This is a genomic window from Paenibacillus phytohabitans, from assembly GCF_013141775.1.
Taxonomy (GTDB): Bacteria; Bacillota; Bacilli; order Paenibacillales; family Paenibacillaceae; genus Paenibacillus_AQ; species Paenibacillus_AQ phytohabitans.
This window is the reverse complement of the sequence record NZ_WHOB01000039.1, coordinates 57672-115342: the sequence shown is the minus strand read 5'-3', so window position 1 is coordinate 115342 and position 57671 is coordinate 57672. Positions and strand designations below refer to the sequence as shown.

Genomic DNA, 57671 nt, shown 5'->3' with positions numbered 1-57671 from the left:
ACGCAACGATCTTCAGGTCGGGGAGCAGAAAATCTCCGGCAACGCCCAGTTCTCCACACGCGGACGCATGTTCAGCCACGGCACCCTGATGTTCGACCTTAATCTGGACGATGTGCAGGCTTCACTGAACGTAAATCCCGAGAAGTTCAAGTCGAAGAGCACCAAGTCCGTACGCAGCCGTGTCGCCAATATCAAAGAGCTGCTGGGCAACCCGGATATGACAATTGAACAGTTCCGCGAAGGCCTGCTGCGTTCCATCTTCGGCATGGAGGCGTCCGAGGTTCCCCAGTACAAGCTGACCATGGACGACTGGGTGCGGATTAATGAAATCTCCAAGGAGCATTACCAGAACTGGGACTGGAACTACGGCCTGTCGCCGAAGAGCAATGTGAAGCACACCCGCAAATTCCCGGCCGGTCTAGTGGATATCCGCATGGACATTGAGGATTCCATCATCCGCGAGATCAAAATCTACGGGGACTTCTTCGGCGTCGGCGATGTGGCGGACGTAGAGAACGCGCTGCGCGGTAAGCGTTATACGGAAGCCGAGGTGAGAGAGGCGCTGGCTGATCTGGACCTCAAGCATTACTTTGGCCGCATTGAGCCCGAGGACTTCATCGGTCTGGTATTTCTTGAGGAGTAGGGCTCTGCACCGCAGACACCACTCCGGCAAGCAGGTACTTATACAGTAAAAAGAACCCCGCTATCCTGCCGCATCCTGCGCAGCTGATCGTGGGGTTCTTGTCTTGCCGTCCATCTCTTATCTCGTTGTTCATCTCTTTAGCTGCTGCCCAGCTCTTGCTTGCCCTTTACACCAAAGAAGGCGTAAGCACAAAAACATAGACAACCAGCGCCAGCGTAAGCATTACGCATACCTTCTCTACCGCATTGCCTTTCTTCGTGCCGGTGCTCATCAGCTTCAGCCGCAGCTTGACCGGCAGCGGGGGCAGCGGCGTAATTCCGCGCTGGGTCAGGGAATCGGCCAGCAGATGCAGGCCGTAGGACATACTCCCGGCAATCCAGAGACTGCCGCCGTCATCCATGCCCTTTGATACAAAATACAGCAGCGCCCCCCAGCCGGCCACAGCATACAGCGTATGCGTGATTCCCCGGTGCGGGACAACGGAAGCTACGACCAGCACACAGGCGGCAATATAGTTCCATGGATCATAGGCATCGGCAAAAGCAAACAGCGCCAGCGCAATCAGCAGCATCACCAGATGCCTCAGCCTGCGGCCCGGCAGGAAAGACACACTGCCGACCAGCAGAGCCAGGGCAATATTCCACGGCGGAGCAGCGATTCCGGCAAAATAAAGATAAATAGCTGCCCCGATCAGGGATACCTGCAGGATACGCAGCAGAAACTCGGGAACTGCCTTGCGTACCAGCAGTGAATTCGGCTCGTCGATATCGGGCAGCAGCGAGCTGACCACCGCAACGGCGACGGCCGGAAGAGTGATTTCAAGCCCAAGCAAACTCATGGCGGACAAGGTAACCCCGGTGCTGATAACTAAATGGGATTTGCCCATCATGGTGAATCCGCTCCTTCATATGAGAGTATAATGATTCTGGATGCCCGAAATAAGAACAAGTGTGCGGTTATCGAAGTATACCAAGGCTTTCCTTTTTTGTCCAGCGGATAACGGGCTACAGGCCTCCTGCATCCCGTGCGGACACGGCCGCTACGCAGTTTCGGCTTGTCCTGCCCCCTGATTTAGGATACAATTTGGACAACTCATACGGCCCTGAAAGGATGACACTCTGTGAACCGCTCCCGAATCGCCGATCTAAGTCTGCTGCTGGTGGCGATGATGTGGGGATGTACGTTTCTTATTGTGCAATCTGCCGTCCGGGTACTGCCGCCGCTTGCCTTCAACAGCATCCGGTTTACAGGCGCCGCCCTGCTGCTTGCACTAATTACCGCCGTCTTCTACCGTCAGGAATGGAAGAAGCTAAGCTTACGTATGGTTCTGCATGCTCTGCTGCTGGGCCTGCTGCTCTTCCTGGGCTATGGCTTCCAGACCATGGGACTGCTGTACACCACCACCTCCAATACAGGGTTCATTACCGGACTGTCGGTGGTACTTGTACCTTTCCTGTCTCTGGCGCTGCTGAAGCATGCCATATCCCGTTACACCTGGTTCAGTGCCGGCCTCGCAGCAGTTGGCCTGTATCTGCTGACCTTCACCGGCTCTACGTTCTCCCTTAATAAGGGCGATGGCCTGATCCTGCTCTGCGCTGCCTTCTTTGCGCTGCAGATCGTGTATACCGGCATATATGCGCCGCGTTATCCGGCCTTGCCGCTGGCCGCGCTACAGCTTGCCTTTGTGGGCCTGTTCAGCGTCCTGGCCTCCCTTCTGGTGGATGGCCCCGCCCCGCTTATGCACAGCGGGGAGCTGCTCGCGAAGCCGGAAGTGCTCTGGGCCATGCTAATCTCCATCGGCCCGACCAGCGCCTTCGCCTTCTGGATTCAGACCGCCTGCCAGAAATATACCACCCCGTCCCGGGTGGCGATTATTTATGCCACAGAGCCGGTATTCGCTGCAGTAACAGGCCTGCTCTTCGGCGGAGAGACACTCGGCCTGTCCGCTGCGCTAGGCTGTGGATGCATTCTTGCCGCCATGCTGATGGCGGAGCTGAGTCCTGATCCGGCGCGGACGCAGGCGGAGGGCTAGCAGCATTTTATAGTTACATGCTTCAGACAAAAAGTCGTGCTTCCGTTCCCTTCTTATAGAAGATTCCGCGGAAAGCCGGACTAAACCAACCTTTTAGGAGAGAACCCAAATGTACAAATTGATTGCTATCGATATTGACGACACCCTGATTAATGACGACAAGGAAGTTACCCCTGCCACCCAAACCGCGCTGGAACAGGCTGTTGCCGCAGGCGTTGTGGTTACCCTCGCTACCGGACGCGCTTATGCTTCCGCCCAGGCGATTGCCCGCCAGACCGGACTGAATGTGCCGATCATCACTTATCAGGGGGCACTCGTTAAGAATCTGCTGGACGAAGAAGTGCTCTATGAGCGTTATGTCCCGCAGGATGCGGTGCGCAAGCTGTTCCAGTACTGTGTGGAGCATGACCTGCATCTGCAGACTTACATTGACGACAAGCTGTATGCCCGTGAGGAGAACCAGAAGCTGATCGATTATGCTGCCTTGAACAAGACCCAGTACTACATTGAGCCTAATTGGGAAGAGAAGCTGGTCCCGCAAAAAACACCTAAAATGCTCATCATCGACGATCCGGCCTTCCTGGATGAGCTGTCCCCGATCCTGCGCAACCTGCTCGGTGATTCGGTTCACATCACGAAGTCCAAGCCGCATTTCCTGGAAATCATGCACCACGAAGGCACCAAAGGTCTGGCGCTTGAATTCCTCGCTAAGCATTTCGGCTGCGAGCTGTCCGAGACCATCGCTGTCGGCGATTCCTGGAACGATCACGAGATGCTCGAAGCCGCCGGCCTCGGTGTCGCTATGGCGAATGCCATTCCTGCCCTGAAGGAAATTGCCGATTTCGTTACCCTCAGCAACAATGAGGACGGTGTGAAATTCGCCATCGATAAGTTCATTCTCGGTGCAGAATAACAGACATACCTCCCTGAGCGGATATCTTATATGACAAAGGTGGCTTACCGCTGGTTCAGTTTATTGAACCGCTGTAAGCCACCTTTTATATAATTCAATAAGAAAGGAAGGTCATCCATGGAAGAAGTATCTGCTGCGGACCAGCTCGAATCCATTAAATCCTGGCAATCGACCATCAAAAAACTTGAAAATGCCTTTGCGCAAATGACTCAAAAGGGCACAAACATTACGCTGGTAAAGAAACGGCTCAATGCTTCACGCATCGGCTTAGCGGTTCTGGAGAACGTCTGGAATCAAAAACCTCATCAGTACTTCAATGAAGATATAGCAGAAGCCCGCAAAGTTCTAATTGAAATAACCCCATCTGTTGAACATAGTTACGCTAAATCCAAGGCCGGCAGTCCACAACAAACTCTTTTAGAAAGAAGACTCCAAGCCTTGAAGCTGGCTGTTCAAGCGATTGACGCTCTCTCTGCCAAGTAGCGCGTAGCGCATGCTGAAAGCCAAGAACATAGCTGAAGAAGACTATTATAACGTACCTGCTACAGCTGTCTCCTGCTTGAGGGGGGCCATTCCGCCGCTGCTCAAGCTCTCACCGCCCAAAGAAGAATATTGCCCTTCCTCCACAGCTTCCTGCTCCAGCTGGGAATTATACAGCTCGAAGTACCGTCCCTCTGCCGCCAGCAGCTCCTCATGTCCGCCCCGCTCCACAATCTCCCCGTTCTCCATCACCAGAATAATATCGGCATTCTGGATGGTTGAGAGGCGGTGGGCGATGACCAGCGTTGTTTTATCCTTCATCAGCTTGCGGATCGCCTGCTGGACCATTTTCTCCGACTCATTGTCGAGTGCCGCCGTAGCTTCATCCAGCAGCAGAATCGGCGCGTTCTTCAGCATCGCTCTGGCAATGGAGAGACGCTGTCTCTGCCCTCCGGACAATCTCGAACCATGCTCACCAATATCGGTGTGGATGCCTTCCGGCAGCTCCATCACGAAATCATAAGCGTTCGCCTGCCGCAGCGCTTCTATAATCTCTTCTTCCGTAGCGCCCGGTCTGCCGTTACCGATATTGTCACGGATGCTTCCGGTATACAGACCCGACTCCTGAGGCACATAGGCGAAATAACTTCTCAGCTGCTCAAGCTGCATCCCGGCAATCGCCTGATTATTAATTGAAATCTCACCTGCATCCGGTTTGTAGAAACCGAGCAGCAGCTTGAACAGTGTGGATTTACCGCCGCCGCTCGGACCCACCACGGCCATCTGCTTTCCGCGCGTTAACTCCAGATTAACCTTGCTTAGACTCTGCTTCTCACTCTCCGGATATCCGAACGACAGGTCTGCGAGCTGTAGCACATTGAAATCAGGCTGCTGCATCTGCTGTTCAGGCAATACCTCAACCTCGGGAGCAGCATCCATCACTTCAAAAATCCGCTCCGCCGCACCCAGCGACTGCTGCATGGAAGCGACCAGGCCCGGCAGTACCGAGAACGGCCCCACCAGATAATTCATCAATTGGATGAATGCAATCATCGCCCCGACCTCAAGTGATCCTTTGGCCACAAACCACCCGGCAATGACCAGCGCGAGCAGGAAGGTAAGGTTGCCCAGCACAGAGGAGATCGCCCCCGTTGCTCCTTCGATTCTCGCCTTCTTCTTCTCCCCGGAGGCAATGCTCTCACTATATTCTACATACTGCTTCTGCAGCCTGCGCTCAATCGAGAACGCTTTGAACACCATGCTGCTGCCCAGGATATCATTCAGAAAAGCTGTCGTTCTGCTCATATTCTCCTGTACCCGCACACTGTTGGCACGCATCGCATTGCCGAATATTTTGCCGGTCAGGAACAGCAGCGGCCCTACCGACAGACAGATCAACGCAAGCAGCCAGTTGATATAGATCAGATAAGCGAAGGAGGCCACCGCCAGCAGCGGATTGCGCAGCAGATCCATCATGACGTGCCCGCAGGCTTCGCCTACGGATTGATTATCGTTCGTGAACCGGGATAACAGATCACCCGAATGATTACGGTCAAAATAAGACTGCGGCAAAGCCAGCGTATGTCCCATCATGTCCTGGCGCAGCTCATTTCTGATTTTGGCCGATATATTAGTTTTGAGATACACACTTAGAAAAGTGTTGATTCCGGCGACCGTCAAGAATATAACTCCGAACCAGGCAAGGCCTGTAAAAGCCTCTACGTCCAGACGGACCGCCGCATCCGTAATCCGCGACAGGAACCAGGCCATCGTCAGATCAAGGACAATACTAAATAGGGTAACTAGCAGTAATATGCTATAAATCAGCTTATGTCTGAGCATGTATGTACTTAATCTGGCAAAAGCACCTTTCTTCTTCACATCATCATCTCCCTTTAGAATTCAACACCCCGCACCTTAGCGTACACTTTGCTGTCATGGAGTTCCCCGTCCGCCTCGCGTGTGCTCTTGCGCAGAATGCCGTCCAGCGTGAACCCGGCACGCTCGGCAACAGCAGCGCTTTTGACATTCCGCGCACTGCAGCGGATCTCAATCCGCTCCGCCCCAAGCTCTCTAATGGCAAAATCCGTAATTCCATGCACCGCTTCCGTAATATATCCGTTGCCTGCGCATGAGCTTCTGATCCAATATCCCGTCTCGAAACGGCGGCAATCCCAGTCGATATGATGCAGGCCGATGTTGCCTATGTATGTGCCGTCCGCCTTGCTGAAGATCAGCATATTCAGTGTCGAACGTTTCAGATATGCTACCCGCGACTCCCGGACATAGACCTCAGTCTCTTCTACCGCCGGCATGCTCTGGGCAAAAGGCATCCAAGGCTTCAGCTCGTTCAGACTCTCTCCGATCGCCTTATTCATTTCCGCACCGTCTCCCGGCCGCGCAGCCCGGACGAGCAGGCGCTCCGTTTCAAAGCTCTCCGGAATATCCAGCAGAATTGGAAGCAAATTCTCACTCATATCCATTTCATCCTCCACTATAATCGAATATCGTTATATTATAGTGCGTCCTCCTTTTCTTGGAAATAATGAAAAATACACATTAGTTGCGTGAACTACACACCACCTATGAGGTGGGTGCTTCTTGGTCAATAGAGCTAACGCTCCAAGTTTATCCAAGCTTGCTGGCTCGTCCCTAGCCCATTGTGCCATTTACATGGCTAGTTTCAGAAGATTGGCAGCCGCATTCCGATCTCGATCGTGCTCCTTATGGCACTCTGGACAAGACCATTCCCGTACAGCCAAATTCTTGACTTCTGCGTTTTTGTAGCCACAATAGGAACAGAGCTGACTGCTTGCATAGTTTGGAGGGGCAATGATCAACTGCCTATCATACCATTCCGCTTTGTAGGTCAGCAGTTCTCGGAAGAACCTCCAGGAGACTTCGGATATGGCCTTCGCTAACTTATGATTCTGCAGCATGTTCTTTACACGCAAGTCCTCCATCACGATTACTTGGTTTTCGTGGATCATTCGGGTGGACGTTTTGTGCAAGAAGTCTTTCCGCTGGTTTGCTATTTTTTCATGCAGCTTCGCCAATCGGAGTTTAGCCTTGGTTCGGTTGTAGCTTCCTTTTTTCTTTCGGGATACGCTTTTTTGCAGCATTATTAATCGTTGTTCCGATTTCCGCAGATGTTTCGGATTCGCAATCACTTCACCCTCTGAGGTCACCGCAAAGCTTTTCAGTCCTAAATCGACGCCAATTTTCTGGGCTGCTATAGGCAATGGCGTGTTTTCTGTTTCAACTCGGATGGACGCAAAGTATTTGCCGGATGGTGTTTTAGAGATAGTACAGGATTTGACCCGTCCTGAGAAAGGGCGGTGCATCCGGATTCGGATTCTGCTCTTTAGCTTGGGGATTTTAAGCATACCGCCTTCAATTGCTATCGTTCCTTTTTGATTGTTTGTTGTAAAGCGGTCTGTATGTGTTTTCTTGCTTTTGAATCGGGGGAAGCCCATAGTCTTCTTCTGAAAAAATTGTTTGTACGCTTGGTCCAGATGGAGCTGGGCATTGGCCAGGGCCAGGCTGTCGATTTCTCGGAGCCACGGGAATTCTTTCTTGTAACCCGCAGGTGTTGTATGGAGCATCGTCGCTGTGATGTGGTAATGTTTGATCTTATCCGATAACATTTTATTGTAGATAAAACGGACGGCCCCGAATAAGTTAGCAAAATAGTGCTGCTGCTCACGGTTAGGATAGATACGGTATGTATACGCTTTATAGATAAGCAAACGATGCACCCCATTTCCAAACATTCACAAAACAATTATAGCACATACGTTCTTATGATAGGCAAATTTTTTCCATATGCAAAGAAAGGCCGTAGTCATTCATCCCACCACTTTAGAAGTCAGGGAATTCTGACTACCTATTCTTAAATTTGGAAGGCGGGCTCATCGTTTATTTACTTTCCGCGCTTCGATGCCTTTAGTTTACAGAGCTTGCGGGAAAGCGCCCAGCGGCGGCAGGCGGATTCGCGGCTCGGTCTTGGGGCTGAAAAATGTAACTATTACACAGCAAAAAACCGCTCTTAAAGCCACGAACAAAGCTCTTCAGCAGCTCCGTTCAGTACTCACAGGCGGTTCCAGGTGGATTGAACTTGAAATGATTCCAATGGATGTTGTTCATAACTGCGGTGAATATTTGGACTTTCGGCTGCTGTTGTCAGTAGATTTCTTGATTGTTACCGCTTTTAGCGGTAGAAATCCGGTGACAAAGGCGGTCGCTGGCGCTCCTACAGTTCCAAAATCCCCTCCGTTATTCTCATCTGTTATTGTCTTCTTCAGTTCAATTTATAGAAGTTTAATATATTCAACTATAAAGGCTGATCTTGAAATACTTACGCATACTTAGCTTTCCTCAGAGATTGTTGCACGAAATACAACAATTCCTTCCTAATAGGGAGCGAAACCTAAAATTGTTGTATAAAAGGCAACATTTCCGCTCATCCAAGCGGTTTAAAGGGACAATTATTGTATTTCATACAACAATCTGTCCAATCATGTTGGTTTCTGGGGAGCCAAGTTGTAATACGTACAACAATTGCTAGTGTTGACCGGTTACTTGTTTTGGTTTTGATCAATAGTGCGGTTTATAGTAGTTGTTCTTTTTAGTAAATTGGCCGATAGTAGTTGCTCAGGCCGGTTTGCTTACTGTTAATGGTCCGGCCACTTAGTATTTAATCATTTAGTATTCAGTCACCTATCAGGCACTCCCTTAGCGCCACGGGTCTCTACCGCTGTATACAGCGCCAGAATTTCCGTAACGATCTCCGCCGAGTTAGTGGCGGCGAGCTCCAGATGAGACTTGAATAATCCGGCTGCTTCTGATCCGGCAATGTCGGAGATCGCACGGACAGCAAGGAACGGCACACTGAATTGGTAGGCGGTTTGCGCAATCGCCGCACCTTCCATATCTGTAGCCTTAGCCGCAGGGAAGCGGCTGAGGATCTCATCGGCCCGCTCCGGCCGGCTGATGAACGAATCCGCCGTAGTAATCAGTCCGGTGACGACTGCCTCCGCCCTGGAAGTGCGGGCAATCACCTGCTTCGCCGCAGCCAGCAGATCGCCCGCGACCGGATAACGGTCCGGCATCTGCGGCACCTGCCCATAGGCATAGCTGAATGCTGTTGCGTCCACATCGCTGTAGATCAGTTCCTCAGCGATGACCACATCGCCAACCTTAAGCTCCGGAGCCAAGCCACCGGCAGCGCCGGTATTAATAATGAGCTCACAGTGGAACCGCTCCAGCAGCAGCGTTGTAGTTACTGCCGCATTCACTTTGCCGATGCCGGACTGCAGCAGAACCACATCCAGCCCGTTCAGCCTGCCGGAATGAAGTCTCCCCACGCCTGCCTTCAGGCTACGCACATCTGTCATCCGTGACAGCAAGAGCGCTACTTCCTCTTCCATTGCGCCGATAATCGCAATACTCATGATGTTACAGCCCCCTGATCAATGATGTTCTGTTGACGCACACCGGACTCTGCCTGCTCTTTTTGTCCGCTATCGTCCATGTTCACTTTCCAGCCTGCTTCGTCCACATGCCTACTCCTGCAGCATCGTTTGTCTGTGCTACTTCCCCGGTATCTAACGCCCGCCCCGGCCCTCCGGAGGAATCCCGGCGCCAGCTGCCGACGAACCGCTCCAGCTCAACGGCCGCATCCGCAATCCGCGCGGCAGTAATCCTGCCGTGCATCCTGTGAATGGAGGCCTCCGGCACCGCCGCCCGTTCTCCCAGCTCCAGCAGATCGCCCGGAGTCAGGAAGTCCAGCCCCATATCCGCCAGACTGGCTGGCAGGCCGATCTGCCGGTAGAACGGAAGCAGTTCTTCTATCTCCGCGAAGTTCTCTTCCAGCGCAAGCTGAACCAGCACACCGTAAGCCACCTTGCTGCCATGCAGCAGGCTGTGGGCCTCCGGTATGGCCGTAAGCGCATCGTGGACGGAGTGCGCACCGGCGGTGCGGCCGTAATCTTCACCGAAGCCGCCGACCAGTCCGCCCACCATGATTATCGTTTCTACCGTCCGGGTCAACGCATCATCCAGCACTCCCGCCGAGACGGCCGCGAGTGCTGCTGCGCTGTACTCCAGCAGGTGATCACGGCATTTGCGCGCCGTGGACCAGGCCAGCTCCACTTCAACCGGAGGCGCAGGCAGATGACGGATGATGGCGTCAGCCTCATACCATTTGGCCAGCGTATCGCCAATGCCGGCTGCCAGCAGCTCCGGCGGTGAAGCGGCGATGACGGCCGGATCAAGCAGCACCAGCGCGTTGCTGCGCGGGAACACATCGAAGCGGATGTAAGCGCCATGAGCATCGTACATCACACTCAGTGAGGACCAGGCGGCGCAGGTAGCGGCCAGCGTCGGCAGAATAACCGCCGGCAGATTCAGCTTGGCTGCAGCAGATTTCACCACATCCGTGATCTTTCCGCCGCCTACGGCAATAATCGCCTGCAGCTGATGCTCGGCCGCATAACCGGCTATGGCATCACGCTCCCCGTAGGTGCATTCTCCGCCGTAGACATGATAATGGATCTCCGTTCCGTCAAGCTGCGGCCAATACCGCCCGGCCGCCGCCCAGGACTTCACACCGCGCACCACCAGTACCCGCTCAATTCCCCGTCTGCGCAAATGCTCCTCCAGGTCATTCCAGCTGCCCTCCCGGCAGACGAATTCCTGCGGTGCCGCGCGCACAATAAGACGTTCCGCCATAATGGTCCCTCCTTAAAAGTTGTGTAAGCCTACGCTCAGCCTAAAAACCGCCTCAGCCTCAGCCTCATTCCTAGTCCCGCCGCGCCTTACGAGCCAAACGGTTCCCCGCAGACTGAATACCCTGAACGAAGATAATCAGAATGGCTACGGTAACGATCATGACGAAGGTGTCGAACCGCTGGTAGCCATACGAGATCGCCAAATCACCGATTCCGCCGCCCCCGACCGTTCCCGCCATTGCTGTGGCCCCGACGAGTCCGATCATCGCCGTGGTCATCGTCAGGATTAGCGACCCGAACGCCTCCGGCAGCAGGAAATGCCAGATCACCTGAAACGTAGTCGCTCCCATCGCTTCCGCAGCCTCCAGAATCCCCGGGCTAACCTCAAGCAGAGAGTTCTCGACCAGGCGTCCAATATAAGGCGCTATGTATACAACAAGCGGTACAATCGCGGCGCTGGTACCAATCGAGGTGTGCACAAGCAGCCGCGTGAAGGGAATAATGGCTACGAGCAGAATGATGAATGGCAGCGAACGGACAATATTAATGATCGGATTAAGCACCGAATAGATAATTCTGTTAGGCAGAACACCGCCCGGACGTGTAATAACAAGGATGATGCCGATAGGAATCCCCAGCAGCGCTCCAAAAAACAACGAAACCCCAACCATAACCACCGTTTCCCTCAGTGCCTGAAACAGCTGCTCCGAGGTAATCACTGTATCCAGCATTAAACCTCCACCTCCTGAATCTCCACACCCTGGCTGACGATAAAAGCCGCCGCCTGATCGATCACTGTATGCTCGCCGTTCAGCTGCAGAATCATTGTCCCCAGCGTTGTCTGCTGGATTTCCGTCATGTTGGCGAACAGAATATTCGCATTGATTTCGAATCTGCGGATCAGGCTGTTGATAATCGGCTCCGAGGCTGTGCCTCCAACGAACTTCAGCCGGAACAGCCGCCGCCCCGGTTCGGCCTTCAGCGTGTTCAGCACACTTTGCGGCACACTGTTATGAATAACCGTCTGCACGAAGCTCTGCGTAGTGGGGTGATGCGGACTGCCGAACACATCCAGTACTTTGCCCTGCTCGATGATCTCCCCCTGCTCCATCACGGCAACCTTGTTGCAGATCTGCTGGATGACAGCCATTTCATGCGTAATGATCATGATGGTGATGTTGTACTCTTTATTTATTTTTTTGAGCAGCTCCAGAATGGATTTGGTCGTCTGCGGATCAAGTGCCGAGGTCGCTTCATCACATAGCAGGATCGACGGGTTAGTAGCCAGTGCCCGGGCAATGCCCACCCGCTGCTTCTGGCCGCCGGACAGCTCCTTGGGATAACTCTTCGCCTTATCCTCCAGCCCGGTGAATTTCAGCAGCTCGGTGACCCGGTCCTGAATCTCCTTTTTGCTGCGTTTCAGCAGCACCAGCGGAATCGCGATATTGTCGAATACAGTCTTAGATTCCAGCAGGTTGAAATGCTGAAAAATCATGCCGATCTTCTTCTTGGCCGCGCGCAGCTGCGCCGGATTGTACTCCGCCAGCGGCTCACCTTCCACGAGCACCTCTCCGCCTGTCGGCCGCTCCAGATAGTTGACCAGCCGGATCAGGGTGCTTTTGCCTGCTCCGCTGTAGCCGATGACGCCGTAAATATCACCCTTGTCCACATGCAGGCTTACCCCGCGCAAAGCTTCAATGGATTGGCCCTTCCGTTCAAACGTCTTATAAATATCTCTTAGCTCAATCATACTGAGCTGCCCCCCTCAGGTCCGTGACCACCGTCTGCTTGAAAATACCTGCCGCGTCTATCCGGTCTACCGCTTCGTTCAGCCTGTCCTCGCTGTTCACCAGGCTAAGCCGCACATACTGCCGTCCTTGTTCTCCGAAGCCTTCCCCCTGCGCCACAGCCACCTGCGCTTCATCCAGCAGCCGCTGGGCGAAGGTTTCCGCTGTATAGCCTGAAGGCACTTTGAACCACGCGAAGAAGGTGCCCTGCGGAGCCGGAACCTCCCAGCCGATGCCCCGCAGTCTCTCTACCAGCACATCGCGCCGCCGCTGATACAGGCTTCCCAGCTGCCTCACCGCATCCTGCGGTCCGAGCAGAGCCGCCGCTGCCGCATCCTGCACTGCACCGAACACGGTGCTGTACGCCTGCGTATGATAATGCTTCAAGGCAGCAATGATCGAAGCGTTGCCGGCGGCGAAGCCGAACCTCCAGCCTGCCATGTTGTAGGTTTTGGACACAGTATAGGTTTCAATTCCATAGGCTTTGCCGTCCGCATGCTGAAGCAGGCTAAGCGGCTTGTGGCCGTCGAAGCCGAACGCGCCATAGGCAAAATCATTCAGCACCGGGAACTTATAGCGGGCGGCCAGCTCCAGCGTCCGTTCCCAGAATTCCCCCGTAGCCACCGCCCCGGTCGGATTATTGGGATAGTTCAGCATCAGCAGCTTCACCTGCCGGAGGATCTCTTCAGGAACACGCCCGTAATCCGGCAGGTAGCCGTCCTCTTCATAGACAGGAAGGGTATGAACCCGGGCTCCCGCCAGCTGGGCAGCGGCATGATAGGCCGGATAAGCCGGATCGGCGGTAAGCATCAGATCCCCCGGATTCAGCAGACTCTGAGGAATGCCGACCACCCCAATGCCCGAGCCAGTGAACACAGCGATCTCATGCTCCGGGTCAAGCTCAACGCCATACTCCCTTTTATAGAAGACGGCGATGGCTTCAAGTGTGCTTTTTTTACCGTAAAACGGCGGGTAGCCCTGATTCTCCGCTTTATCGATTGCCGCTTTCAGGGCATCAATTATGGGCTGCGGCGTGGGCTGATCCGGGTTGCCGCTGGCCAGATCGATCACGTCTATCCCTTTGCTGCGGTAATCGGCGATTCTTGCTTTCAGCGCGTTGAAGTAATTCCCGGACAACTCTTTTACAACATTAGCGGGTTCAAAATCCATATCACTTACACCTCTTCACAAGATCTCTGAGACTTCAAGCTTCAGGCTGGAATATACAAAGGCGATCTGCCACTTCTCCCATACAGGGAAATGACAGATCACCAGGCAGCGCTATAATGGTTTGTTATTTCGTAAAGTAGTCCGGCAGCTTGTAGCCTTCATAATCCGGATTCGACGTGATGTACTCCTGGAACTCAGCAGAATGGTAGCCTTCGATGATATCTTTTACAAATTGGGCATCCTTGTTCTTGCTGTCGACCGCCACGATATTCGTGAACGGGTCCGTCATGTTCTCCAGCTGCAATGCCGTGGTCAGCTTAATATTGTTAGAAACGGCGAAGTTCCCCTGAATAGCAGCGTAATCCACATCCTCCAGTGCGCGCGGGCCCTGGGCCGGCTCAGTAGCGATGAACTTCAGATTGTGGGGATTGGATGTAATATCAGCCAGCGAAGTCTGCAGCGGATCAATATCATCCTTCAGTGTAATCCAGCCCACATCCTTCAGGACGTTAAGCGCGCGGAGCATATTCACCGGTTCGTTCGGCAGGTTGACCTGATCGCCGTCGCTGACTTCATCCAGGCTGGTGTGTTTTTTGGAATAGAGGCCCATCGGCGGAGTAGGAACCTTCACCACACCTACCAGGTCGATTTTCTCACGCTCATTGATAGATTCGAGGTACAGGGAATGCTGGAAGACATTAGCGTCAATCTCGTCATTCGCTACAGCCACATTGGGCTGGATGCCATCGGTGAATTCTTTATAACTAATGGTGTAGCCCTTGCTCTCCAGGTAGGGTGCAACACCTTTCTTGAACTGGTCACTGTAGGGTCCGGGATTGAAGCTGATGCGCAGTGTCTTCTTCTCTTGTCCGGAGGAATTACTGCCTGATCCGGCAGCATCACTGTTATTACCGCAGCCTGCGATAACCAAAGTGGTGGCAATGACTAACAGCGCGGAATGAATCCATTTTTTCTTCAACATGTAATTTCTCCCCCAATGTATATATTTCTGTAGAAACCCAAGCCAGACGATCCGGCAACAACAACCGACAATTAAACCTAGTAAAATCATCAGAATTAAGTTGATTCATATGTTACAATGCATTAATATTCATGTCAACACATTTTAATTAAGATGATTGGATTAATCGGCTTTGTCTATTTACATCTTTTATACGTTGTGATAGTTTGATATGAAAAGCTTGAAAGGAAGAGGAATAACATGGCGAAGGTTGAAAGTTTCCAATTGGATCATACGAAGGTAAAGGCCCCTTATGTGCGGGTTGCAGGTACGGAGAAGAATGAGAAAGGCAGCACCATCCAGAAATATGATTTGCGCTTCCTGCAGCCGAATGCGGATGCATTGCCTACTGCCGCTGTCCACACCCTGGAGCATTTGCTGGCCACTTATTTGCGTGATGAGCTGGAGGGCATTATTGATATCTCCCCGATGGGCTGCCGGACCGGCTTCTATCTGATTATCTGGGATGAGCACAACCCTGCCGATGTTGCTGCCGCGCTGACCAAGGTTCTGCATAAAGTACTGGATACAGAGGTTGTTCCTGCGGTCTCTGCACTGGAATGCGGCAACTATAGAGACCATTCCTTATTCAGCGCACAAGAGTACGCCAGACAGGTCCTGGATGCCGGCATCAGCGATGATCCCTTCAGAAGCTAGAGTGAGAGGAAGCCTGCTGCCATGCTAAACATCGATTTTACGGGAAAAACGCTGGTAGTCACCGGGGGGCTGACCGGAATCGGCAAAGGCATTGCCGATTTATTCCTGCAGGCTGGCGCGAATGTCGTGATTGGCGATATCGCCTGTAAGCCTGGCGTGGAACAGATCCATGAGCGGCTGGTACAGATCCGCATCGATGTCACGTCAAGTGAGGATGCCGCGCGGCTGGTTGAATGTGCGGTGGATTCTTTTGGCCGGATCGACTTTCTGGTGAACAACAGCGGGACATCGACGATGGACTTTGCCGTTGACATCAAGGAGGAAGACTGGGATAAGGTAATGGATATCAACGCTAAGGGCGTATATCTGGTCTCCCAGGCCGGGGCGCGCCAGATGCTCCGCCAGGGCGGAGGCGGCCGGATCATCAATATTGCCTCACAGGCGGGCAAGAACGGCTACCGCTGCATGGGCAATTATGTAGCCTCCAAGCATGCGGTCCTTGGTTTCACCAAGGTCATGGCGCTGGAGCTGGCCCGGGAGCAGATTCTCGTGAACGCGGTCTGCCCGGGGATCGTCGAGACGGACATGAAGAAGCGCGAGCGTGTGGAAGGTGCTGCCCTGCGCGGAATGACACCGGAGGACATTCTCGCCGAGGACCGCTCGCAGGTCCCGCTCGGCCGGACGGCTGAGCCGGAGGATGTAGCTAACGTAGTGCTGTTCCTCGCCAGCCCGCTCGCCTCCTACATGACCGGCCAGGCGATCAATGTCACCGGCGGCATGACGATGAACTAACGCAAGCCCCCCATAAAGCGGGGCCTCTCATGGACCCTGATAACTTTTCAAATTTATTATTCCAATAAAGGGACTTCACCTGCGGCAGGCGCCGCCGGGTGAAGTCCCTTTTTAACAGATTCGCCGTATGAAATTGAATTTCTACCTTCTATTTCTCCCAAAGCTCAATCAGCCGCCCGTCAGGATCTTTAATCCACACAAACTTGCCGTATTCGCTGCTCTCTTGTTCCTTGGCAAGCGGTACAGCCATTTGTTCCAAGTGCTTAAGAGTCTCGTTCAGATCATGTACCTGGAAATTCAACATCACCTGTTGTTCGGCCGGAAAGTAGCTGTCATCCTCCGCAAAGAAAGAAAAGATCGTCTCATTCCCGGATTGGGGCTTAATCACAGTCCCATTCCAGTTGTCGATTTCAAGCTTCAGCACATCACTGTACCATTTTTTTACAGCCTCAAGATTATTAGTTCTCCAGAATATTCCTCCGAAACCTTGTATCATCGCATCCGACTCCTCTCTATCCTCACAAGGCCAGCTGGCCGGTTACGTTAGATATTCGAGTTCTGAAGCGGAGTTCCTTCTGACTAAGCATTAAATAAAGTCTATCTGAATTTGCGGAGGCTGCGTAAGAATGAACGTTGAGGTGCGCCGCGAATGCTTCCGTCCGCCGACCACCACCTCATTTTCATCATACCCGTTCACACGCCCTCCGCCTGTCATCTTCCCCTCTGTTATCACCAGAACATAGCTGCCGAAAAAAATAGCATTATCCAGGTCAACATCATGCTGCAGCGTTCTTATGTTCATCCGCGTTCACTCCAGATCCGCTGTTAACCGCACGATCGTTTCATTCTCCAGACAGAACTGATAGGTTCCGATAATTTCTTTGCCTGGAAAATCGCCTTTAAATAACACACGCATATCTATCACATTATGTTTGGAAGTGTAGCTGATCATCTCTGTGCGGGTGTTCATTTTAACGAAATAAGTCACGAAGTAGTCCTCAATTTCCGCTCTGCTGGTGAGATCACTCCCGATGGACTCTTCCTTAATGACCGCACGATCCGAGAAGGTATTCATATAGGCCTCGACGTCGTGTGCATTGGAAGCATCCATATAATCAATAATAACCTGTGGTATTGATGGTTCATTTTGACTCATCAGTATACTCACTCCTGTCGTCATCTGCGCTGCCAGCCCGGCTACCGGCCAAGCTCATAAGTCCACTATACGCCCTGTAACAGGACTACATTATGTCATATTAGGCAGGAGTCATATTCTAATATGACATAATGCCGTCTAATTAGGAGTGCTATATTGGGCAGACGATATACTAACTTGCCATAAGGGAGAAGTGGAATAGATATGAATATTAACGAGGCGGCATTACGTTCCGCTCAAATCAGACAGCTCTATCATCAATTGGAACGACAGCATCATGATAAGGAGTGGACAGTCGAAGAGGATGCACTGGCCTTCCTGACTGATGCCGGATTGGTGGGCCGTCTGACCATGTCACAGCAGGGGCGCTGGCTGGCTCAAGGAGATACTGCAGCTGAACTGGAGCATAAGCTTGGTGAATGTGCGTGGTGGCTGATGGTTTTGGCTGAACGGATGAATATTGACTTCGCTGCAGCGCTGGATACCTTCTTATCCAAAACAGAGAAGCTGCTTGGGCAAGAATAATTAGGTTGTATGTAAAGAAGCTCCGGGGTAACCGGAGCTTCTTTGTTTGTATATACGCGGATCGTTCATGCTGAAGTCACCCGCTGATCCGGCGCTTCAAGACTCCTCACGATACAGCGGAACCCTCATCCCGGTAACGGCAAGGGTGACCTTCTCCGGCAGAATATAATCCTTCTCCAGATTCACATCATGGGACATATGCGTATATACCGCGCGGCGCGGCTGCACAATTTCAAGCAGGTCTGCCGCCTCCGTCATGTCATATACAGAACGGGTGGACAATTCTGCCGCCTCGTAATAAAAGCTGGTTCCCAGCACCAATAAGTCTGCTCCGTGCATATGCTTCGTTTCCTCCGGTGTGAGGGAGATGGAGTCCGGGCAATAAATCCAGACATAGCCGTTCTTCTCCAGCCGGAAGGCGTAGGAGTAGCCGTTCTTACCGTGGTTGACCCGCCAAGTGCTGATCTGCCAGCCGTCCAGTGTAATGCCGTCATCGCAGGGAATCATGTCAATATGCGCGCTTAGCCACGGGTATTGGCGCAGGATCACGGGGATCACCTCCGCCGGAGCGTAGAGTTCCCCCCTGAAGCCCATCCAGCGGCAGCTGTCCGCCCATTCCGGCAATCCGCCGATATGGTCAAAGTGCGCATGCGTCACTAGCAGCCGCTGCATACTGCGGTGCCCCAGCAGCTCCATCTGCTTGCGCCAGTCCGGTCCGCAGTCAATCGTCAGAAAGCCGCTGCCGTTATCTATAAAGACAGAAGAACGCAGCCGGTTATTACGGCCGCTCGTTCTTGCTTCCGTGCAGGTTTCACAGTCGCAATAGACCCGGGGTACGCCCATGGCATCCCCTGTCCCCCCAAAAATCAATGTATCCATAAGCCCGCCCTCCTTCATTGTGCAATATTTCAGAGTGTCTCAATCTGTATATTATAAAACAGCAGCAGTCCCTTTGCATCCTGCATTCCGAATCCCGCGCTCCCCCGCCCGCAACACGAAGACGAACAAAATCACCCTAACGGGTGAATCAAATCGGCGCTTATGCAGCCCGCGCGGCCTGTGCAGCTTATGTAGATTATAGGCCACTCACTTCCGGCGGATTCAGGGGCACTAATGCTCTTCATTCCCTCCTGCTGCCCACTTCCGGCGGATTCAGAGGCACTTTGCTCCTCATTTCCTCATACCGTCCACTTCCAGCGGAATCAGAGGGATTTATCCCTTTAATTTCCTCATACCGTCCACTTCCAGCGGAATCAGAGGGATTTATCCCTTTAATTTCCTCATACCGTCCACTTCCAGCGGAATCAGAGGGATTTATCCCTTTAATTTCCCCATACCGTCCACTTCCAGCGGAATCAGAGGGATTTATCCCTTTAATTTCCCCATACCGTCCACTTTCAGCGGAATCAGAGGGATTTATCCCTTTAATTTCCTCATACCGTCCACTTTCAGCGGTATCAGAGGGATTCCTATACAAAAACAAAGAGCCGTCCGGCAGCATCCAGCCGCAGAACAGCTCTCCTAATCGCCCGCATCTCACCGCAAGCGTGAATCACGCATTATGCCATTTCCTCTAAGCATCATCCGTCAGACTGAATCCTCCAGAACCCCAACTAAATCCCGGCCAGCACCTGATACCAGATTCCACGCTTGGAATAGAGGGTCGTACGGACTTCTTCCCAGCCGCCAAGGTAGCTGATATCGAACAGTCCCGCTGGAACCGGATACTGGCTCTCATGCTCCGCGTAGACCCGCTCGTTCACCGGACGGAAGCCGAATTTGGCGAAGACCTCCTGCGCCTCCGGTGTGGTCAGATAATCCACCAGCGCCTCTGACGCCTCGCGGGTTCCATGCTCATCCGCATATTTGTCCACCACCGCAGCGGGGTTCTCGATCAGGATTGTATTCTCCGGGATGATCACCTCATACTTCACCCCTTGGGCTATCCGCGCCAGTAGCTCATTCTCATAAGTGACGATTACATCGCCTACCCCGTATTCGAAAGCCGCCATCGAAGCGCGTCCGCTTTTATCCAGAGACTCCACGTTGGCGTGTATGCTCTCCAGAAAAGCTTTCGCGACAGCAGGGTCTTTCGCCCCCTCCTGCTCCTCAGACAGCTTCAGACCCGCCCCGTAGATCGCATTGATGTCCCACTGCGCACCGCCGGAGGTCTTCGGATTCGGATAGAGCACCTTCACACCCGGCTTCGCCAGATCAGCAAAATCATGAATGCCCTTGGGGTTGCCTTCCCGTGTACCCAGGGCCACAACCGAACGCGTGACCATTCCGGCCTCGCCGCGTTCCTTCCAGCTCTTGTCCACTAGGCCCGCTTTGACCAGCTTCTCAACATCGCCTTCCATCGCCAGCAGGGTGACATCCGCCTCGAATCCGCCGGCAATCGCCCGCGCCTGGGTTCCGGAAGCCTCATAGGATTCCTGGAATACAATTTTTTGGCCGGTCTTGGCCTGCCATTCCTCCGCGAACAAGGGCAGAATTTCGCCCATCGCATCCTTCGCTACACTGTAAGCCCCGACTACCAGGGTCAAGTCCCCCTGCTGCGCCGCAGCAGCTGTTGAACCTTCCTGTTCATTTCCGCAGCCGGCGGCGGTCAATGTGAGCACCGCCAGCATTAAGACAGCCAGCCAGCCGTGCAGTTGTCTGCTCCTTCTGAAAAGCCTCATACCGGCGACACATCCTACATCTTATATTTTTAAATATTTCTAAATAAATACAGGCATCGGATCTTCCTTCAGCCCATTCTCCTGAATCCAGCTGTGTTCATCGTTGAACAGGTAGGCGCGGTGCACAAGCACAGAAATTTTCTGACCCGGAGTCAGCGTTTCCTTCTCCAGTGACCGGTACGTTACCAGCTTGTGCCCGTTCACCTCAACCTCCACCAGCCATTCGCTGCCGCGGAAATGCAGATGCTTCACGATGCCCTGCTCGGTGGCCGAAGCCATTTTGAATTCATGCAGGTGGCCCACCTCGATATACTCGGGACGGATCAGCGCCTTGGTCAGCTTGCCGCCGCCTGCCCCTTTGAAGCCCTTCAGCTCGGAGGCACTCTCAATCAGCGTCGATTCCCCGATAAAGGTCGCCACGAACGGTGTCTTCGGCTCCTTGTAGATATCCCACGGCGTACCCTTTTGCTCCAGGCGGCCCTGGTTAATGATCATAATCTCATCCGCCACCTCAATCGCTTCATCCTGGTCATGGGTAACGAAGATCGAGGTAATGCCGACACGCTCAATCAGCTCCCGCAGCCAGGAACGCAGCTCCTGGCGGATCTTCGCATCAATCGCCGCGAACGGCTCATCCAGCAGCAGCAGCTGCGGCTCAGGGGCAAGCGCCCGGGCAAAAGCCACACGCTGGCGCTGTCCGCCGGACAGCTGATGCGGATACCGCTTCTCGAAGCCCTTCAGTCCGGTAAGCTCCACCAGCTCGGCTACGCGGTCACGGATGGCATTTTTCGAACTCTTTTTCACCTTCAGCCCAAAGGCAATATTCTCAAACACGGTCATGTGCTTGAACAGTGCATAGTTCTGGAACACGAAGCCGATCTCACGCTCCTGGGGCGGTAAGTTATTCACGGTCTTGCCATGGAAAATAATCTCCCCGCTGTCCGGTGTCTCCAGTCCCGCCAGCATGCGCAGGATGGAGGTTTTGCCGCCTCCGCTTGGGCCGAGCAGCCCGATCAGATGACCTTTGGTAATCCCGAAATTGACGTCCTTCACGGCGTGGAAATCTCCAAAATGCTTATTAAGTCCCCGGACCTCTACATGCATAACTAGTGCACACCCTTTCTTCTCTTGCTCCATTCCATCAATAGCAGCAGACCCGCGGAGAATGCGGCCAGCACCAGCGCTATACCGCCCGCAGCCGTAACATTGAAATTCTCGACATCCTGATAGACCAGCGTGGTCGCGGTCTGCGTTTTGTTCATAATATTGCCGGATACAACGAGCACCGCACCGAATTCACCCAGCGAACGGGCCACCGTCAGAATCACTCCATAGATCACGGCCCAGCGGATCGAAGGCCAGGTTACTTTCCAGAAGGTCGTCCAGCCATATGCACCAAGCGTCGAAGCCGCTTCCTCCTGCTGGGAGCCAATCTCCTGCAGCACCGGCATCACCTCACGCACCATCAGCGGGAAGGTCACGAACAATGTGGCAATGACCATTCCGGGAAAAGCATACACAATCTTCACTCCGATTTGTTCAAACAGCGCACCCAGCGCACTGTCCGGCCCCAGCAGCAGGACGATCATCAGACCACCGATCACCGGCGATACCGCATAAGGCAGGTCAACGATGCTGTTCAGCAGGCTTTTCAGGCGCCGTCCCAGCCAGTTCGCCCGCACCAGATACAAAGCCATCATGATGCCAAACAGCGTATTCAGCAGCGTGACTACGACCACCACGAATCCGGTCATCATCAGCGCGTGCAGCGCCTCCGGCCGGGTCAGGGCATTCCAGAAGCCGCCCCAGCCTTCGCTGAAGGCACCGATCGTCATTTTACCCAGCGGCGCGGCAATCAGCAGGAAGAATACGAGATACGTCAGTGTAATCCAGAGTCTTCTCATGATCTTCTCCCCCGCATCTGCAGCAGACTAATCAGCCAGAGAATAAGAAAGGACAAGGTCAGGAGAATGATGGAGACCGCTGCGGCCCCCACCGGATTATCACTCTCAACTTCGCCGAAAATAAATACCGAAGACACCAGCGTCCGCCCAGGAATATTGCCCGCTACCAGCACAACCGCTCCGAATTCAGCGAGCGCCCGGGAGAAGGCCAGCATCCCGCCGCCAATCATACCCGGTGACATCGACGGCAGAATGACCTGCAGGAAGACCCGGCTGGGCTTAGCCCCCATCGTATACGCCGCCTCTTCTTCAGAAGCGTCCAGCTCCTCCAGCAGCGGCTGCACCGCCCGGATCACGAAGGGAAAAGTGACGAAGACCATGGCAATGACAATTGCCGGCTGATGAAAAACAATCTCAAACCCCATTGACTCCGCCAAACCGCCGATCAGGCTCCCTGGACCCAGCAGCAAAAGGATCATTAGGCCTCCAACGGCAGTAGGCAGGGCAAACGGGAGATCAACCAGGCTGTTCAGCAGCGCTTTGCCGGGAAATTTATAGCGTATAAGCACCCAGGCAATCATCGTCCCCAGCAGCACATTAATGAGGGTGGCGATAACTGCCAGCTTAAGCGTCAGTAAAACCGACTTCCAGGCAATCGGATCCATAATACTCTCGACAAAACTGCCAATACCGAGCGAGAATGAATTGTAATAGACACCGAGTATCGGCAGCACGATCAGCACTACAAAATAAAGTAAAATAGTTGTACGGAATCCCCAGGTCCAGCCTTTGTGTCTAATCAACGAATTCAATGGTTAAGCCTCCCACCTCCGGCTATCCGGTCGGTATACTCGCCTTTAAAGCTGTAATTATTCCTATTAATATACTTGGTTTAAAGTTATCACTACTTTACCAAAGACCGCTTGCTGCCGTCAATTACTTTCGTAGCTTTTGGGTTAAAGTATATATAACATTCATTTTGCCTATGTAAGAGAGGGGAGTTCATTATGCTTCATACTATGGAGATCAGCACCAGCAAACGGGATGAGTTACGGGATATCACCCGCGAGGTCCAAGCTTATGTGAAGAAAAGCGCAGTGCAGAATGGAATTATTGTAGTGTATTGTCCGCACACCACAGCGGGGATTGCGATTAACGAGAACGCCGACCCGGATGTGAAACATGATGTGCTGATGCGCCTGGATGAAGTCTATCCGTGGGAACATCCGAAATACCGCCACGCCGAGGGCAATACCGCTTCCCATCTGAAGTCAATCACAGCAGGCCCTTCCCAAACCATTATTATTCATGATGGAGCCTTGCTGCTGGGCCGCTGGCAGGGGATCTATTTCTGTGAGTTCGACGGTCCAAGACACCGGCAGTGTTATCTGAAAATCATCGGGGGTTAGTCCATTATTCCCTATAAAAGCTTATAGAAAAGCAGCTTCGCCGGTTCCTGCGGAGCTGCTCTCTATATTATTTATAGCTTCTATAACACTTTCACCAATCAATGTTATACCAATGCAACGCTCTAAAGTGCGGATTGCTAAAAAAAACAGCTATTATAAACTGCGGCTTAGTACTTTGACATGAGTAAGTGCAGCTTGCTTCACATCTTCGAAAAGCACCTTATCTTGAATATAATAGGAGATAAATCCGTGAGCAGACAAGAACAGGGTCAGCGGCACACTTTGCCAGTCTTCCGACACATATCCCTCTTCCTTCATATGACGGCGGACAATACCTGCAAACAACTCGAAACATCGGCCCTGTTCTGCTCTACAATAAGCAAGCAGCTCTTCATCGCGTATCATGAACATGATCTCATACTGGTACGGATGATCCAGCCCGAAACGGATGAACTCCATAATCAGCTGTTCAACACGGGTCATTCCCTCTTCAGGGGGCATGCTCATTGCCTGATTCAGCAGCGTGGCCACATGATTGAAATCTTCGACTACGATTGCGTAGAATAATTCAGCCTTCTCTTTGAAGTGATAATAGAGAGAACCGTGACTATAACCCAGATGCTGGCCGATGCTGCGCATCGAAATGGCCCGGTACCCTTTGGTTATAAAAAGATGCCTCGCCGCCTCCAATATCCTTTCCCTCGACAATTCCTGCTCCACTGCTCTTCTTGCCATAAATTTATTCCCCTTCGCTGTAGTAAAGCCGCCGCCCTTCCGTAACCTGGGCCTGCGCCCCGGTAAGATCGGTTATCCATGCGATAAATGCGTCACCTTCATCATTGCGCGGAAGACATAGCAGCGTAACTTTATCCGTAAATAAAGTTTCGCCAGTCTGGATGCCTCTGCCCCGCAGCGCGTTCTCCACCTTGCCCAGCCAGGTGTATTCGATTTCCACGAACACCTCCCGCCTCAGCACACGGGTGATCACCTCTCCGGCTTCAAGTGCCAGCACTGCGCCGTCTGTATAGGCCCGAATCAGTCCGCCTGCGCCCAGCATAATGCCTCCGAAATAACGGGTAACTACAATAGCGACATTTTTAACCTTTTGGCTGCGGATTACTTCCAAAATCGGCTTCCCGGCCGTTCCACTCGGTTCACCGTCATCCGACTGTCTTTGGATCTCATCCCTCTCACCAATCATATAAGCAGAACAGTTATGTGTAGCGTTCCAGTGCTGCTTCTTGATGTCTTCAATGAATTGCACGGCTTCTTCTTCGCTCTCCACCGGCATTACATGTCCGATGAAGCGTGATTTACGGATTACGACTTCCCGTGAACCGGGAGCACGTACCGTCCGGTATTGTTCCAGCATTTGTTGTCCATTCCTTAATATGCATATGATAATTTGATATATATTAGGAGCAGCCCCCGGTAATGGTTACCTATGGACTGCTCCCTGATGACTTACATTAGTATGAATGATCTGCGCGTATGGTTACAACTACTCAGTAAGTCTGGCTTCCAGCTCTGCCTTTTCTTTCTCGTAGCCCGGTTTACCCAGCAATGCGAACATATTCTTCTTGTAAGCTTCAACGCCCGGCTGATCGAACGGATTCACACCCAGCAGGTATCCGCTGATGCCGCAGGCTTTCTCGAAGAAGTACACCAGATAGCCGAAAGTATAAGGCGTCTGGTCAGGAATAGTGACGATCAGGTTCGGCACTTGGCCGTCTGTGTGCGCCAGCATGGTTCCCTGGAAGGCCTTCTTGTTCACGAAGTCCATCGTCTTGCCTGTCAGGAAGTTCAGTCCGTCCAGATCATCAGGATCAGACTCGATCGATACATGGTGCTGTACCTGTTCTACCTGGATAACCGTTTCAAATATATTGCGGTTACCTTCTTGAATGAACTGACCCATGGAGTGCAGGTCTGTCGAGAAGTCAACGGAGGAAGGATAAATCCCTTTGTAATCCTTGCCTTCGCTTTCGCCGTAGAGCTGTTTCCACCATTCAGATACAAAGTGCAGGGACGGCTCGTAGTTCACGAGGATTTCCGTAGTCTTGCCTTTGCGGTAAAGTGCGTTACGTACTGCGGCATATTGATAGCTCTGGTTCGTAGCTACATCCGGATTGTTGAACTCATCGGCTGCAGCTGCGGCACCTTGCATCATTTCTTCAATGTTGATTCCGGCTACAGCGATTGGCAGAAGGCCTACCGGTGTCAGAACGGAATAACGTCCGCCTACATCATCAGGAATAATGAACGACTCGTAGCCTTCTTCGTTAGCCAGCTTCTTGAGTGCGCCCTTCTCCTTGTCTGTAGTTGCGTAGATACGTTTGCGGGCTTCTTCCTTGCCGTATTTCTTCTCCAGTGCTGCACGGAAGATTCGGAAGGCAATAGCCGGTTCAGTAGTCGTACCCGATTTGGAAATTACGTTCACGGAGAAGTCTTTGCCTTCTACCAGATCAAGCAAATGCGTGATGTAGGTAGAGCTGATGTTGTTGCCGGCAAAATAAACTTCCGGAGTCTTGCGCTTGTCCTTGGACAGGTTATTGTAGAACGAATGCGAAAGCGCCTCAATAGCTGCGCGTGCTCCCAGGTAAGATCCGCCGATACCGATAACGATCAGTACATCGGAATCACTTTGAATTTTCTTGGCAGCCTGCTGAATACGGGCGAATTCTTCCTTGTCGTACGCTGTAGGGAGATCAATCCAGCCCAGGTAATCGGAGCCGGCTCCGCTCTTGTTATGCAGCTGTTCGTGGGCCAGTTTCACCGGAGCGGCGAAATAGTCAATCTCAGTCTGGCTGAAGAAGGAAAGGGCTTTGGTGTAGTCAAAATTAATCTTCTTGGACATCGGTAATGGTAGCCTCCTGTTTATCTCTTTAGATTTGACACCGTTTGTTGCAACATTATTATCTAGGATACTTTAATTTGCCTTGACTGGCAAGGTCTTAAGGCATATCCCCGGCTTTGGAACCATGTTTATGAAAATTCCATGGAAGCGTTTACTGGCCGGAACCGGAAACCTGTTCTGTGGAACATGCCAGGACCTTCTGATAGAATGTAGACAAACTTAGTTTCTATATTATGATCTCAAAGAGCAAAGGTGGAAATGAAATGAAACAGATCGGCTTTATCGGACTCGGAACGATGGGAGCGCCTATGGCGTCTAACCTGCTGCGCAGCGGCTTTGAGGTTACGGTGTACAACCGCACAGCAGAGAAATGCAGACCTCTGGAGCAGGAAGGCGCGAAGGTTGCTGCATCTCCGCAAGCTGCGGCAGAAGGCAAGAATGTTATTATCACCATGATCAGCAATGATGATTCGATCCGGGAAGTATTCTACGGTGATAACGGTATTCTGGCTACCCTTCAGCCGGGAACCACCGTTGTGGATTCCAGCACCATCTCGCCCGGCCTCGCGAAGGAAATTGCCGCAGCCGTGGAAGAACGGGGCGGCAGCTTCCTTGATGCTCCGGTAACGGGCAGCAAACCTGCGGCCATCGAAGGCACCCTCGTCTTCATGGTTGGCGGCAGCGCCTCAGTGATTGAAGAGCACCGTGATATCTTCGACTCCATGGGCAGACTGCTGCTGCATATGGGTGCTAACGGCAGCGGTGCCGTAGCCAAGCTCGCTCACAATGCCATGGTCGGCATTCATAATGTCGCACTCGCCGAAGGCTTCTCCATCGCCGTGAAATCAGGTGTTCCCGCAGATAAGTTCCTCGAGCTGGTGAAGAACGGATCGGCAGGCAGCAAGCAGGCTGAGCTGAAGGGACAGAAGATTATTGATAATGATTTCAGCAACCAGTTCTCCCTTGCCCTGATGCTCAAGGATCTCAAGCTGGCATCCTCGCTCAGCGATTCCACCGGCGTACCTTCGCCTATGCTTGGTGTCGCCAAGAGTATGTTCCAGGCGGGCTTCAATCACGGCTACGGCGACGAAGACCTATCTGCTGTGGTGAAATCCTACGAAGACTGGATCGGCCAGAAGATCGGGGCCAAGGCTGACCAGGAATAGTAAACTTATATTCAATTAACAATTACCGCAGGCGCAGCCGGGATTTAGGCTGCGCCTTTTAGTTGCAGTCCTATACAACACATTTTGTTAATTGCCACCACTGCCGTGAAATAGAGGTTCCATACCTGCTGCCATCACCCGGTGATCCGGACCGTTACCGTGAATGATCAGCAATGGCTTGCCCGTCCCGGCTTCCTCATAGTTGAAGCTTATGTAACTATCTGAGTACAGCATATAAATCCCACTCCCCTGAACACCCGTACATACCCATTTGCAAACATACGTTCTTATATAATGGTAACAAATTTCCGGTTATATGGCAAGCATTAACATATGAATATACGCTTCCTATTTCACACCAAAATGCCCCGCTAATTAGCGGAGCTTATGTAAATACACAATTATAAATGCTAATTCGTTGCCTGCAGAATGCAGCCTTCCTAGTCTTAGTAGCGCTGTACACATCAATGTTGTACATTATGCAACTCTGATTCCTCGATACCTGTATGTGCGGGAGAATTGTTGTATGAAATACAGGAATTCGCCGCCCAAACCGTGTGGAGAAGGTGAATTGCTGCCTTTTCTACAACAATTTTGGATTTGGGCTGATTTAATGAAGAAAATGTTGTATTCCGGGCAGGATTTCAAAAAAATCACCTGAGCTCTGCCACAATAAGCGGGTGTTCGAGAGAATTCTGCGACAACAGCAGCCACCCGGAAGGCTAAATATCACAGTGAAGATCATATCACTGTTTAAAGAGTACCCGCAGCACTCTCCGGCTGTTCTTCTCCGGTTATCCCGGCACCTGTTGCCGGATCCTGCACTATCTCCTCTTCAGGCCAGGTAATCGTTGCCTTACGCCCGTCAATCCACAGGTTCCCGCCCGGCGTCAAAGCCAGCAGCCAGGTCCCCCATCTTCCCGATACCGGGACGGTCTGCGGATCGAGCAAGGTTACTTTCGGCGAGTATGCATCCGGATACTGATAAGCAGGTATACGTTCGCTCCATCCGGCATTTGCCGTAATCTCCTCGATGATGGCCAGCTTCCCGGGGGACGGATGAATCCATCCCAGTCCTTCCGTTGCCTGAACCTGATACCAGTCACCCTTCCTGGCAATGACTTGAAGCTGCTGCGGCTGCAGAGGGATCCCTCCGGCAGAACCCCCTATCTTCGGATAAAGCTCCGTGCCCGCCAGCAGGCTCATGGATTGCTGCAGATACTCCGCCTTCTGCTTATTCAGCCACAAGGAATAGGACTGTCCTGCAGAATACAATCCAACCACCTTGTTCTCAGACCAGATGCCGCTGAACTGTTGTAACGGAACATTGCTCTCCCCCGCATAGCTTGCAATTTCAATCGTGAATCCTGGACGGCCGTATTCCTGGATGAACCAATCCTTATATCCGCCGCCCGAAGGATTCTTCTCAGGAGCGACCAGAGAATATCCGGTCAGATTGGCAAGCGATCTGGCCATGGCTTTGTCACGGTTCACATTGCTGCCGGGCGTATTGAAGTGCCAAAATATGATCTCACCCGAGCTGTGATAAGAAATCGTCACTTCCGGATCAATCCTTTGCGTGAAATTCATCATCATCTGTACTTCAGGAGCTTCCCCCGGCATCTTCCCCTTATAATTCTGATACCATGGATAAGAACCTGCATTCTTAATGCTGTTCCAGTTCGCCGGATACTGGCGGTTAAGGTCAATTCCCTGCATATTTGCTTTCCAGCGGGTAAAATTGCTGCTGTTCCCGTTATACTTACGCAGCATCTGGGCCAAATCAGCCGGCAGTCCTGCCGTCCCTTGCTGGGACAAGGCAACCCCATCCGGATTGACCATCGGCACGATCCAAATGCTGACTTCATTCAGTAAACTGCGTACGTTATAGCCGCCTATCGTCTCATTATTATCATAAGCCTGGGCGTAAGTGTCGGTCATTTTCATCAATAAACTGCTGGTCATCCATTCTCTGGCATGATGGGAACCGTTAAGAAACAGCGCAGAATCTCCACGCCCCAGCTTCACAGCCCACAGCTGACGTCCATACGGGGTCTTCCCCAAAGATTCGGATGATACCAGGTCGGGGTATTCCGTTACTAATCTCTCAATATCCCTTTGCATAAGGGTATAGGAATAGACCTGATTGGGATTTACTATATTTGCCGCTGCATAGATTGTCCCTGAAGGTACAAATATCAGTAGCGATAATAGACAACTGAACAATAATAGCGCAACCTTATGTATTTCCTTGCAAAAGCCTGACTTGCTCACATCCCCATCTCCTCTATCTTTTTACTAGCAGAAGCGCCAGTTGGCAAATTGATAGTGGAAGTATATGAGAATGTACCTATTTCGTCAATAATGGATTAAATATATTCTTCTTTTGTCGAATAGTGGAATAAAAAAAGAAGCACCCCGGAAGCAAGGGCTCCGGAATACTTCTTCATTTCAGTGCTTTGAATTACACAATCGGGTAAGAACAGCAATAATCAGTTAATGCGAAGACTTCCAGCGCAAACTTGGAGTTGCCGGGAACATGGAACGTTTCTGTTCCGTCGATGTCTTTCCACACGTCAGTACCGGGAAGCAGTACTTTAAGATTGCCGGAGAGGATTTCCATCGTCTCTGGACCTTCTGTGCCGAATTCATACACTCCAGGCAGCATAATGCCGAGTGTCACCTTAGTACCGTCCTCTAAAGTAACTGTACGGCTGGTAACTTTTCCGTCGTAATAGATGTTCGCTGCTTTTTGAATTGTCGCGCCCGTAAACTGACTCATATGCTTATTCTCCCCTTTATGGTTAATCCGTCTATTATAGCAGGGCTTTCACGCGGCTGACTACATTTTCCACGGTGAAGCCATACTCTCTGATTACTGTGTCGCCAGGGGCGGAAGCGCCGAAGGTAGTGATACCCAGAATGTCGCCTTGATCGCCTGTATAACGTTCCCAGCCGAAGGTTTGCGCCATTTCAATCGCCAGACGGGCTTTCACTTCAGGCAGAATTACGGAATCACGGTAAGCCTTGTCCTGTTTCTCGAACAGATCCCAGCTCGGCAAGCTGATTACACGGACATCAATGCCTTCTTCGGCAAGAGCAGCCTGAGCCTTAACAGCCAGCTGTACTTCAGAGCCTGTAGCAATGATCTGTGCCTGCGGGGTACCGTGCTTGGAATCAGATACTACATAGCCGCCGCGTTTGATGTTATCGCGAACGCCGTCCACAGTTCCTGGCAGGATCGGCAGGTTCTGACGGGTCAGCACCAGCGCCACCGGATTGGCTGTGTTCTCCATAGCATAAGCCCAAGCTGCCGAAGTTTCGTTGCCGTCAGCCGGACGAAGCACGGTAAGGCCTGGAATGATACGCAGGGACGCAAGCTGTTCAATCGGCTCATGGGTAGGACCGTCTTCACCGACAGCGATACTGTCATGTGTAAGCACGTAGGTTACCGGCAGCTTCATGATGGATGCCAGACGGACAGCCGGACGCAGGTAATCTGTGAATACGAAGAACGTACCGCCGAATACTTTGAGCCCGCTGTGCAGTGCAATCCCGTTCATGGCCGCAGCCATACCGAATTCGCGGACGCCGAAATAGATGTTACGGCCGTCATAAGATTCCGAAGTGAACTGGGACAGACCGTTCAAGTGAGTCATTGTCGAGCTCTCAAGGTCAGCAGAACCCCCAACCAGCTGCGGGATACCGGCAGTCAAACCGTTCAGCGCATTACCGGAAGCTACACGGGTGGACACTGCTTTGTCTTCTGCTTTGTAGAATGGCAGATTGGCATCCCAGCCTTCAGGAAGCTCGCCGCTGAGTGCAGTCTCAAGCTGTGCTGCAAGCTCAGGATAAGCTTTCTTGTAGGCTGCAAACTTCTCATCCCATGCTTTGTTAGCCGCGATTCCTTTGGCCTTCACTTCAGCAAAGCTGGCGCGCACTTCGTCCGGTACAAAGAAATCTTCTTCATATACCCATTTGTAGAAATCCTTCGTAAGCTTCGCTTCATCAGCACCCAGCGGGGAGCCGTGAGTTCCGCCATGGCCGCCTTTACCTTGTTTGTTCGGGCTGCCGTAGCCGATAACGGTCTTCACTTCGATCAATGTTGGTTTGCTGCTGTCTGCTTGAGCTTCGGCAAGAGCCTTACCGAGTGCAGGAAGATCGTTGCCGTCTTCTACGCGCAGAACCTGCCAGCCGTAAGCTTCGAAACGTTTGGCCACATTCTCGGAGAACGCGAGGTTCAGCTTGCCGTCGAGGGAAATATCATTGGAATCATACATTACAATCAGTTTGCCCAGCTTCAAATGGCCGGCAAGCGAAGCGGACTCGGAAGAGATCCCTTCCATTAAGTCGCCATCGCCACAGATCGCATATGTGTAATGGTCGATTACATTATGTTCGTCTTTATTATAAGTAGCACCCAGCTGCGCTTCAGCCATCGCCATACCTACAGCCATACCGATACCTTGTCCAAGCGGACCGGTTGTCGCGTCTACACCTGCAGTGTGGCCGAACTCCGGATGTCCCGGTGTCAAGCTGCCCCATTGGCGGAACTGCTTCAATTCTTCCATCGGCAGATCATAGCCGCTCAGGTGGAGCAGGCTGTAGAGCAGCATGGAGCCATGTCCGGCGGACAATACAAAACGGTCACGGTTTACCCAAGTCGGGTGATCCGGGTTATGATTCATCGTCTTGGCGAACAACTGGTATCCCATAGGTGCGGAACCCATTGGCATGCCGGGATGTCCGGAATTTGCTTTTTCAATCGCATCAATAGCAAGTGTACGGATCGTAGTGATGGCCAGGTTGTCCACCGTCGAGTTTTCTTCTTTATGAATGGCTTGATCTTTTTTTGCTTGTTCAGTCATTAAAATAATCCTCCTCAAATCAAGAATGTCATTTTGACTATTATTGTATCACGTAAGTGGAAGCATTTCCAATTGTTTTTGCTATAGCTTATAGTTAGCGGCTTTTGCCGGGTCTATGCACTCTACCGCCAGCTTTACAGAGTTTCAGGAGGGTTTGGGAGGATGCAAGCCGCGGATGGAGGGACTTAGCCTTAAGTCTAGTTTCTATCTAAGACTAAAGTTTGTTTTACAAAGCTGATTTATACAGTAAGATGGAAGTACCTCAGCAATATTTTTTACCGGATTATCCATTACTTCCAGCAGAAAGGGATTTCGAAGATGACTGCAAATAGAGATATCTATGTTGTGCTTACCGGAACGGGTACGGCATTCAGCGGAATTATTAAATGGTTCACCAAAGCAGAGCTGAATCATGCTTCGATCGCCTTTGACAGTGAACTGCGCGAGGTCTACAGCTTCGGGAGAAAAAGAGTGCACAATCCGTTTATCGCCGGACTGATCCATGAGAACTTTATCCATCCGTTCTACAGCAGTGCAGACTGTGCCATCTATCAGCTTAGAGTCAGTGCCGAAGAGTATGACACCATGTACAACCATGTCCAAGGTATGATGCAGAATCAGGAGCGCTATAAATATCATCTGCTCGGCCTGGTGGGTGTGCTGCTGAATATCCGGATCGACAGGGAGGATGCTTTTTTCTGCTCACAATTTGTAGCCTCTGTATTTGAAGAAACGGCCGTGCATCCGGTGGCCAAGCCCTCCTGCTTCGTAACTCCGGAGGATTTCGCCTCGTCCCTGTGTGCCCACAAGATATTCAGCGGCAAACTTTCCTATTATATGCGCCGTAATAATCGTGTGGCTCTCCTTACGTCCAGCTTACATACCACCAGTTCACCCGTTCCGGGGGCGGTTGCCGCACGAATGCTCCGCTTAAACGAAGAACGGACTGAGGGGATCGTCTGAACGATCACCCTCCGCCCGTGGGATGCTGCGTGATATGAACACATAAGAACAAGATACCGGTAACGCAGTGACTAAGTTCCGCTATTTTACGCGATGACTCTGGTAGTATTCTGACCAATCCCCCAGGATGGTTACCGTAACCGAATCGACCTTGGTGGTGAATTCATTAGTGGCGGTAAAAGTGAACGTAACCGGACCATCCGGCAGCTGTTCAAACGACGGGTCTGCCAATTCGCCTGTCCACTTGGTCTTGTCACTTCCGGTCGGACTCAGCTGCGCTGAATACCCTCCGCTCATTGTAACCTGAACGGTATCCGGCAATCCGGTTGCCGTGCCCTGCAGCACGAATTTCTCGCCCGCCCAATAAACAGTATACCCCCGCGGACTCTCCGCATTCCCGCTTTTATTCAAATTGTAAGCCTGACGGTTGCTGTTCCACTCCTCTGTGTGCTGGACAGCCCCCTTAATGCTGAGCAGATTGACCATCATATATTTGCGCGGAGACACATTGCTCCAGCCGAACCCGTCATACCCCTCAACTTCCACAGCATATTTCTCATTCTCAGCAAGCGTGCCGGAAGGAACCTTCCACTGCTTAGCGCCGGATACCTGTTCACCGGACTGGGCCTTTACTGCCCCGCTTGCCAGATTAATAATACGTACTTTGAAGCGCTGCTGCACATCGCCGTCTTCATCCTGATAATCCCACTGAATCACAGGGGTGAGTGTGCTAACAATTGTAGGATTAGCTGCGCTTGTGCTCGTTGGATATGTGATGGTGACTTGCGGCAGCCGGTTCACAACCGTAATATTCTGCGACAGCTCGCGGTATAGTCCCAGGCTGTCCATAACGACTTGCCGAAGCGTAAAGATTCCGTTTGAGGTGAACTGCTTGGTGAAGCTCTCCTGTACGCTGGCCAGCCCTTCCGTCCCGCTTGAAGGCTTCAGGAAATATTGGTGTTTAATACTGTCGCCCTTCGGGATATCCGCATCGGTTGCAGTGCTGGTGATCTGCAGTACATCCGTCCGGTAAATGGGTACCGCTGCTGCATTGCGGCCCGTATCCGTCATCAGGGTAAAACCGGCATGCGGCGGATTATCGATGATGAAGGCTTTTTCATTGGAGACTTCTGACCAGGAGCCTTTTGAATAAGCCCGGGCGTATAGGCTGAAGATCGCGAACCGTTCAAAGGTGGGATTAGGCACCTTATACTGCCGCAAGCCGCCGGTAGAATCTGTATTCTCGACTGTTTTGGCCAACTGTCCATCTGCCGCGAAGAACTCCAGCCGGTATTTCTCCTGCGGATCGTTCTCCGGGTCACTGTAGTTCCACCCAATGAGAGGATCGCCCTGCAGCTCTGCATCCAAAACTGTTGGATTTGTAACTGTACCTGCCGGAGCCGTAAGCGTGATAGCTGGAGCCTGATTTTCTATGACATCAATCTTCAGCTTAGCCACGTTTGACTTTGCACCGATTTGATCCACTACCCAATGTTCTATGGTGTAGGCCCCTGTGTCCGGGAAGTCTATATTTATATTGGCTGTGCGGTACATTGTTGTGGTTCCATCGCTGCTGGTAACCTTCCAGTAGTATTGTAAGCTGCTTGTATCCGACGAGTCTTCATCCGTATCCACACCATAGTAGGTTTTGTTGTCATATTGGTATACAACCACTGGCCCATTGATTCCTGCCGTTGGAACATGATTCTTGACCGTAAACAACCGAGTGGCATTCGAACTCAGCGATCCATCCGATGCTGTAAGCCGCATTTCCCAGCCATCAGAGATGGCCTGCTGCTGTGATATCCCATAGTTTGCAATTAAATCACGGACCGTTATCACTGGACTCCGATTACCGCTGGTATAATAATAGCCGGAGTTATTAATCCGTGCGTTCCAGCCATAACTCAGTCCGTCCCCGTCCTCGTCCGGATCGGGTGTCAAATTTTCCAGCGGAATTACCGTATCCCTGTACACTTCAGATGGCATATAGAACGCAGCTGCAGGTGGATGATTCATGACCTGCACGGTTTGGCTGTAGGGTTCTGACCAAAGCCCCCGATTATCATGGACCTGTAAGGTTAATTGATATGTCCCCACTCCATAAGCAGCAATATTCGGAGGTGTAGCCGCCCCGCCCCAATGACTCCATACCTGCTGCCAGCCGTCCTTAACCACCGTCCAGCTATACACATCAAGCGGATCGTTATCCGGGTCAAAAGATTTATCGGTAACCGTCGTGGCTTTACGGTAAGAAACGATATTCGGCTCTACCGTAAATAGCGCAACCGGAGGAAGGTTGCCGGCACTGCCTACGGTCCGCACACACCAATCACTCCAGACCCCTGCTCCGTTTTCTCCGTCCACGTCACGCACCCGCAGCCGGATATCATATTGCTCAGATATCGGCAGCTGGGCAGGCGGTTGCCCGTCCATCCACATTTCGGATTCGGTTTTTTTATATTGCCATTGCCAATCCATCAAGCCCTTGTTATACGCCTTGATATGATCAAGATCGTAGGAACTATCCGTAATTTGCAGCCATCCCCCCGTTAGCTTCGCACTAAACAGAGCAATCGGCTTCCGGTGTACATGAAACGTCATGGATGATAAATTATCGCGGCTCCATAGCCGGTAATCATCGAACAGATTATCATTCTTCGGATTATCCCGAGCCTGGAAGGTGGCCGTATACACCCCGCTGAAGGGGAACGACTGGTATTGGGAATTCCGCCATAGCCCACTGTCCCCAATCATCCCCATCGAATTGTCAAAAAAGTTCGGGTCGTGATCATACCGGTACCTGTCTTGATACTTCGGGTCCCCTTCATAATCTGTGTAGGATGTCGAAATGTCTACAGGTGTATTGATTAAGATAAAAGACTTATTCCTTAACCTATAGGACACATTTACATTTAGCGTCCTCTCGTCTTTAAAGTTGTAGGGATCTACGACTTTGACAGTGATCGTATGCCGTCCAGGAGGTATCCCGTCTGCCAAAACGTCTATGGGTATAGAGAATGGTTTATTATATAATGCCTGCGGAATGGTTACTTTCTTGTAGAAAACATTCGGGATCTCCGCACTGACCACCACATCGTTATTGTCCACATCGCGTACATATCCTTCAATATTCATCCCGCTGAAGCCTGGCTCGTTAATTAGCTGTTGTTCGCTCGGAGTCGTTACGGTTAGACTTGGAGCTGAATTGATAATTAACGGCAAATCGTAAAAATAACGACCAGTGCTATTCGACCAACCATTGGATAATGTGTATAGATAATGATAATCAGCTACTCCAACGGAGACTGTTACTTTAGTGGGTATGTCAATGTTCGATGGCCATGATTGATACCACTTGGTTGTAGGGGGGGTCAACGGATCAAAAGTGATTGTATTAACAGTTGATGTAGCAGGGAACTCATCAACAAACCACTGGGCAAACTGTGACATCCCGCTATAACTCGGTGAACTCAAATCTGTATATATTTCTAATTTTCTAGCTCTAGAGTTATCACTATACCAATACTGATTTGATGATTTCATAACAATCGGCCCATCCGGAACAATATCATAATCCAAGTGACGAGTGGTCAGATCAAAACGTAGATTTTTAAGGGTAAGACCCGGCATTTCAATACTTACATCACCGATCCCACCCATAGCGGGTTCCCATTTTCTTGTTTGACTGAAGGCTTCAATATGAATATCAATATAGTTGATTACATTGGAATCACCGGCAGCAGCTACCTGCACCTTTCCCGGAAAAGCTTCAGGCCAGGTTAGAAGCAATAACACAGCAGCCATGAATATTGAGAGTGCCTTGTTAAATTTCTGCATATTCTTTCCTTTCTACCATGACCAATCCACATCTGGCGCCTGATTTTTAACCTTAAAGATTCGTTCAATAGCATTCTGTGTGATGTCTGAGTTGTTCGATTGGCGATCATCCTGGGTAACAAATTCATCAATCGTGGGCTGACCAAATTCTTCGAACACGGTGAGCCTTACGTGGTATTGTCCAACATCCCGCACTTTAAGATTGAGATGATCTAAATTGTCATTACTAAAGATGACCCAGCTCTCATCTGCAAAATTTCCGTTGTTATTCGAATCGTAGCGATATTCCCATAGCCTCCGGGCCACAATATCCTTATCCGGAGAATAGGACATGTCATCGATAGAGATCGTCGCCTGATTGCCATCTGCAGGGTTACGATACGCTGATCCAGGAAGTGTGAAGTAAGCAAAGGGCTTCTCATCCGGTACAATATCAAACGACACCTCGTTGCTCGCAGACAGCCCCAGGGTATTCTCGACATAGATTGTTGCTTTATATCTGCCGGGCTTTTTAAACAGTACATCTTTACTTGGCACACCATTCAGCGACCCGCTGTATTTTATGTCTGCGTTGGTCCCGCCAGAAACGGCAGTAATGGTAATTTTAGTTTTTGAATCTACCAACGGGTAATGTGTAGGGCTGCTGCTATAACTGCGAATAATGACCTTCCGGTTCTGTTTCAAGGTTCCTTCCGCATAAATGGACGCATTCGGAACCGGCTCAATGACCGTAATTTCAGTACTGGTGCTCCCGGACATTGAATCATCATCCAAAACCGTAAGTGCCAGCGACTGCTTACCTAAGTGCTCCTTATCGTACCAAAGGGTCCCCCGCGGCCGATCCGTCAATTCTCCTATAGCATTCGGCGTGTCCCAATAGTAGCTTTTGATAAAGCCATCCAGATCATAGGAGCCTGCGCCGCTGGCTTCAAACTCTTGTCCTGCCTTAATCGTCTTTGGCGCTGAGATAAGAGCAATCGGTGGCTTCAGCTCTCGCGGAGGATTTGGAGGAGATGTTGGTCCTGGAAAGTCCCCGCCTGGAGGAGTTGGAGTTGTATACACTCCGGCTTTAACGTTGTAGGACTCCTTCAATGAAGTGATGGTTCCCGTTTTGGTTACAACGGGTTTCTTGAACCTCACGACTACACTTAATTCGTATTCCTGTGTGATACTAGGTGGTTTCACTTTTGACTTTGGAATCGTAAAATCTATTTTCTTTGAGGACGTAAGGGTTTTAGAATAATCCTTTAGCGTTTTCAGTGTGCTCTCATTCCCCTTTTCCTTGGCATAAAACACCCATTCTTCGATGTTAGACGAATCTTTATATGCCAACAGCTCCCCTTTTAGGTCAATTTGTACCGGCACGTCCTTATCCTCGAACTTTGCCGGATTGGGTGAGGGCTTTTCGAGGATTGCTGCACCGGTGAGGGTCGCTTCATCGGGGAGGCCGTAGTCGAAGGTGACAAGGCCTCCGTAGCTGTAGGTGGTGACGTTGGCTTTCGCTTTATAATAATAACTAGCAAATGCAAAGTACCTTCGTCCTTCTGCCTTTCCAGATAACCCATCAACTGGTTCTGATAAAAATGGAACAGTATTAGGTATATAATAGTTAATGATCACTCTCCCATTTTTAAATTTCGGTTCTCCATTTGCATAACTTGAATATGTAGTTATAACTGGAGCTATACTACTAGTGTTTACAAATTGCGATTCAATTACCTCAGTTTTTGAACCGTTATACCATTTCAAATATTCTGTATCTTGTAATGGCCCAGCTGATACTACTGTTAAAGGAGGGCTTTTAGAAGGGGATCCATCAGTAGCAGGCACATCCTTTGTCTTCATTCGATTATTTTTCTCATCATATTCGTTAATTTGCCATCTTCTTCCATCAGAATACAACCAGATAGAGTTATAAATATCTGTTCTGTAATATGCGCCAAATGATGCTCTGTATCCTTGAACATCTAATTCTTTTATATTTGAACTTCCTTTTAAAGTGACTTTTATTTTCCCATTTTCAACGGAAAGATTTATTTTCTCGTTATTCCCCGTATATTTTAGTGTATCAGATCTTATTGCGTTGCCTGAAACTCCACTTGGAAGATCTAGATAATAGGTTTTCACACTATTATCTGATCCTGTTAAACCAGTAGTAATAGGTATACTTATAGACCCTTGTTTCGAATTTGCAGCTTGAGTTATAGGTATGGATAATGTAGAAAAAAACAATATTATAGATACTAATAGAAGGAGTTTTTTTTTCATTTAACCTCTCTCAATTCAGCAGGAAGTACCATATACTTTTCACTAAAATCACCTGCATAAAATATCCGGATAGCCAGGTAATCAAATTTTCCAGTATAATAATAAGCTTGGTAAGTACTAAGCGACTCTCCAGGTTTTAGTTTGTAGGCATTAAGAGCCTCTTTATCATTAGTTTTACCAATTTTAGACCATGATTGAATGGGATCGGTTTGATCAAAATCTGCCGTTTGTATTGACCACTTTGATTTACCATCAAAATTATCAATGGTTTTTTTACTGTTGTTCTTGATGATTATTTTAGTCCAAATCATCGATTTAGGGTTTAAGTACATGCCCGAGCTAGGAGAGTAGTTGAATCTCTTGATCAAACCCTGCGCATCTTTAGAATTAAAATCATAAATCATAATCTTCTCCAGCGTATAACTAAGTCCCCCAGCCTCAACTGTTACCGGAAGCTCCACATCTTTCACCAACCCATACTTCGAAAGATTATCCCTCATAATCGGAGCCGCCGTCGGCTTTGCAGCTGTTGCACTGACAGCCCCAACTTGACCTACAATTCCACCGGCTAACAATGCTGTTGCCAGTATGGCTTTCACAGCTGTTCTCCCCATCATTGTTTTGCTGAGCATCGTCTTTTTCATAATCGTACTCTCCCTTAATTGTAGTAGTTGAGTCAGAACCGAAGCTAATATGACTAATGATTCAGCTTATATTCTTGAACTGCCGGCACGGTAATTGCTTCTTGTACTTTGTTTCTGGAGATCAGGACCGGATGCTCCGTTTCAATAACCGCGATGACCGAAGGTCCCTGTATGTATTTGGTAATGCCGTAAGCAGGGTCTTCATAGAGCATGGGAAACATATCTCCCGTTGCTTCATCCACAATGTCGAACTTGACGATCCTCACTTGAGCCTGGAGCCGGCTCCCCGCTAAGGGGGATAAGCCGTCGTCCAGTCCCAGATTACTTTGCAGCGTTTGGCGGAAGGTCTCATACGCCGCAGATGGGTCAATAATCAACCTACCTTGTGCCCGTGCTGCTTCGTTTAACTCCTGTGATGCATCGTGAACCGCCATATTGTTGGCATCCTTGAGCATACTGCGCATGATGTCCCACTCCTGATTCTGAATTTGAAAAAACCAGGAGTAGATAAAGATCAGCAGGACAAATGCCAGCTTAATAATATAATCCATTGTTCAGCTTCATCCCTTAGTTAATCGAGATATTCACTCATGATCGAGCCGTGCCCATAATAACGTGTCGGCTGGGAGACGCCGGAGAAATTGTAGGGAAACAGGTTTACCCTTGGCGCTGTTACATACACATCTATCCGCTGCTTGCGCTCAAGAATCATTTCCGTACTACTAGTAATTTCAATAGAGTTCTCCGGAAAACCGACAGCCTTCAGGTTCGAGATGACCTCGCCTCTCATAGAGGCTGTAACCATTCCTTCGGTTGCGGCCTTTTGTGTGATATAAGATGTATTAGCTTTGACCTGCAAATCTAGCAGATAATCAATATACGTAAAAATCGGCTGCAGGATAATGAACAGCACCAGCCACATAAACAATGCCCGGAGGACGGTTGCCTTCAAGCGCAGCGCCTCCTTTTAATACTGTTCAACTGCTTTGACATGGGTAATGATATCATCCTGGCTGCCGCCGATAATGCTTGTTGCCCCGGCGATAAAAATCCCCGCAATCACAAAGCCAATAGCCAGAAACAGTGCGACGGAAATCGAGTCCTTCTTCATCTCCGTTAAACCAAAGGAGGAACGATGGTATACGTTACGGCTGCTTCCCCCGAGCCTGACGGCTCAACCAGGCTAACCGCCGGAATGAGCGGTCTGTTATCATCTGCATCGTCGATTACGTCCCGTACGACAGGAATCAGAATTGCGATTACGATAGCCACACACAGAAATCCGATAGCGATAAATAAACCAGTAGAAATAGCGTCCTTTTTCATTGTTAATATCTCCCTTTTTATTTTATATTTTTAAGTGCTGTTTGAATATACAAAAATTCACTCATTGAAACATCCCCACACCGCTAAAATTGCCCTTAATCAGCATAATGTACTGCATAGCCAGACATACAATCATCAGGAAGGTAGCGATAGACGGAATTACATTAATGATGGTCGATACATCGCCGATGAAGGACCATTTCTTCAGATATTGGTCGCTCGATATTTTGGTGATAATCTTGCCCTGCTCCCTTAAATAATTCGCTGCTTCATGATCATCATCCATGCCCTCCGTCGCCAGCAGAATCGAACGGATATCGTTGATAAAAGCGTGGTTCTCGGGAAATTTGCCGCAAAACCATTCAATCGCCCGTTCGATTCCCTCATCTACCGCCCTTTCCGAGAGCTCATATAGATCCTGACGGATATAATTGAAGTGGCTGGCTGTCCCTGCACAAAAGGCTCCAAACTCCACATACCCGCGCTTGCGCAACCGGTTATTCTCATAGAGACGGATGAAGGAAATCAGCTCCCCGTCTTTTTGAATAAGTGTCTTCTGATGCAGCCAGACCAGCAGCCAGCCAAGCGGCAGAACCCGCTGCGGACTGGTAATCAGGAGAATAAGCGCAGCAATAAGCGGATCATAAATAGACAAAGACTCTGAACGTACGAAGTCACCTGCCGTCTGAACCAGCAGATAAATCAGAGCCGCCGAGTACCGGAACAGTGTGATTTTGGCTGCTGATATGGGCAGACCGCTCTGATTCAGCAAGTGCTGCAGCCGTTCATTCTGCACCCGTTCCCCGAAGGCCTTCCATTTCACGCCGAGCCGGAGCACATAACGTTCCTGACGGCTGCTGCTGCTGACAAAAACCAATAGAGCGAGATACACAATACCTGTTACAGCTATCAAAAGTAGTAATCTATCCATTATTCATCACCTTAGTGGTAGTCCAGCTTGGGCCTGGCGAGGATGGTACTGATCATGAACGAGATGAACATTCCCGCAATGATGACCATCATAAATGTAAGACCAACGGTAGTCTCAAACTGCAGTTTGAAATAGACATCGGGCTTCAGCATGTACATAAATGTTCCAACCGAAGAAACCAGCACAACCAAATTTCCATACAGCCCCAGGCTAATCGCATCCCTGCTGCTTGCTTTGACCGTCAGAATCGTCTCCCGTTGCTGCTCCATGGAGCGGTTAAGCATCATAAGCGAGCTTTTGAGATAACGTGTGCCTTCCTTCTCGCAATAGAGCAGATCCGATACGAATTCTACGGCAAAGGTCGTTCCGATCGCTCCGGCAAAACGCCCCGCCTCCTCATTCAGCTCCCGTTCATTACTGTAATTGGCAAACGCCGCTCCAAGCAGCTTCAAGGGAGTCTTCAGTACATTATCCCCGGCCAGCAAATCACTGGTCCTCGACAGAATGGAATCCGCAGATAAATGAGTGAATTTGGTGGCGATTTTGATCACATCGAGCAGATCGTAGCTCCCCCGCACTTTCCTCTGAGCATAGGTATACCTCATCCGTAAGTATGGAATGCTTGCCGAGAGAACTGCCAGAAACAGCGGGAGCCGCCAAGCATCCTGCACAGCTGTACCGTCATTTAACACAATCCCCTCCAGGAAAGGATTATTAAAGCTCATATGTCCCGGCAGCTCCCGCAGAGTCAGCAGACCCGATAGAAACACCCCGGTGAACAGCATGCCTGAACGGGTGACAAAACGCATAACACTGATTCCCGGCTCATACCTCTTATGGGCAAAATACAGCAAATCATCCAGATGGCGGTATAGCCACATTCTTTTATTAATCATGCTTACCTTTTTGCCGAACAGACTCATCCTCAGGTTCATCCGGAAATCCATCTTTTGTCCCCACTGCGATAAATGCCGCTCAATAAGCGGCTTCACCAATAGCCACAATCCGCCCGCGGCCAGTAAATGAAAGACAAACTGGATGATATAGTACAGCAGCGCCACAGGCTACCCCCTCCCTAATTCGTTCAAAACAATCCTGGATTTCAAGCTTTCCTTCAGCGGGTCCACCATTGGTTTCTGAGCAGCGAGATGTCCAAGCTCCTGCAGCATAATCCGCGTGGCCCGTGCATTCTTTTTCTTCATCTTCAGCATCAGTCCCGGCGTCAGCTTGTCATTGTAGCTCCAGGCCGACTGCTCCGGCTCCCAGCGCATCAGATCATTAGCGAATACTGAGTTGCTGGCTTCCTCATAAAAAACCTCGGAGATCCGCGCGAGCCGCTTCTTCCCATCGGGCACACTTTCCAGAATAAATACCAGCTCACAGGATTTCAGCGCTGAGATTAAATGCCCCTTCAGGCTGCCGCCAATCCGTGTAGATACGGCAAATGCACCCTGGTAAGGAATATCCTCCGAATCCACCGTATGAAAGGTTCCGGTAATGCCGTCATAGCCCTTCTCGCCGCTCCACAGATAGAATTCCCATTCGTTATAACGCATCTCCGTCATATAGAGAATGTTCGGGTCATGCCGCAGCGATTCCACGCCGACCTCCATCAGCTCCTCATTGGATGCCTGGATTGGAATGATCCGGTGGCCCTTGATCTGATAAGGCAGAATTGACTCCGGATGCTTCTCAATCATCACCACTCCCATGCAGGAGGAGGACCCGAGCAGCTGCTCACCGACAATTGTATTGGCAAAAGTGGTTTTGCCCGAGCCTACGGCACCCGCGATAATCGTATTTCGAAACGTACCCGTAAGCGCACGGATCAGTTCAATCGCCTCCGCAGGGATGCATTCTGTGCCAGCCTGATCATCCAGATCCAGGAATTCGACGACCTGGCGGCGCAGCGATATGGTGGTGAAGCCTTCCCAGACCCGCGGCGACACCCAGATGGCTAACCGGATGAACCGCCCTGGCCAGAGGGGATCATCCATTTTGAATTCCACCGAAGGGTTATCCTTGTTCAGCTTTTTGTTGGGATCGCTTTTCAAAAGGGATCGCTTGAGCTGCTCTACACGATCCAGCGAAGGCATCTCATACGGATAAGCTACAAACCTGCCCTGGTGGTTATAGAAAATTTGCCGTCCGATCATCTGCAGACCGGTTGATTCACTATAAGCCCGGTCCGTAAACCAGCGGTACGCGGGTCCGAACCCTTTCCATTCATGAAACAGCGCTTCAGCAGCTGTACGGTAAGCCTCCGGCACCTTGCCCGTAAACGGGGTACGGCGCAAATATTTCTCGATCTCGTTCATGAAAAAGCTGACTGCCTGCAGATCACCAATCAACGCCTTGGCATTTAGCTCGAAATAGCTGTCATCCTCACGCTCCAGTCCGGCGTTCATTTCACTTTTCATTTTTTGCAGAAAGCCGTAGAAGTCTTCCTTGCCAGGTTTGCTGGTACGGAGCACGCTCTGCTTCAGTGAGAAAAGCCGTATGTCCTCTGTCTCCTTCGCTAATCCAGACAGTGCCAGTCCGCTCCCGTCCTCCTCTTCCTGCCGCCTTCCATGCTCAGGGTCTAGCGGAGTCCATCTTGATGGAATTCGCCCCTGCTTCAGCGGCCAAGCTTCATCCGGATATTCAATCATTGAAATATTCCCTTCTTTCGGACTTCCAAGGCCAGACCCAGCGAGACCAGCAGCGCGTGAACCTTATCGTCTACATGCTGAAGTTCTTTTTTGCCGAGCGGCAGGCTCTCCAGGAAAGGCTGGTAATACGGAAGCTCCAGCAGGATCTCACTGCCAAAACGCAGCGCCAGATTCTTGGAAGAGGTCAGCTCCTCTACATTGCTGCGGTTAATGATCCACTGGAAATCCTGCGGATGCAGATCCATATGCCCGGCCAACTCCATCAGAGGCTGCAGCCTGTATTCATGACGGGGATGCGTTACAATCATCCGCAGCACTGATTTCTGCATACCCACATACCAGGCGGCACTTTCCGGAATGGACCCGAAATCAGCCACCACTACATCGGCATTGTCACTTGCTCTGGCCAGTAAATACTCGATCTCCTCCTCCTGATAGTCCTGAGCGCTTAAATAATCGAAGTTGCCCGGCAGATACGAATATCCTTCCTGCTTCACAAACCCGGCAAAGTCCTCATCGTGAAGCATTTTGCCGGTAATCCGCGGCCGCAGCCTGTCCAGACTGACTGCTGTCTTACGGTCATAACCCGGATCGTACAGATCAAGACCCAGCACGATCACCCGCAGCCCCGAAGCCGCAATCCGTCTGGCGAATAGCTTAGCTGCACTTGTACAGCCAATGCCCGGCCCGGACCCGAAGAATCCGATCAGATTTCCCCGCTCTGCCTGTTCATCCTCCAGCATGTAGCGCAGCTTATCGATGATTGCTGATGAGGTCGAACGCGGAGGCATGAAGAAGATTCCCAGGCTCTCACATTGCATATGAATAGCCTGATACCCCCTCACTCCTTTTTGCAGATATACATATAAAATGTTGGAATCCGGATAACTCCGGCGCAGCCCGCTGAGTCCGGATACCGGTACCTGCTCGCTTGTCACCATCAGCAAATGTCCTCCGGCTTGCGCCGGTTCAGGCAGCACGCTTTGGGCAATGACCGTAAATCCGGCAAGCTTTATTTCATTAATGGTCAGCTGATCCATACCCAGACTGAATATTTTCAAGCTCGTCCTTCCTCCCTTCTGCTCTACTCTCCTACTCCACTCTTACGATCCACAGCTTCTTGCCCTGTTCCAAAAATGCCCCCAGCAGCTCCCCGTCACTCTTCTTCAGCTTCAGCTCCGGCGTAGCTACTTTCCCGGTCGAGGTGAAGCGGTTATTGTTGTTGCCATTCTCCGAATCCAGCACATCATTGTTGTCTTCGGTACGCACATAATTCACGGTTACTCCGCTGAGAAATACTTTGCGACCGGGAAGCGCCGGCTGAATTTCCTCATCCACCGCAGATGCCGGTCCTGAAACCTTCATTCCTGCGGAAGCTTCTGCTGCCTCGGCTGCCGGGCTATAGCCTGTCCGGTCCTTAACCGGCGAATCCCCTTCTACCAGATAAATATCCACCTTATCTCTGCTGCGGAGAGAACCATTAATGGCATAGATCGCCTCTTTGGGTATAGGGAATATCCCCTCATCCTGCTGCGGCTCCAGATTGCTCATATCAATCAGTGATTCGGTCAGAATACTGCCATCCGTCAGATTCACATTCGTAATCTTCTGTTCCACCTGATCCAGGCTTCGGATGACACCAGCCGGAATGTCTTTGGTCTGCACGGAATCCAGATAGAGATCTCTGGGCTTCAGCTCATAATTTTTCGGTAAAAAGCCTCCGCCATCCACCTTGATTTTGACGACGGTCTGAGAGAGTACATAGGGTTTGAAATAGAGATCATAGCCAAGCAATCCGCCGAAGCCGGTGGTCAGGATGAGAAAGGCAAAGATGTAATTGCGTTTTAATAAATGTCCGCGTTGCGATGACAAGCCCTTTACCCCCTTTGAATGTGAAATATGCACATAACAAAATACATTTTGGATTAAGATCCAAAATGCCGGTAAAATGCTTTTTTACCTGTAGTGGTGAGAAGTGTATTAGATTATTACTGTGAGGTTGTTGTATAGCTTGAGGCTGCGGGAGAAGCTCCCGGCTGAAGATGTTTCCGGTAAAAATCAGGCCGGAAGGATGTTAGGAACATCCGTGTTCCGTGTGATTCCTGACCTTTACCGGAGTGGTTGTAATGGTTAACTGGAATGCTTCGCTGCTTAATTAAAAACTACTGTTTTATTATGATGCACGAGGATTCTGTCCTCAATATGCCATTTCACCGCACGGGCCAGAACTACCCGTTCAATGGTGCGTCCGATGCGCTTAAGCTCGTTCACATCATCGCTGTGGCTGACCCGCTGCACATCCTGCTCGATAATCGGACCGCCGTCCAGCTCTTCTGTCACATAGTGGGCAGTAGCGCCGATAATCTTGACCCCGCGCTGATACGCCTGGGCGTACGGCTTGCCGCCGACGAATGCCGGCAGGAACGAATGGTGGATATTGATAATCCGGTGCCGGTAATGCTCGATGAACGAAGGGGAGATAATCTGCATATACCGGGCCAGAATGATCACATCGATATCATCACCGATCACCTCAAGCTGACGTTTCTCTGCGGCTTCCTTCGTATCCGCTGTAACCGGAATATGATGGAAAGGAATGCCGAAGGATTCAACATAAGCCTGCATGTCCGTATGGTTGCTGACCACAAGTGCAATATCCGCATCCAGATCACCGGCCTGCCACTGCCAGAGCAGCTCCACCAGACAGTGATCCTCTTTGGATACAAAGATCGCCAGCCGCTTCTTGTGGCTTACATTGAAGATCTGCCAGTTCATCTTGAAGCGCTCGGCAACGCCGCCAAAGATCGTCCGCACCTCTTCCAGCCGTTCATCCAGCTTAGGCAGGTCAAACTCCACTCTCATAAAAAACATTCCGCCGTCCGGGTCCATCGTATATTGATCCGACTGCACAATGTTCGCACCATGCTGGTACAAGAAATGCGACACCGCCGCTACGATTCCCGGCCCGTCAGGACAGGAAATGAGCATACGCGCCCGGTCCGGATATTGTCCGCCTGATGAATGATCTCTTTTCACATGTAACTCCATATTTCTCCGTCCATCCTCTCATCTGCTTGCGCAATCTTTTGTTGGATTAAGCGTTCACGAGCAGCTGCTTGCCTGCCAGCCAGGCGATCAGCCGCTGGTTGACGGCTTCCTCACTAAGCTGAGGGAATAATCCGGCGGAAATTACTTGATCATAGAGACGTTCCAGCGGTTCACGGGGATCGGCTTTTTTGGCTTTGGCATCATTCTTCAGCAATTCCCATACATCAAGCACATAGCGGCGGGAGTCCAGCTCCTGTTTGGCAAAAAAAGCATGCAGCTCTTCCAGCTCCTGCAGGAACTCCGCTCCGAAACGTTCAGCCACATTCCCGCGCAGCAGAGCAATTTCCACTTCATACATTGGACGAAGCTTCTTGGCATCCTTGCCAATCCACGGGGTCTCCAGAATGAACGGCAGACCTGCCAGTGCTTCATGATGTACGACATTGTTGATCGTCTCAAAACCAATATAGCCCGAGCCGATCGGAGTATGACGGTCTTTGCCCGCTCCCCGCGGATTCTTGCTGTCATTAATGTGGATAACGCCGAGCCGTTCCAGGCCGATGGTATCGTCGAATTTCTTCAGCACGCCATCCAGATCGCCCACAATATCGTATCCGGCATCATGAATGTGACAGGTGTCGAGACAAATAGACAACCGCTCATTATGTTCGACCTTATCGATAATGGAAGCAATCTCCTCGAAGCTGCGTCCGACCTCTGTTCCCTTGCCGGCCATTGTTTCCAGAGCAATATGCACTTCCGTCTCATTCGTACCGCCCAGCACTTCGTTTAGTCCGTCAGCAATACGCTGAATGCCGTATTCGGCATCCTTGTCAGTGAATGCACCCGGATGCAGGACGATATGCTTAACACCGAGCGCATGGGTACGGCGGATCTCCTCCTGCAGGAAATCAACTGCCAGCTGGTAGGTGCTTTCCTTGTAGGAGCCCAGGTTAATAATGTATGGGGCATGAACCACAATCTCTTCGACGCCATTCTGCGCCATAGCCAGCTTCCCTTCCTCAGGGAACATCGATTCAATCGGCTTACGGCGCGTATTCTGCGGCGCTCCCGTATATATCATAAACGAGGTGGATCCGTACTCATTTGCTTCATTGGCCGCGCTCAGGAGACCCTTGTCCGCGCAGGACACATGTGAACCTATTTTCAGCATGCCTATTTCCCTCTTTCCTTCACGAATTAACCCTTATTCTACCGTGATCGGGAAAATAAATCTAGGCAAGCCCCGTAAGCCCGCTTCCGCTTCGCAAAACTTTGGAAATACGCTATACTTTAGATGAGTAAAAGGAAAGTGACAATCATCATTGTCAAAGGCGGTGTATACATGCATTTTCATTCACCCTCAAGCTTGTTATCTGCAGCTCCGAGCAATTGGTTTATGAATTCCATCGCATTTTGGACCTTTTTACTGCTGGGCTGTATGTGCATCGGCGGCTATTTTATGTTCCGCAAATTTCTGAAGGTACTGCCCAAGGCTGACGGCAAGTCCAAGCTGGACTGGCAGAATTACTGGGTAGAACGCAGCCGTCCACTATGGAGCGACGAGATGAAGGCTTTTCTGGACCAGCTGGTTCAGCCGGTACCCGGCCCCTTCCGCGACATCGCCAAACATTCCATTGCTGCTGAGATCGGCAGAATTGCTGTGGAGAGCAACGCTCCGGAGGTAACCCGCGAGCACTGCATCAAAGGCTATATTATAGCCACACCACGGCGCGACAACCGCTTTCTGGTTACCTTCCTGGAAAAGAACGGCATCGACTACACACCTTATAAACATTTAGTCAAATAACTGCTAATCAGGTCACGCCATGGTCAGGCGTCCAGAACAGGAGCACCCCTATGAAATATATCATTTGCGGAGGCAGCGGCTTCATCGGCAGCGAACTAACCGAACATTGGCTGCAAAGCGGGCATCAGCTCATCAGTGTCGGCCGCAAGCTTCCGGCGAACCCACGATCTCATCCGGGTCTGAGCTATCTTACCTGGGACAGTCTGAAATCAAATCCAGAAGCTGCCGAAGGCGCAGATGTACTGGTTAATCTTGCAGGAGCTTCCCTTAGCCAGCGCTGGACTCAAAGCGGTAAGCAGGCGATTATGAAATCGCGACTGGAAACCGTTACCGCAGCAGGGAAGCTGCTGCGGTCGCTGCAGCATAAGCCCCAGGTAGTCGTCCAGTCCTCTGCTGTCGCCATTTACGGGACTTCACGGCAGGATACCTATAATGAATCTTCTCCAACCCGCGTTGTAGACTTCCCTTCAGAAGTCGTCAAGACCTGGGAAGAGGCTGCCGATGAAGCCTATTCCGGCTGCCGGCTGGTCAAACTGCGCACAGGCGTTGTGCTGGGCAATGAGAGCGGCGCTTTTCCCAAAATGAAGCTGCCTTATTCCCTTGGCTTCGGTGGCAGAATCGGCAGCGGCAAGCAGTGGCTGTCCTGGATTCACCTGACGGATATCGTCCGGCTAATCGAATTCTGCATTCTTCATCCTGAGATCGAGGGTCCTGTCAATGCCACTGCACCGCAGCCGGTTACGAACGAACAATTCGGAAGCATGATCGGCAAAGTCTATCATCGTCCGCATTGGTTCCCCGTCCCGGCATTTCTGTTGAAGGCTGCCGTAGGTGAGCTGTCGGAAATTCTGCTTGAGGGACAGCGTGTACTTCCTTCCAAAGCAGTGAATAACGGCTTCACGTTCACCTATCCAACCCTGCAGCCGGCGCTTGAACAGCTGAAATCTCAAGTGTGAAACGTATAACAGCCCTTAACAATCGTGAACACCGCTCCTTCGGTCAACGAATACTCTTTATAAGGAACCATAACCTCACCAGCGAGAAGCGTACCGTTCCTGGAGTCCAGATCCTTCAGGATATATCCGCCCGCGCTTCTGGAAATTTCGGCATGCACCCGCGATGCCCCTTCAGATGTCTCTACATACTGGGCGACCTCTGAAGAGCGGCCAATAATGAAGCTGGGGCGGTTCAGTTCAATTCTCTCAGGAGTTCCGCCCTCATCGGCCTCGCTTCTTTCCAGATAAGGAACTGCCCGCCCGCTTGATGCGAGCCCGCCCCCTTTAACCGGTTCCGGTTCCCGGATAAGCAGCGCCGTGGCAGCTACTGCAGCAGGCGCTTCTTTCACATGAATCCGGCCCTCGGCAGTCTCCGGGGCTATACCCTGTCCGCCTGCCATTGTCCCCTTTGGATAAGAGATTGCAGCAGATGATGCTTGTTCTGAACGGGTGTAAGTGGGAGCTGAAGGCCGGAGCGGCGCTACCGGATTTCTGCCAAAATCCCATTCCAGCTCATTCCTCAGCTTCCGGCCTGTACCCTTCCTGTCCTCTGTCCCCTCCTCCAAAAATTCTTCCTCTTCCTCAGATCCGACCCGGGTAATTCTACCGCTCCACACCATCCAGCATACAACTGCCAGCCCCAGAGTTACTGCTGCACAGACCGCAAGCCAAAGCGTCAAGGGATTATTTAAATAGAGTAACTTCCATAACAACGCATCGCACAGCACTGCACCAAGTACAATATACGTCCGATACGATGATGTTCCGTCCACAGCAGCTTGGCGGGTATGTAAAGGCATATCAGGCATCAGCTGTTCTCCGGTTGCTCCCCTATCCTTCCGCTTCAGCCGCGGTGCGCCGCCCATCCATGGAGCCTGATCTGGCGCCTGTCCAGGAGCAGGAGGTACTGTGTCTTTATCTCCTTGCTCCCACGCGAAGGCTGCTCTCCCCGGGAAAGCCGTCTTTGGCTCTTCCAGATTACGGAGCGGAGGCTGTTCCATTCTGTCTGCTGACCGAATTGATACTCCTGCCAGCTTCCCCTGAACCAGCCCCATGGCTTCAGGAGGAGCCCTGTATTGGTCTGCCCCTGTCAGCAATTCTGCTAATAGTTCCTTAAGCCCTGCTGGGCTGAAAGCCTCTTCCCCGCAGTATTGCAGCAGCCGCTGCATTCCGTCGCCGGACAGCTCATGGATGGCCGCCATAAATACCATGATCAGCGATCTGAGTGACTCCCCCGGACTTACAGCTGATTCTGTATGCTGCAGTGGAAGGTAGGTAAGGAATACTTTTCCACTGTTTAACGGGCCCTCAATGAAGATGTAGTCTTCATGCAACGCGTACTGCTCTGCACGCAGCATATACAGGCGCCCCTCCTCCATTCCTGCAGCGATCTGCAGCAGCAGCCCGAAGAACTCCAGCATGCTCAGCCTCTCACTTTTGAGCAGAGCCCCCAGCATTTTTCGTCTTGATACGGTATATTCCAGTGTCACCTGCAGGTCTATCTCTCTAAGAAGCAGCCGCAGATGATGCGGAATACCGGTGTTCATCAGCATGCGGGCCTGAACCATGTTAAGCTCTCCTGCCGCCAATCCCTCTGGCTTACCGAGCAGCATCGTTATCCCATCCTGCTGCACGAAATCACGTTCCAGTCCAAACAAGCAGCTTCACCTCCTGAGCTGTTATAACTCCAAACCTCAAGTCAGAAATAATAATACGCACAGATAAATCCCGGAAAAACAGCCAGCATAAAAGGAAACCGGAGCAGATCACTCCCCTGTCCTTTTTTGAACATATCCGTATTACGGAGCAGCAGGAATCCCGCTGTTCTGCTTAACATACCGCGTACCCTCCGGCCTGCTTCCCGCCTGAAGAGAATCATGATCCAGCCGACAACGGCTCCCAACAGCACAGAATACACAATTACCTGCAGGGAGAACAATACACCAGTCCAGGCACCAATTCCGGCAAAAAGCTTAACATCTCCTGCCCCCACTGCCCCGATGAAATACATGATCAGCAGCAGCAGAAACCCCGAACCTGCACCGCACAGAGATAAGAGCAGTCCATGCCGGCCGCTCATAATCACCTGCAGGGATATTCCCGCAACAAGTGCAGGCAATGTAATCCAGTTAGGGATCTTCATCCAGCGTATATCGGTGAATAATGCTGCTGTCAGGAACGGCAGGCAGCCCCAAAAAGCCCATTCTGTCATCCGCACTCCCCTTCCTCTAAACTTCAGTTATTTCACAACTGTAAAAGTAGCCTCCAAGGTGGTGCCGTCAGCCAAACAAATGACGAAGGGCCAGGTCCCCGGTGTTGTATTTACGCCTATCTTCCATTCCCATTCGATATATCCGTTCTCATCCGCCTGCTTCCAGCCCAGATATTTGGCCGTGCTCTGACCACTTTTGTAAAAAATGGCCAGGTTCGCCGAAGCGCCCGGAGGCACCTTAACCTTTATCAGGCCCTGATGATTCGCCACGCCCGGATTAGGCTTCTCCAGGACGACAATGGTGCCTGTTTCCTCATCAGGTCCGGCCTCACCGCCATCTCCGGATACATCAGTGTTGCCGATCCATAAGCGTTCGACTGCACTGGCCTCAAGTACAATCTTTTGATTCAGGAACGGGACCTTCATCGGCAAGTCATAGCTGACTACCAGTCCGAAGTAGGGATGTGTTCCTTTATTCAGATCAGGGACGGTTACATTGGACACATGAATCCGGCTGTATTCAAGCCAGTCCGAAGACAGATACGGCTTCAGCATAGGCTTAAGTGCTATATCCAATACGGCCTCGGAAGCCCCGGCCTGCACCTTCTGGAGCGGCCCTTCTCCCTGCTGGATAGCAGCGCTGACCCAAGATTCCATAGGCTCAGGAAGCTCCTTCACATAATGCTCGCTCCATTCGGCAATCGACAACCGCGGAATACTCCATACACCCGGGGAGGCAGAGCCAGCGGACGAATCTGTGTTCTCTGCTTCACTTGCATCATCCCATTGCTGTGCAGCCAAAGCCGCAGGATACATATGCGCCGAGACTATTTTAACCGTATCGGATACCGTGCTCTGCAGCGCCGTGGAATATAGTGTCATTTGCACAATAAAGATCAGGAACAGGACAAATAACAGAAACATGGGTAGCACCAGCGCCGCTTCTACAACCATGCTGCCTTCATCACGCGGGTCCGGTGATTTCCGCAGACAGAGCTTCATTCGGCCAATCCTCCTTCAATAAGAAAAGTCGGCCCCTACTTTCCTGAAATAATTCTTACCCCGGACGTCCCCCGAGAGTCCTGCACTATAATCCACCAGCTTCACTACTCCAGGGAGAAACCACAGCGGCATGCCCATTGTGAGCTCTGCTGAGGCATACGTGAACTTCCCCGCCGGATCAGTGCCGGTATTCAGGCGGATAAGTGCAAGCATCCGGGCCAATTGTTCCTCCCCTCCTCCATGAAGCAGAAGAAACAACCGCAAATGATCACGATAGGTAAGCTTCGCGGTCATATATTTGGATAAGGGAATCTCCCCGTTCCTGCAGAGCAGAAGCATGTCCTGAACAGCCTGTTCAACTCCATACAAAAGTGCAGCAGCCAGGACCGCCAGCGGATTACCCAGACTGGCTTTCTCTATCATTCCCTCCATAGTCCTTACGGCCAGGCGCAAGGCAAAGATCTCCCCATATGCCGCCGCTACATTCCCGGCAGGATTATAGAAGCCGTACAGAATATACTCCAGCTCCTGAGCCTGAGGATCAAGTTGTTCCCCGAGCTTTTCTCCGAATCCTTCTGCAGACCCGGAAGCCAGCGGAGTCAGCGCCGATAGATCAAAATGACGGAAATACATTGCTGAATACTCTGTTTGATACAATCTGTCCCTGGCGCCTTCCAGAACACTGCTCATCGCTGAGTATAAACCGTCCATATTTTTCATTGATGATTTTCCGGCAGTATACTGATCACCGCTATTCACGGTAACTGCCGCTTCCTGCTCTATACCCTCATTGAAAGAGACATTCTCCTCGTAGTATTGACGCAGACTACGGTACCGTTCCGCGGCTTCTTCTGCGCTTTCACCCAGACCGCGGATCTCATTAAGCAGTTTCATGGCCTCCCCGAGCTTGGTTTTGGCCTGTTGTTCCGTTTGCCTGCGCCCACTGTCCGAAGTCCGGCGGCCGTCAATCTGCGCGGCCTCAGCTGTAATAATGGATCCATGCTCGCCATAATTCTGTATATAACTATGAATTGTCCCTGAAGCATTCAGAACACCTGTAACCATGCCTGAATACTCTCCAGATGATCCTGATAATGCACTCAATACGGCTGGTAATCCGGATACTGCCGGCTCCAGGTTCATTGCAGCCTGTTCCTGTTCCCCTAAATTATTGTCCATAGTACTGAACTCGGATGATGGGAGAATAAGGCTTGCCGCTTGTTCCCTCAGCTTCCTGAGAGGTTCTGAATTCATTTCATCCGCGCTCCCCGGGATGTCCCAGTTCCGCGCAGGATCATTTCCGGCAGTATCTGCGGCAGCCATTGACTGATCGAGCATGCTTTTCATCTGCCGGTTTAAATCCTCAGCCTTCGTAAGTGCTGATCTGGCCTCCTGTAACCGGGAGTTATGGTCTGCCTGAACCTCAGCCACAACACCAGGTATCCGGCTGATCAAATCAGATACTTGATTTCTATACAGCGATAGAACACCTGAGTACTTCGGCGGTTTTTTGGTATCCCGGAACAAATCCTCGTAATACTTGGCGAAATAATCGTTATACATCGCCGGGATATCCGCTGCAGAGGCAATGGAGCCCAGCCCAGCAGGATATATATGATTAGCAGGAGGATTCATCAGAAGCTTCTGCAGTTTCACTGTACTTTCAGCAGCCTCTCTTCTCTTCTGCAGCATAAGTTCCAATGCTTCCTCACGCTGAGTATATAGAGGCTGCAGGTCTCCCAGTATCTGTGTTGTCTGTGAAGCCTCCGTCATTGCCGCAGACAGGGGCTTCAGCTTTCCTGCCAGCTCCAGTGCGAAATCAACAGGTGCTTTATACTTCATTTCTTCAATAATCTGCCGCCGGAAGATATCGTAGCTGCCAAGCGGCCGGCTCCAGTTCAGCGAAGAGGAATCCAGCTTTACCGGCAGCAGATTAAAGGCATCTGCCCGCCCGCTCTCATACAGATTATCGTTCAGCACCTTGGACAGCAGCTGATTGCCATCGTTACCGCCGAAGGCGAATAGAGCGTACCTGTCCCGTAAAGTAATATCATAAGAGGACATCACGGAGCGGACCGCGGCTCTCGCCAAACGTTCCTCCTGCACATTCACAGCCGCAATCCGCGCGTAATCTATGAGCACAGTGGTGAAAAGAAACACGAAAGCCAATATCATAATCAGAAAAATAGAGACAGATCCTTCAGTTGTATGCAGATATCTGAATTTACTGTCGCTACTTCTGTTGCTACTTCTGTTCCTAGTTCCGCTCCGACTTGCGTAACTCCGGCAGCGGCCCGGGCTAGGAAGCTTGCTGAACAACTTGCATTCCTTGGAATGCAGCATCCGTTATCACCTCCCTCCGGTCCCATCCCCTGAACCGGTCCCGCCGAGATATTGGCAGCTTAGTGCAGCTTGTCCAGCATGAGGGCAGCGTTCTTCTTCTCCATGCCCGTGTCCTCCTTGCTGCCGGATGAATGATTCTTGAACTTGGACCCGTAGTAACGCATGAGGTCTACGGTTCGAATAAACTCAACAGGCTCAGTAACATAGGAGCTGGCAGACACCTCGGGAACCGCCTCATCCGCCAATAATTCATCCAAGACCGGTAAACTCAGCACCTTCTTTAATTCAGCACTGATCTTGCGGCCTGTGAGTCCATAAGTGTAGCTAAGCTCTCCCGTCAGATTCAACGGGACAATCTTCGAAGCTTGCCGTAGCTTCACTATAGGCAATTCGCCCCCATCCTCCGCCTCTCCAGGCAGTACAATTGCCGTACTACCATTCTGTGCACCCGTTCCGAACAAGGACCACAATAATCCATCTTCGCTGATTCTCCAGTACAGCGGATCATAATTGCCAGCTGCGAATTCCCCATCCACCGCCCTGTTGCTATTCTCCCAATTGTAGGCCGCACGTTCGGTTGCAGCTGAGCCCACCTGCAGCAGCATCGACTTCTGATAGCTGTAGAGGGAGAAAAACAGCAGCAGCATTGTGATGCACATAATGATCGGCAGCAGAAGCGAAGCCTCGATTGTGAAGCTTCCCTCCTCCTCCTGTAGAGGAATCACTCAAATACTTCCTGACTCTTATCTCCGGCAGTACTAATCAAATCCTTAACTACCTTTACAATCTCTTCACGGAACACCATCACTACCGCAATCAACACCGCAATAATCAGTATCATCTCGA

Annotated in this window: 58 protein-coding genes (2 of these 58 cut by a window edge); 13 read left to right on the top strand and 45 right to left on the bottom strand. The window is 51.1% G+C overall.

The features are described from left to right. A protein-coding gene (gene lplA / locus GC101_RS14825; protein WP_171717861.1) for a lipoate--protein ligase crosses the window boundary here: on the top strand, positions 1-643 show its 3' portion. It extends 362 nt beyond the left edge of the window; the window shows 643 of its 1005 coding nt (coding positions 363-1005); its start codon lies off the left edge, out of view; the stop codon is at positions 641-643. 166 nt (positions 644-809) lie between these two features. Here the strand turns inward: lplA and GC101_RS14820 are convergent, their stop codons facing one another. Next, complete coding sequence (locus tag GC101_RS14820; protein WP_039296505.1) at positions 810-1532, bottom strand: metal-dependent hydrolase; 723 nt, start codon at positions 1530-1532, stop codon at positions 810-812. Positions 1533-1763: 231 nt separating this feature from the next. Here GC101_RS14820 and GC101_RS14815 point away from each other — a divergent pair, with 231 nt between their 5' ends. The 3 genes from GC101_RS14815 (at position 1764) to GC101_RS14805 (ending at position 4071) form a co-directional block, all read left to right on the top strand. Next, positions 1764-2675, top strand: a complete 912-nt coding sequence (locus GC101_RS14815) for an EamA family transporter (protein WP_171717860.1) — start codon at positions 1764-1766, stop codon at positions 2673-2675. A 109-nt stretch (positions 2676-2784) separates the two neighbouring features. Continuing rightward, positions 2785-3588: a Cof-type HAD-IIB family hydrolase gene (locus GC101_RS14810; RefSeq protein ID WP_042134396.1), complete on the top strand. Its 804-nt coding sequence runs from the start codon at positions 2785-2787 to the stop codon at positions 3586-3588. Between the two features lie 117 nt (positions 3589-3705). Further along, positions 3706-4071, top strand: a complete 366-nt coding sequence (locus tag GC101_RS14805) for a hypothetical protein (protein ID WP_171717859.1) — start codon at positions 3706-3708, stop codon at positions 4069-4071. 45 nt (positions 4072-4116) lie between these two features. Here GC101_RS14805 and GC101_RS14800 read toward each other — a convergent pair whose 3' ends face one another. The 9 genes from GC101_RS14800 to GC101_RS14760 form a co-directional block, all read right to left on the bottom strand. Further along, the gene (locus tag GC101_RS14800; RefSeq protein ID WP_171717858.1) at positions 4117-5949 is read right to left on the bottom strand and encodes an ABC transporter transmembrane domain-containing protein; all 1833 of its coding nucleotides are present in this window, start codon (positions 5947-5949) and stop codon (positions 4117-4119) included. Between the two features lie 14 nt (positions 5950-5963). Continuing rightward, positions 5964-6545: a GNAT family N-acetyltransferase gene (locus tag GC101_RS14795; RefSeq protein ID WP_343049706.1), complete on the bottom strand. Its 582-nt coding sequence runs from the start codon at positions 6543-6545 to the stop codon at positions 5964-5966. 192 nt (positions 6546-6737) lie between these two features. Next, a complete protein-coding gene (tnpB, locus tag GC101_RS14790; RefSeq protein ID WP_171717867.1) occupies positions 6738-7811 on the bottom strand; it encodes an IS200/IS605 family element RNA-guided endonuclease TnpB in 1074 nt (357 codons plus the stop codon). Positions 7812-8783: 972 nt separating this feature from the next. Beyond that, complete coding sequence (locus tag GC101_RS14785) at positions 8784-9521, bottom strand: 5'-methylthioadenosine/adenosylhomocysteine nucleosidase (RefSeq protein WP_171717856.1); 738 nt, start codon at positions 9519-9521, stop codon at positions 8784-8786. 82 nt (positions 9522-9603) lie between these two features. Then, a complete protein-coding gene (locus GC101_RS14780; protein WP_343049708.1) occupies positions 9604-10803 on the bottom strand; it encodes an iron-containing alcohol dehydrogenase family protein in 1200 nt (399 codons plus the stop codon). 67 nt (positions 10804-10870) lie between these two features. After that, entirely contained in the window at positions 10871-11530 is a 660-nt protein-coding gene (locus GC101_RS14775) for a methionine ABC transporter permease (protein ID WP_039296489.1), read from the bottom strand. Then, positions 11530-12549, bottom strand: a complete 1020-nt coding sequence (locus GC101_RS14770; RefSeq protein WP_171717854.1) for a methionine ABC transporter ATP-binding protein — start codon at positions 12547-12549, stop codon at positions 11530-11532. The genes GC101_RS14775 and GC101_RS14770 overlap by 1 nt, the downstream gene beginning before the upstream one ends. Beyond that, positions 12542-13756, bottom strand: a complete 1215-nt coding sequence (locus tag GC101_RS14765; RefSeq protein WP_171717853.1) for an aminotransferase class I/II-fold pyridoxal phosphate-dependent enzyme — start codon at positions 13754-13756, stop codon at positions 12542-12544. Before GC101_RS14765 ends, GC101_RS14770 begins: the two co-directional genes overlap by 8 nt. A gap of 124 nt (positions 13757-13880) precedes the next feature. Next, positions 13881-14738 carry a MetQ/NlpA family ABC transporter substrate-binding protein gene (locus tag GC101_RS14760; protein ID WP_246354336.1) on the bottom strand — a complete coding sequence of 286 codons (858 nt, stop codon included), beginning with the start codon at positions 14736-14738 and terminating at the stop codon, positions 13881-13883. 240 nt (positions 14739-14978) lie between these two features. On the opposite strand from GC101_RS14760, the gene GC101_RS14755 reads away from it, so the two are divergent. Continuing rightward, the gene (locus GC101_RS14755; RefSeq protein ID WP_042134385.1) at positions 14979-15434 is read left to right on the top strand and encodes an S-ribosylhomocysteine lyase; all 456 of its coding nucleotides are present in this window, start codon (positions 14979-14981) and stop codon (positions 15432-15434) included. Between the two features lie 21 nt (positions 15435-15455). Next, on the top strand, positions 15456-16226 hold the full coding sequence (locus GC101_RS14750) for an SDR family NAD(P)-dependent oxidoreductase (protein ID WP_042134383.1): 771 nt from the start codon (positions 15456-15458) through the stop codon (positions 16224-16226). A gap of 148 nt (positions 16227-16374) precedes the next feature. Here GC101_RS14750 and GC101_RS14745 read toward each other — a convergent pair whose 3' ends face one another. The 3 genes from GC101_RS14745 to GC101_RS14735 all read right to left on the bottom strand — a co-directional run bounded on the left by GC101_RS14745 (position 16375) and on the right by GC101_RS14735 (position 17382). After that, the gene (locus GC101_RS14745; RefSeq protein ID WP_171717852.1) at positions 16375-16722 is read right to left on the bottom strand and encodes a VOC family protein; all 348 of its coding nucleotides are present in this window, start codon (positions 16720-16722) and stop codon (positions 16375-16377) included. A 90-nt stretch (positions 16723-16812) separates the two neighbouring features. Beyond that, on the bottom strand, positions 16813-17028 hold the full coding sequence (locus GC101_RS14740) for a hypothetical protein (RefSeq protein WP_171717851.1): 216 nt from the start codon (positions 17026-17028) through the stop codon (positions 16813-16815). 6 nt (positions 17029-17034) lie between these two features. Further along, positions 17035-17382, bottom strand: a complete 348-nt coding sequence (locus tag GC101_RS14735) for a Cif family virulence factor (protein WP_171717850.1) — start codon at positions 17380-17382, stop codon at positions 17035-17037. Between the two features lie 204 nt (positions 17383-17586). On the opposite strand from GC101_RS14735, the gene GC101_RS14730 reads away from it, so the two are divergent. Then, positions 17587-17907, top strand: coding sequence for a MazG-like protein (locus GC101_RS14730; protein ID WP_042134376.1), 321 nt, complete (start codon positions 17587-17589; stop codon positions 17905-17907). Positions 17908-18003: 96 nt separating this feature from the next. Here the strand turns inward: GC101_RS14730 and GC101_RS14725 are convergent, their stop codons facing one another. The 5 genes from GC101_RS14725 to cysT form a co-directional block, all read right to left on the bottom strand. Next, the gene (locus GC101_RS14725) at positions 18004-18786 is read right to left on the bottom strand and encodes an MBL fold metallo-hydrolase (RefSeq protein ID WP_171717849.1); all 783 of its coding nucleotides are present in this window, start codon (positions 18784-18786) and stop codon (positions 18004-18006) included. A gap of 734 nt (positions 18787-19520) precedes the next feature. After that, positions 19521-20588, bottom strand: coding sequence for a sulfate ABC transporter substrate-binding protein (locus GC101_RS14720; protein ID WP_171717848.1), 1068 nt, complete (start codon positions 20586-20588; stop codon positions 19521-19523). Positions 20589-20627: 39 nt separating this feature from the next. Next, positions 20628-21692: a sulfate/molybdate ABC transporter ATP-binding protein gene (locus GC101_RS14715; protein ID WP_171717847.1), complete on the bottom strand. Its 1065-nt coding sequence runs from the start codon at positions 21690-21692 to the stop codon at positions 20628-20630. A gap of 2 nt (positions 21693-21694) precedes the next feature. Continuing rightward, positions 21695-22492, bottom strand: coding sequence for a sulfate ABC transporter permease subunit (locus GC101_RS14710; protein ID WP_042134367.1), 798 nt, complete (start codon positions 22490-22492; stop codon positions 21695-21697). Beyond that, positions 22489-23304, bottom strand: coding sequence for a sulfate ABC transporter permease subunit CysT (gene cysT, locus GC101_RS14705; protein ID WP_171717846.1), 816 nt, complete (start codon positions 23302-23304; stop codon positions 22489-22491). The genes GC101_RS14710 and cysT overlap by 4 nt, the downstream gene beginning before the upstream one ends. Before the next feature lie 195 nt (positions 23305-23499). Between cysT and GC101_RS14700 the strand changes: the two genes are divergently transcribed. Beyond that, complete coding sequence (locus GC101_RS14700; RefSeq protein ID WP_171717845.1) at positions 23500-23901, top strand: secondary thiamine-phosphate synthase enzyme YjbQ; 402 nt, start codon at positions 23500-23502, stop codon at positions 23899-23901. Positions 23902-24054: 153 nt separating this feature from the next. Here the strand turns inward: GC101_RS14700 and GC101_RS14695 are convergent, their stop codons facing one another. The 3 genes from GC101_RS14695 to GC101_RS14685 form a co-directional block, all read right to left on the bottom strand. Then, a complete protein-coding gene (locus tag GC101_RS14695; RefSeq protein WP_039296452.1) occupies positions 24055-24636 on the bottom strand; it encodes a TetR/AcrR family transcriptional regulator in 582 nt (193 codons plus the stop codon). A gap of 4 nt (positions 24637-24640) precedes the next feature. Continuing rightward, entirely contained in the window at positions 24641-25273 is a 633-nt protein-coding gene (locus GC101_RS14690; RefSeq protein WP_039296449.1) for a YigZ family protein, read from the bottom strand. A gap of 129 nt (positions 25274-25402) precedes the next feature. Beyond that, the gene (locus GC101_RS14685) at positions 25403-26758 is read right to left on the bottom strand and encodes a glucose-6-phosphate isomerase (protein WP_039296447.1); all 1356 of its coding nucleotides are present in this window, start codon (positions 26756-26758) and stop codon (positions 25403-25405) included. Between the two features lie 263 nt (positions 26759-27021). On the opposite strand from GC101_RS14685, the gene GC101_RS14680 reads away from it, so the two are divergent. Further along, positions 27022-27924, top strand: coding sequence for an NAD(P)-dependent oxidoreductase (locus tag GC101_RS14680; protein ID WP_171717844.1), 903 nt, complete (start codon positions 27022-27024; stop codon positions 27922-27924). 87 nt (positions 27925-28011) lie between these two features. On the opposite strand, the gene GC101_RS14675 is transcribed toward GC101_RS14680, so the two are convergent. Next, a complete protein-coding gene (locus GC101_RS14675) occupies positions 28012-28158 on the bottom strand; it encodes a hypothetical protein (protein WP_216626612.1) in 147 nt (48 codons plus the stop codon). Positions 28159-28450: 292 nt separating this feature from the next. On the opposite strand from GC101_RS14675, the gene GC101_RS36550 reads away from it, so the two are divergent. Then, complete coding sequence (locus tag GC101_RS36550; protein WP_281365880.1) at positions 28451-28585, top strand: hypothetical protein; 135 nt, start codon at positions 28451-28453, stop codon at positions 28583-28585. A gap of 92 nt (positions 28586-28677) precedes the next feature. On the opposite strand, the gene GC101_RS14670 is transcribed toward GC101_RS36550, so the two are convergent. The 3 genes from GC101_RS14670 to tkt form a co-directional block, all read right to left on the bottom strand. Further along, positions 28678-30198, bottom strand: a complete 1521-nt coding sequence (locus GC101_RS14670) for a M14 family metallopeptidase (RefSeq protein WP_171717843.1) — start codon at positions 30196-30198, stop codon at positions 28678-28680. Positions 30199-30388: 190 nt separating this feature from the next. Beyond that, positions 30389-30706: a pyrimidine/purine nucleoside phosphorylase gene (gene ppnP, locus GC101_RS14665; RefSeq protein ID WP_171717842.1), complete on the bottom strand. Its 318-nt coding sequence runs from the start codon at positions 30704-30706 to the stop codon at positions 30389-30391. 34 nt (positions 30707-30740) lie between these two features. After that, a complete protein-coding gene (tkt, locus tag GC101_RS14660; RefSeq protein WP_171717841.1) occupies positions 30741-32792 on the bottom strand; it encodes a transketolase in 2052 nt (683 codons plus the stop codon). A gap of 318 nt (positions 32793-33110) precedes the next feature. On the opposite strand from tkt, the gene GC101_RS14655 reads away from it, so the two are divergent. Further along, positions 33111-33755 (top strand): hypothetical protein, encoded by a 645-nt coding sequence (locus tag GC101_RS14655; RefSeq protein WP_042134351.1) that lies wholly within the window; start codon positions 33111-33113, stop codon positions 33753-33755. Positions 33756-33836: 81 nt separating this feature from the next. On the opposite strand, the gene GC101_RS14650 is transcribed toward GC101_RS14655, so the two are convergent. From GC101_RS14650 to GC101_RS14585, 14 genes are all read right to left on the bottom strand, one after another. Next, positions 33837-36893: a hypothetical protein gene (locus tag GC101_RS14650; protein ID WP_171717840.1), complete on the bottom strand. Its 3057-nt coding sequence runs from the start codon at positions 36891-36893 to the stop codon at positions 33837-33839. A gap of 714 nt (positions 36894-37607) precedes the next feature. After that, positions 37608-39863 (bottom strand): hypothetical protein, encoded by a 2256-nt coding sequence (locus GC101_RS14645; protein WP_171717839.1) that lies wholly within the window; start codon positions 39861-39863, stop codon positions 37608-37610. Next, positions 39860-40507: a hypothetical protein gene (locus GC101_RS14640; RefSeq protein ID WP_171717838.1), complete on the bottom strand. Its 648-nt coding sequence runs from the start codon at positions 40505-40507 to the stop codon at positions 39860-39862. Before GC101_RS14640 ends, GC101_RS14645 begins: the two co-directional genes overlap by 4 nt. 53 nt (positions 40508-40560) lie before the next feature. Then, entirely contained in the window at positions 40561-41058 is a 498-nt protein-coding gene (locus tag GC101_RS14635) for a hypothetical protein (RefSeq protein ID WP_171717837.1), read from the bottom strand. A gap of 20 nt (positions 41059-41078) precedes the next feature. Further along, positions 41079-41459 carry a hypothetical protein gene (locus tag GC101_RS14630; protein WP_171717836.1) on the bottom strand — a complete coding sequence of 127 codons (381 nt, stop codon included), beginning with the start codon at positions 41457-41459 and terminating at the stop codon, positions 41079-41081. A 15-nt stretch (positions 41460-41474) separates the two neighbouring features. Next, positions 41475-41618, bottom strand: coding sequence for a hypothetical protein (locus GC101_RS14625; RefSeq protein ID WP_156118554.1), 144 nt, complete (start codon positions 41616-41618; stop codon positions 41475-41477). A gap of 5 nt (positions 41619-41623) precedes the next feature. Beyond that, entirely contained in the window at positions 41624-41833 is a 210-nt protein-coding gene (locus GC101_RS14620) for a hypothetical protein (protein ID WP_171717835.1), read from the bottom strand. Between the two features lie 61 nt (positions 41834-41894). Then, entirely contained in the window at positions 41895-42764 is an 870-nt protein-coding gene (locus tag GC101_RS14615) for a hypothetical protein (protein WP_171717834.1), read from the bottom strand. An 11-nt stretch (positions 42765-42775) separates the two neighbouring features. Beyond that, a complete protein-coding gene (locus GC101_RS14610) occupies positions 42776-43825 on the bottom strand; it encodes a hypothetical protein (RefSeq protein WP_171717833.1) in 1050 nt (349 codons plus the stop codon). 3 nt (positions 43826-43828) lie between these two features. Then, complete coding sequence (locus tag GC101_RS14605; RefSeq protein ID WP_171717832.1) at positions 43829-45415, bottom strand: P-loop NTPase family protein; 1587 nt, start codon at positions 45413-45415, stop codon at positions 43829-43831. Beyond that, positions 45412-46476: a CpaE/TadZ family protein gene (locus tag GC101_RS14600; RefSeq protein WP_171717831.1), complete on the bottom strand. Its 1065-nt coding sequence runs from the start codon at positions 46474-46476 to the stop codon at positions 45412-45414. The genes GC101_RS14605 and GC101_RS14600 overlap by 4 nt, the downstream gene beginning before the upstream one ends. 31 nt (positions 46477-46507) lie before the next feature. Then, positions 46508-47287, bottom strand: a complete 780-nt coding sequence (locus tag GC101_RS14595; protein ID WP_171717830.1) for a hypothetical protein — start codon at positions 47285-47287, stop codon at positions 46508-46510. 279 nt (positions 47288-47566) lie between these two features. Beyond that, positions 47567-48463, bottom strand: coding sequence for a formyltetrahydrofolate deformylase (purU, locus tag GC101_RS14590; protein WP_042134331.1), 897 nt, complete (start codon positions 48461-48463; stop codon positions 47567-47569). A gap of 46 nt (positions 48464-48509) precedes the next feature. Beyond that, positions 48510-49637: a deoxyribonuclease IV gene (locus GC101_RS14585; protein ID WP_171717829.1), complete on the bottom strand. Its 1128-nt coding sequence runs from the start codon at positions 49635-49637 to the stop codon at positions 48510-48512. A 171-nt stretch (positions 49638-49808) separates the two neighbouring features. Here GC101_RS14585 and GC101_RS14580 point away from each other — a divergent pair, with 171 nt between their 5' ends. Beyond that, complete coding sequence (locus GC101_RS14580) at positions 49809-50273, top strand: DUF2621 domain-containing protein (protein WP_042140824.1); 465 nt, start codon at positions 49809-49811, stop codon at positions 50271-50273. Between the two features lie 50 nt (positions 50274-50323). Beyond that, positions 50324-51229, top strand: coding sequence for a TIGR01777 family oxidoreductase (locus tag GC101_RS14575; protein ID WP_171717828.1), 906 nt, complete (start codon positions 50324-50326; stop codon positions 51227-51229). Here GC101_RS14575 and GC101_RS14570 read toward each other — a convergent pair. The 6 genes from GC101_RS14570 to GC101_RS14545 all read right to left on the bottom strand — a co-directional run. Then, complete coding sequence (locus GC101_RS14570; protein ID WP_171717827.1) at positions 51220-52926, bottom strand: DUF6382 and FHA domain-containing protein; 1707 nt, start codon at positions 52924-52926, stop codon at positions 51220-51222. The genes GC101_RS14575 and GC101_RS14570 overlap by 10 nt on opposite strands. Before the next feature lie 41 nt (positions 52927-52967). Beyond that, positions 52968-53480 carry an A24 family peptidase gene (locus GC101_RS14565; protein WP_171717826.1) on the bottom strand — a complete coding sequence of 171 codons (513 nt, stop codon included), beginning with the start codon at positions 53478-53480 and terminating at the stop codon, positions 52968-52970. 27 nt (positions 53481-53507) lie between these two features. After that, positions 53508-54482 (bottom strand): TadE/TadG family type IV pilus assembly protein, encoded by a 975-nt coding sequence (locus tag GC101_RS14560; protein WP_246354335.1) that lies wholly within the window; start codon positions 54480-54482, stop codon positions 53508-53510. Between the two features lie 15 nt (positions 54483-54497). Further along, positions 54498-56573, bottom strand: a complete 2076-nt coding sequence (locus GC101_RS14555) for a hypothetical protein (protein WP_171717825.1) — start codon at positions 56571-56573, stop codon at positions 54498-54500. 311 nt (positions 56574-56884) lie between these two features. After that, on the bottom strand, positions 56885-57550 hold the full coding sequence (locus tag GC101_RS14550) for a pilus assembly protein (RefSeq protein ID WP_171717824.1): 666 nt from the start codon (positions 57548-57550) through the stop codon (positions 56885-56887). After that, positions 57547-57671, bottom strand: the 3' portion of a protein-coding gene (locus GC101_RS14545; RefSeq protein WP_076242375.1) for a Flp1 family type IVb pilin. 64 nt of this gene lie beyond the right edge of the window; 125 of the gene's 189 nt are visible here — the last part of the coding sequence; its start codon lies beyond the right edge, outside the window; it ends in the stop codon at positions 57547-57549. The genes GC101_RS14550 and GC101_RS14545 overlap by 4 nt, the downstream gene beginning before the upstream one ends.

What these genes read in the sequence shown, in the direction of transcription:
- GC101_RS14615 (WP_171717834.1), bottom strand. Translation starts at nt 42,764, where the DNA reads ATGGATAGATTACTACTTTTGATAGCTGTAACAGGTATTGTGTATCTC.
- GC101_RS14760 (WP_246354336.1), bottom strand. Translation starts at nt 14,738, where the DNA reads ATGTTGAAGAAAAAATGGATTCATTCCGCGCTGTTAGTCATTGCCACC.
- GC101_RS14710 (WP_042134367.1), bottom strand. Translation starts at nt 22,492, where the DNA reads ATGAGAAGACTCTGGATTACACTGACGTATCTCGTATTCTTCCTGCTG.
- GC101_RS14605 (WP_171717832.1), bottom strand. Translation starts at nt 45,415, where the DNA reads ATGATTGAATATCCGGATGAAGCTTGGCCGCTGAAGCAGGGGCGAATT.
- GC101_RS14820 (WP_039296505.1), bottom strand. Translation starts at nt 1,532, where the DNA reads ATGATGGGCAAATCCCATTTAGTTATCAGCACCGGGGTTACCTTGTCC.
- GC101_RS14625 (WP_156118554.1), bottom strand. Translation starts at nt 41,618, where the DNA reads ATGAAGAAGGACTCGATTTCCGTCGCACTGTTTCTGGCTATTGGCTTT.
- tkt (WP_171717841.1), bottom strand. Translation starts at nt 32,792, where the DNA reads ATGACTGAACAAGCAAAAAAAGATCAAGCCATTCATAAAGAAGAAAAC.
- GC101_RS14725 (WP_171717849.1), bottom strand. Translation starts at nt 18,786, where the DNA reads ATGGATACATTGATTTTTGGGGGGACAGGGGATGCCATGGGCGTACCC.
- GC101_RS14560 (WP_246354335.1), bottom strand. Translation starts at nt 54,482, where the DNA reads ATGAAGCTCTGTCTGCGGAAATCACCGGACCCGCGTGATGAAGGCAGC.
- GC101_RS14580 (WP_042140824.1), top strand. Translation starts at nt 49,809, where the DNA reads ATGCATTTTCATTCACCCTCAAGCTTGTTATCTGCAGCTCCGAGCAAT.
- GC101_RS14565 (WP_171717826.1), bottom strand. Translation starts at nt 53,480, where the DNA reads ATGACAGAATGGGCTTTTTGGGGCTGCCTGCCGTTCCTGACAGCAGCA.
- GC101_RS14770 (WP_171717854.1), bottom strand. Translation starts at nt 12,549, where the DNA reads ATGATTGAGCTAAGAGATATTTATAAGACGTTTGAACGGAAGGGCCAA.
- GC101_RS14720 (WP_171717848.1), bottom strand. Translation starts at nt 20,588, where the DNA reads ATGAGGCTTTTCAGAAGGAGCAGACAACTGCACGGCTGGCTGGCTGTC.
- GC101_RS14690 (WP_039296449.1), bottom strand. Translation starts at nt 25,273, where the DNA reads ATGCTGGAACAATACCGGACGGTACGTGCTCCCGGTTCACGGGAAGTC.
- GC101_RS14620 (WP_171717835.1), bottom strand. Translation starts at nt 41,833, where the DNA reads ATGAAAAAGGACGCTATTTCTACTGGTTTATTTATCGCTATCGGATTT.
- GC101_RS14675 (WP_216626612.1), bottom strand. Translation starts at nt 28,158, where the DNA reads ATGCTGTACTCAGATAGTTACATAAGCTTCAACTATGAGGAAGCCGGG.
- GC101_RS14755 (WP_042134385.1), top strand. Translation starts at nt 14,979, where the DNA reads ATGGCGAAGGTTGAAAGTTTCCAATTGGATCATACGAAGGTAAAGGCC.
- GC101_RS14655 (WP_042134351.1), top strand. Translation starts at nt 33,111, where the DNA reads ATGACTGCAAATAGAGATATCTATGTTGTGCTTACCGGAACGGGTACG.
- GC101_RS14635 (WP_171717837.1), bottom strand. Translation starts at nt 41,058, where the DNA reads ATGGATTATATTATTAAGCTGGCATTTGTCCTGCTGATCTTTATCTAC.
- GC101_RS14795 (WP_343049706.1), bottom strand. Translation starts at nt 6,545, where the DNA reads ATGAGTGAGAATTTGCTTCCAATTCTGCTGGATATTCCGGAGAGCTTT.
- GC101_RS14575 (WP_171717828.1), top strand. Translation starts at nt 50,324, where the DNA reads ATGAAATATATCATTTGCGGAGGCAGCGGCTTCATCGGCAGCGAACTA.
- purU (WP_042134331.1), bottom strand. Translation starts at nt 48,463, where the DNA reads ATGGAGTTACATGTGAAAAGAGATCATTCATCAGGCGGACAATATCCG.
- GC101_RS14735 (WP_171717850.1), bottom strand. Translation starts at nt 17,382, where the DNA reads ATGAGTCAAAATGAACCATCAATACCACAGGTTATTATTGATTATATG.
- GC101_RS14810 (WP_042134396.1), top strand. Translation starts at nt 2,785, where the DNA reads ATGTACAAATTGATTGCTATCGATATTGACGACACCCTGATTAATGAC.
- GC101_RS14765 (WP_171717853.1), bottom strand. Translation starts at nt 13,756, where the DNA reads ATGGATTTTGAACCCGCTAATGTTGTAAAAGAGTTGTCCGGGAATTAC.
- GC101_RS14805 (WP_171717859.1), top strand. Translation starts at nt 3,706, where the DNA reads ATGGAAGAAGTATCTGCTGCGGACCAGCTCGAATCCATTAAATCCTGG.
- GC101_RS14715 (WP_171717847.1), bottom strand. Translation starts at nt 21,692, where the DNA reads ATGCATGTAGAGGTCCGGGGACTTAATAAGCATTTTGGAGATTTCCAC.
- GC101_RS14650 (WP_171717840.1), bottom strand. Translation starts at nt 36,893, where the DNA reads ATGAATATTGAAGGATATGTACGCGATGTGGACAATAACGATGTGGTG.
- GC101_RS14740 (WP_171717851.1), bottom strand. Translation starts at nt 17,028, where the DNA reads ATGAACATAAGAACGCTGCAGCATGATGTTGACCTGGATAATGCTATT.
- GC101_RS36550 (WP_281365880.1), top strand. Translation starts at nt 28,451, where the DNA reads ATGAAATACAGGAATTCGCCGCCCAAACCGTGTGGAGAAGGTGAATTG.
- GC101_RS14645 (WP_171717839.1), bottom strand. Translation starts at nt 39,863, where the DNA reads ATGAAAAAAAAACTCCTTCTATTAGTATCTATAATATTGTTTTTTTCT.
- GC101_RS14730 (WP_042134376.1), top strand. Translation starts at nt 17,587, where the DNA reads ATGAATATTAACGAGGCGGCATTACGTTCCGCTCAAATCAGACAGCTC.
- GC101_RS14695 (WP_039296452.1), bottom strand. Translation starts at nt 24,636, where the DNA reads ATGGCAAGAAGAGCAGTGGAGCAGGAATTGTCGAGGGAAAGGATATTG.
- GC101_RS14685 (WP_039296447.1), bottom strand. Translation starts at nt 26,758, where the DNA reads ATGTCCAAGAAGATTAATTTTGACTACACCAAAGCCCTTTCCTTCTTC.
- GC101_RS14775 (WP_039296489.1), bottom strand. Translation starts at nt 11,530, where the DNA reads ATGCTGGATACAGTGATTACCTCGGAGCAGCTGTTTCAGGCACTGAGG.
- GC101_RS14785 (WP_171717856.1), bottom strand. Translation starts at nt 9,521, where the DNA reads ATGAGTATTGCGATTATCGGCGCAATGGAAGAGGAAGTAGCGCTCTTG.
- ppnP (WP_171717842.1), bottom strand. Translation starts at nt 30,706, where the DNA reads ATGAGTCAGTTTACGGGCGCGACAATTCAAAAAGCAGCGAACATCTAT.
- GC101_RS14680 (WP_171717844.1), top strand. Translation starts at nt 27,022, where the DNA reads ATGAAACAGATCGGCTTTATCGGACTCGGAACGATGGGAGCGCCTATG.
- GC101_RS14745 (WP_171717852.1), bottom strand. Translation starts at nt 16,722, where the DNA reads ATGATACAAGGTTTCGGAGGAATATTCTGGAGAACTAATAATCTTGAG.
- GC101_RS14750 (WP_042134383.1), top strand. Translation starts at nt 15,456, where the DNA reads ATGCTAAACATCGATTTTACGGGAAAAACGCTGGTAGTCACCGGGGGG.
- GC101_RS14640 (WP_171717838.1), bottom strand. Translation starts at nt 40,507, where the DNA reads ATGAAAAAGACGATGCTCAGCAAAACAATGATGGGGAGAACAGCTGTG.
- GC101_RS14700 (WP_171717845.1), top strand. Translation starts at nt 23,500, where the DNA reads ATGCTTCATACTATGGAGATCAGCACCAGCAAACGGGATGAGTTACGG.
- GC101_RS14585 (WP_171717829.1), bottom strand. Translation starts at nt 49,637, where the DNA reads ATGCTGAAAATAGGTTCACATGTGTCCTGCGCGGACAAGGGTCTCCTG.